Origin of the sequence: Alcanivorax sp. 97CO-5, from assembly GCF_000524665.1 — a bacterium.
Lineage (GTDB): Bacteria > Pseudomonadota > Gammaproteobacteria > Pseudomonadales > Alcanivoracaceae > Alcanivorax > Alcanivorax borkumensis.
The window spans coordinates 172,005-220,115 of record NZ_KI965905.1; the positions used below are offsets into that span (position 1 = coordinate 172,005).

50 protein-coding genes (1 of these 50 cut by a window edge) are annotated in these 48,111 nt (G+C 54.3%); 38 read left to right on the forward strand and 12 right to left on the reverse strand.

What is annotated here, in order from left to right; translation table 11 throughout:
• From Y017_RS12450 to Y017_RS12460, 3 genes are all read left to right on the forward strand, one after another.
• Positions 1–297, forward strand: the final stretch of a protein-coding gene (locus Y017_RS12450; RefSeq protein WP_011588928.1) for a TetR/AcrR family transcriptional regulator. 372 nt of this gene lie to the left of the window's left edge; the window shows 297 of its 669 coding nt (coding positions 373–669); the start codon falls outside the window, past its left edge; the stop codon is at positions 295–297.
• Positions 290–1,003 carry a uracil-DNA glycosylase gene (gene ung, locus Y017_RS12455; protein WP_011588927.1) on the forward strand — a complete coding sequence of 238 codons (714 nt, stop codon included), beginning with the start codon at positions 290–292 and terminating at the stop codon, positions 1,001–1,003. Before Y017_RS12450 ends, ung begins: the two co-directional genes overlap by 8 nt.
• 274 nt (positions 1,004–1,277) lie before the next feature.
• The gene (locus Y017_RS12460) at positions 1,278–2,393 is read left to right on the forward strand and encodes an enoyl-CoA hydratase/isomerase family protein (protein ID WP_011588926.1); all 1,116 of its coding nucleotides are present in this window, start codon (positions 1,278–1,280) and stop codon (positions 2,391–2,393) included.
• A gap of 103 nt (positions 2,394–2,496) precedes the next feature.
• Here the strand turns inward: Y017_RS12460 and Y017_RS12465 are convergent, their stop codons facing one another.
• A complete protein-coding gene (locus Y017_RS12465; RefSeq protein ID WP_035461145.1) occupies positions 2,497–3,444 on the reverse strand; it encodes a folate-binding protein YgfZ in 948 nt (315 codons plus the stop codon).
• A 150-nt stretch (positions 3,445–3,594) separates the two neighbouring features.
• On the opposite strand from Y017_RS12465, the gene Y017_RS12470 reads away from it, so the two are divergent.
• Positions 3,595–3,855, forward strand: coding sequence for a succinate dehydrogenase assembly factor 2 (locus Y017_RS12470; protein ID WP_035461147.1), 261 nt, complete (start codon positions 3,595–3,597; stop codon positions 3,853–3,855).
• Positions 3,821–4,216: a hypothetical protein gene (locus Y017_RS12475; protein ID WP_231483500.1), complete on the forward strand. Its 396-nt coding sequence runs from the start codon at positions 3,821–3,823 to the stop codon at positions 4,214–4,216. Before Y017_RS12470 ends, Y017_RS12475 begins: the two co-directional genes overlap by 35 nt.
• A 140-nt stretch (positions 4,217–4,356) precedes the next feature.
• On the opposite strand, the gene nadB is transcribed toward Y017_RS12475, so the two are convergent.
• On the reverse strand, positions 4,357–5,964 hold the full coding sequence (gene nadB, locus Y017_RS12480; RefSeq protein WP_035461151.1) for an L-aspartate oxidase: 1,608 nt from the start codon (positions 5,962–5,964) through the stop codon (positions 4,357–4,359).
• 266 nt (positions 5,965–6,230) lie between these two features.
• On the opposite strand from nadB, the gene Y017_RS12485 reads away from it, so the two are divergent.
• From Y017_RS12485 to pdxJ, 13 genes are all read left to right on the forward strand, one after another.
• Positions 6,231–7,505 (forward strand): hypothetical protein, encoded by a 1,275-nt coding sequence (locus tag Y017_RS12485; RefSeq protein ID WP_035461153.1) that lies wholly within the window; start codon positions 6,231–6,233, stop codon positions 7,503–7,505.
• A 328-nt stretch (positions 7,506–7,833) separates the two neighbouring features.
• Positions 7,834–8,418, forward strand: a complete 585-nt coding sequence (gene rpoE / locus Y017_RS12490; protein ID WP_011588920.1) for an RNA polymerase sigma factor RpoE — start codon at positions 7,834–7,836, stop codon at positions 8,416–8,418.
• Between the two features lie 4 nt (positions 8,419–8,422).
• Entirely contained in the window at positions 8,423–9,007 is a 585-nt protein-coding gene (locus Y017_RS12495; protein ID WP_011588919.1) for a sigma-E factor negative regulatory protein, read from the forward strand.
• Positions 9,008–9,010: 3 nt separating this feature from the next.
• Positions 9,011–9,991, forward strand: coding sequence for a MucB/RseB C-terminal domain-containing protein (locus tag Y017_RS12500; protein ID WP_011588918.1), 981 nt, complete (start codon positions 9,011–9,013; stop codon positions 9,989–9,991).
• Complete coding sequence (locus tag Y017_RS12505; protein WP_035461155.1) at positions 9,991–10,461, forward strand: SoxR reducing system RseC family protein; 471 nt, start codon at positions 9,991–9,993, stop codon at positions 10,459–10,461. Before Y017_RS12500 ends, Y017_RS12505 begins: the two co-directional genes overlap by 1 nt.
• A 40-nt stretch (positions 10,462–10,501) precedes the next feature.
• Positions 10,502–11,953: a DegQ family serine endoprotease gene (locus tag Y017_RS12510; RefSeq protein ID WP_035461158.1), complete on the forward strand. Its 1,452-nt coding sequence runs from the start codon at positions 10,502–10,504 to the stop codon at positions 11,951–11,953.
• A gap of 229 nt (positions 11,954–12,182) precedes the next feature.
• On the forward strand, positions 12,183–13,982 hold the full coding sequence (lepA, locus tag Y017_RS12515) for a translation elongation factor 4 (protein ID WP_011588915.1): 1,800 nt from the start codon (positions 12,183–12,185) through the stop codon (positions 13,980–13,982).
• 88 nt (positions 13,983–14,070) lie between these two features.
• Positions 14,071–14,877: a signal peptidase I gene (lepB, locus tag Y017_RS12520; protein WP_011588914.1), complete on the forward strand. Its 807-nt coding sequence runs from the start codon at positions 14,071–14,073 to the stop codon at positions 14,875–14,877.
• Complete coding sequence (locus Y017_RS12525) at positions 14,864–15,247, forward strand: DUF4845 domain-containing protein (RefSeq protein ID WP_011588913.1); 384 nt, start codon at positions 14,864–14,866, stop codon at positions 15,245–15,247. The genes lepB and Y017_RS12525 overlap by 14 nt, the downstream gene beginning before the upstream one ends.
• Positions 15,244–15,930: a ribonuclease III gene (gene rnc / locus Y017_RS12530; RefSeq protein WP_011588912.1), complete on the forward strand. Its 687-nt coding sequence runs from the start codon at positions 15,244–15,246 to the stop codon at positions 15,928–15,930. Before Y017_RS12525 ends, rnc begins: the two co-directional genes overlap by 4 nt.
• Positions 15,923–16,855 (forward strand): GTPase Era, encoded by a 933-nt coding sequence (gene era, locus Y017_RS12535; RefSeq protein WP_011588911.1) that lies wholly within the window; start codon positions 15,923–15,925, stop codon positions 16,853–16,855. Before rnc ends, era begins: the two co-directional genes overlap by 8 nt.
• 142 nt (positions 16,856–16,997) lie before the next feature.
• Complete coding sequence (recO, locus tag Y017_RS12540) at positions 16,998–17,675, forward strand: DNA repair protein RecO (RefSeq protein ID WP_035461161.1); 678 nt, start codon at positions 16,998–17,000, stop codon at positions 17,673–17,675.
• A gap of 96 nt (positions 17,676–17,771) precedes the next feature.
• Positions 17,772–18,497, forward strand: coding sequence for a pyridoxine 5'-phosphate synthase (gene pdxJ / locus Y017_RS12545; protein WP_035461163.1), 726 nt, complete (start codon positions 17,772–17,774; stop codon positions 18,495–18,497).
• Positions 18,498–18,530: 33 nt separating this feature from the next.
• On the opposite strand, the gene Y017_RS12550 is transcribed toward pdxJ, so the two are convergent.
• Positions 18,531–21,305, reverse strand: coding sequence for a response regulator (locus Y017_RS12550; protein WP_051428766.1), 2,775 nt, complete (start codon positions 21,303–21,305; stop codon positions 18,531–18,533).
• A gap of 169 nt (positions 21,306–21,474) precedes the next feature.
• Here Y017_RS12550 and cysM point away from each other — a divergent pair, with 169 nt between their 5' ends.
• The 6 genes from cysM (at position 21,475) to Y017_RS12580 (ending at position 28,865) form a co-directional block, all read left to right on the forward strand.
• Positions 21,475–22,389: a cysteine synthase CysM gene (gene cysM / locus Y017_RS12555; RefSeq protein ID WP_011588907.1), complete on the forward strand. Its 915-nt coding sequence runs from the start codon at positions 21,475–21,477 to the stop codon at positions 22,387–22,389.
• Positions 22,386–23,168, forward strand: a complete 783-nt coding sequence (locus Y017_RS12560; RefSeq protein WP_011588906.1) for a 3'-5' exonuclease — start codon at positions 22,386–22,388, stop codon at positions 23,166–23,168. The genes cysM and Y017_RS12560 overlap by 4 nt, the downstream gene beginning before the upstream one ends.
• A gap of 122 nt (positions 23,169–23,290) precedes the next feature.
• A complete protein-coding gene (gene rlmD / locus Y017_RS12565) occupies positions 23,291–24,628 on the forward strand; it encodes a 23S rRNA (uracil(1939)-C(5))-methyltransferase RlmD (RefSeq protein ID WP_011588905.1) in 1,338 nt (445 codons plus the stop codon).
• 11 nt (positions 24,629–24,639) lie between these two features.
• Positions 24,640–26,880 (forward strand): GTP diphosphokinase, encoded by a 2,241-nt coding sequence (gene relA, locus Y017_RS12570; protein ID WP_011588904.1) that lies wholly within the window; start codon positions 24,640–24,642, stop codon positions 26,878–26,880.
• Between the two features lie 12 nt (positions 26,881–26,892).
• A complete protein-coding gene (gene mazG / locus Y017_RS12575; protein WP_011588903.1) occupies positions 26,893–27,669 on the forward strand; it encodes a nucleoside triphosphate pyrophosphohydrolase in 777 nt (258 codons plus the stop codon).
• Between the two features lie 176 nt (positions 27,670–27,845).
• Entirely contained in the window at positions 27,846–28,865 is a 1,020-nt protein-coding gene (locus Y017_RS12580; RefSeq protein WP_011588902.1) for a porin, read from the forward strand.
• A gap of 165 nt (positions 28,866–29,030) precedes the next feature.
• Here the strand turns inward: Y017_RS12580 and Y017_RS12585 are convergent, their stop codons facing one another.
• A complete protein-coding gene (locus tag Y017_RS12585; RefSeq protein WP_035461166.1) occupies positions 29,031–29,324 on the reverse strand; it encodes a hypothetical protein in 294 nt (97 codons plus the stop codon).
• 26 nt (positions 29,325–29,350) lie between these two features.
• Between Y017_RS12585 and Y017_RS12590 the strand changes: the two genes are divergently transcribed.
• The gene (locus Y017_RS12590) at positions 29,351–29,977 is read left to right on the forward strand and encodes a YigZ family protein (protein ID WP_255346568.1); all 627 of its coding nucleotides are present in this window, start codon (positions 29,351–29,353) and stop codon (positions 29,975–29,977) included.
• Between the two features lie 134 nt (positions 29,978–30,111).
• The gene (locus Y017_RS12595) at positions 30,112–30,855 is read left to right on the forward strand and encodes a dienelactone hydrolase family protein (RefSeq protein ID WP_011588899.1); all 744 of its coding nucleotides are present in this window, start codon (positions 30,112–30,114) and stop codon (positions 30,853–30,855) included.
• A 127-nt stretch (positions 30,856–30,982) separates the two neighbouring features.
• On the opposite strand, the gene nth is transcribed toward Y017_RS12595, so the two are convergent.
• Positions 30,983–31,621: an endonuclease III gene (nth, locus tag Y017_RS12600; protein ID WP_035461168.1), complete on the reverse strand. Its 639-nt coding sequence runs from the start codon at positions 31,619–31,621 to the stop codon at positions 30,983–30,985.
• A gap of 115 nt (positions 31,622–31,736) precedes the next feature.
• On the opposite strand from nth, the gene gltS reads away from it, so the two are divergent.
• Positions 31,737–32,921 carry a sodium/glutamate symporter gene (gltS, locus tag Y017_RS12605; RefSeq protein ID WP_035461170.1) on the forward strand — a complete coding sequence of 395 codons (1,185 nt, stop codon included), beginning with the start codon at positions 31,737–31,739 and terminating at the stop codon, positions 32,919–32,921.
• Positions 32,922–33,005: 84 nt separating this feature from the next.
• On the opposite strand, the gene Y017_RS12610 is transcribed toward gltS, so the two are convergent.
• The 7 genes from Y017_RS12610 to rsxA all read right to left on the reverse strand — a co-directional run bounded on the left by Y017_RS12610 (position 33,006) and on the right by rsxA (position 40,547).
• Positions 33,006–33,536 (reverse strand): glycine zipper 2TM domain-containing protein, encoded by a 531-nt coding sequence (locus Y017_RS12610; protein ID WP_035461172.1) that lies wholly within the window; start codon positions 33,534–33,536, stop codon positions 33,006–33,008.
• Positions 33,537–33,826: 290 nt separating this feature from the next.
• Positions 33,827–34,540, reverse strand: coding sequence for an electron transport complex subunit E (locus Y017_RS12615; protein ID WP_035461174.1), 714 nt, complete (start codon positions 34,538–34,540; stop codon positions 33,827–33,829).
• Positions 34,533–35,180, reverse strand: a complete 648-nt coding sequence (rsxG, locus tag Y017_RS12620; protein WP_035461176.1) for an electron transport complex subunit RsxG — start codon at positions 35,178–35,180, stop codon at positions 34,533–34,535. The genes Y017_RS12615 and rsxG overlap by 8 nt, the downstream gene beginning before the upstream one ends.
• The gene (gene rsxD, locus Y017_RS12625; protein WP_011588893.1) at positions 35,180–36,208 is read right to left on the reverse strand and encodes an electron transport complex subunit RsxD; all 1,029 of its coding nucleotides are present in this window, start codon (positions 36,206–36,208) and stop codon (positions 35,180–35,182) included. Before rsxD ends, rsxG begins: the two co-directional genes overlap by 1 nt.
• A 115-nt stretch (positions 36,209–36,323) precedes the next feature.
• The gene (gene rsxC / locus Y017_RS12630; protein ID WP_035461178.1) at positions 36,324–39,299 is read right to left on the reverse strand and encodes an electron transport complex subunit RsxC; all 2,976 of its coding nucleotides are present in this window, start codon (positions 39,297–39,299) and stop codon (positions 36,324–36,326) included.
• An 82-nt stretch (positions 39,300–39,381) separates the two neighbouring features.
• Positions 39,382–39,966 carry an electron transport complex subunit RsxB gene (gene rsxB, locus Y017_RS12635; RefSeq protein WP_011588891.1) on the reverse strand — a complete coding sequence of 195 codons (585 nt, stop codon included), beginning with the start codon at positions 39,964–39,966 and terminating at the stop codon, positions 39,382–39,384.
• Positions 39,963–40,547, reverse strand: a complete 585-nt coding sequence (gene rsxA, locus Y017_RS12640) for an electron transport complex subunit RsxA (protein ID WP_011588890.1) — start codon at positions 40,545–40,547, stop codon at positions 39,963–39,965. The genes rsxB and rsxA overlap by 4 nt, the downstream gene beginning before the upstream one ends.
• A gap of 282 nt (positions 40,548–40,829) precedes the next feature.
• Here rsxA and Y017_RS12645 point away from each other — a divergent pair, with 282 nt between their 5' ends.
• The 11 genes from Y017_RS12645 (at position 40,830) to Y017_RS15585 (ending at position 48,105) form a co-directional block, all read left to right on the forward strand.
• A complete protein-coding gene (locus Y017_RS12645) occupies positions 40,830–41,957 on the forward strand; it encodes an aminotransferase class V-fold PLP-dependent enzyme (protein ID WP_035461180.1) in 1,128 nt (375 codons plus the stop codon).
• An 82-nt stretch (positions 41,958–42,039) separates the two neighbouring features.
• Positions 42,040–42,690, forward strand: coding sequence for a triacylglycerol lipase (locus Y017_RS12650; protein WP_035461182.1), 651 nt, complete (start codon positions 42,040–42,042; stop codon positions 42,688–42,690).
• 976 nt (positions 42,691–43,666) lie between these two features.
• Positions 43,667–43,915 (forward strand): hypothetical protein, encoded by a 249-nt coding sequence (locus Y017_RS12655; RefSeq protein ID WP_035461184.1) that lies wholly within the window; start codon positions 43,667–43,669, stop codon positions 43,913–43,915.
• 102 nt (positions 43,916–44,017) lie between these two features.
• The gene (locus Y017_RS12660; protein ID WP_035461185.1) at positions 44,018–44,485 is read left to right on the forward strand and encodes a hypothetical protein; all 468 of its coding nucleotides are present in this window, start codon (positions 44,018–44,020) and stop codon (positions 44,483–44,485) included.
• Positions 44,478–45,146, forward strand: a complete 669-nt coding sequence (locus Y017_RS12665; protein ID WP_035461186.1) for a hypothetical protein — start codon at positions 44,478–44,480, stop codon at positions 45,144–45,146. Before Y017_RS12660 ends, Y017_RS12665 begins: the two co-directional genes overlap by 8 nt.
• A 96-nt stretch (positions 45,147–45,242) precedes the next feature.
• On the forward strand, positions 45,243–45,734 hold the full coding sequence (locus Y017_RS15255) for a hypothetical protein (RefSeq protein WP_155849268.1): 492 nt from the start codon (positions 45,243–45,245) through the stop codon (positions 45,732–45,734).
• Positions 45,735–45,824: 90 nt separating this feature from the next.
• Positions 45,825–46,142, forward strand: coding sequence for an antibiotic biosynthesis monooxygenase (locus tag Y017_RS12670; protein WP_035461187.1), 318 nt, complete (start codon positions 45,825–45,827; stop codon positions 46,140–46,142).
• Between the two features lie 93 nt (positions 46,143–46,235).
• Entirely contained in the window at positions 46,236–46,631 is a 396-nt protein-coding gene (locus Y017_RS12675) for a hypothetical protein (protein WP_035461188.1), read from the forward strand.
• A gap of 141 nt (positions 46,632–46,772) precedes the next feature.
• Positions 46,773–47,072: a hypothetical protein gene (locus Y017_RS15490; protein ID WP_035461189.1), complete on the forward strand. Its 300-nt coding sequence runs from the start codon at positions 46,773–46,775 to the stop codon at positions 47,070–47,072.
• A gap of 48 nt (positions 47,073–47,120) precedes the next feature.
• The gene (locus Y017_RS12685; RefSeq protein WP_081737622.1) at positions 47,121–47,867 is read left to right on the forward strand and encodes an alpha/beta hydrolase; all 747 of its coding nucleotides are present in this window, start codon (positions 47,121–47,123) and stop codon (positions 47,865–47,867) included.
• 67 nt (positions 47,868–47,934) lie between these two features.
• Entirely contained in the window at positions 47,935–48,105 is a 171-nt protein-coding gene (locus tag Y017_RS15585; RefSeq protein WP_369751980.1) for a GNAT family N-acetyltransferase, read from the forward strand.
• Positions 48,106–48,111: the final 6 nt, after the last annotated feature.

Here is a 48,111-nt window from a genome sequence, read left to right on the forward strand (position 1 = left end):
GATGAGTTGCAAAATCGTCGTGATCATATTGTGGCTGAGCAGGCGTTTATTCAGGAAGCCGTTCTTGATCCGCGGCTGCGGGAAATGGCTGATATGTATTTGGCCCAGCATGTGGAAACCTTGGCCATGGCGTGTGAGCTGTTTGGTTGTAAACACCCCAAGCTGGATGGGGAGTTAATCTTCTCTACCTTCCTGACCATTGAGCAGCGTTTGTTGGTGCACCCGGAAAAAGTCTCCCAGGCGTTTGCGGAGAAACGGATGCACAACTTGATGGAGAAAGTGATCCCCCATGGTTAATGCCTATGCCGTGAACACCCCTGACAGCAAAGTTGTGCCGTTGGAGCCGGGCTGGAAACAGCACCTTGAGGGGGAGTTTCAACGGGACTATATGGCGCAGTTACGCCATTTTTTAGCGCAACAGAAGCGTGAAGGAAAAACGGTTTTCCCGCCGGGGCCAGATATTTTTAACGCCTTCAACTTGACGCCCTTTGACTGTGTGAAAGTGGTCATCCTGGGACAGGACCCTTACCACGGCCCCAACCAAGCCCATGGTCTGTGTTTTTCCGTTCAGCATGGCGTAAAGACTCCGCCATCACTGATGAATATCTACAAGGAAATTCACCGAGACCTGGGTTTTGATATTCCTACCCATGGCAACTTGACCTATTGGGCAGAGCAGGGTGTTTTGCTGCTTAACGCGGTGCTCACCGTGGAAGCGGGCCAGGCTGGCTCTCACCAGAAGCAAGGGTGGGAAACGTTTACCGATCAGGCCATTGAGCACTTAAACCGCGAACGTGAGGGGTTAGTGTTTTTATTGTGGGGCAGTCATGCTCAGAAAAAAGGCCGCCTGATCGACCGCGAAAAACACTGTGTGCTAAGCGCTCCACATCCGTCTCCACTGTCGGCTTACCGAGGTTTTCTCGGCTGTGGTCACTTTTCCCGTGCCAATCAATATTTGCTCCAGCACGGTGAAACCGCTATTGATTGGTCCGTGCCAGAATAAAGGCAAGCCGCCCACTACAAGGCGAATTGGGATCTGCGGCCACAGAACAACTAACGGCGTTGTACCCACGAGTAAGCTGCTTTGTTGGCCGCGGCTCACATCACCAATCTTCCCGTAGCGACCTTTCGGTGTGAACATCGCTTGCCTCACTACCTGCTAGCTTGCAGCGCGGAGTAAGGCATTCATAATCTGCATGGCCTTTTGCCCGTTTCCAGCTTGGAGCTTGCCGCCCACCGCGGTACCATCTTTGCCGAATTGAGACCAAGGAGTTGTTGTGTCTGACTGCGTGTTGTTTTCCGAAATCGAAACCCGTTGCGGCCGTGTTATTGCCCGCGCGACGTTGAATGCCCCCAAATCCCTGAATGCGCTGAGCTTGGAAATGATCACGCTGTTGAGCGAGAAGCTGGATGCTTGGGAGCAGCGTTCCGATATTGTGGCGATCTGGCTGGATGGGGCTGGCGACAAGGCGCTCTGTGCGGGTGGTGATATCGTGCAGATGCATAAATCCATGGTGAAACATGCCGGTGAAGGCCGAAACCCGGTTACCGAAGAGTATTTCGCAGCGGAATATGTGTTGGATTATCGTCTGCATACGAGTGCGATTCCGGTGATCGTCTTTGGTGATGGCATTGTTATGGGCGGTGGCATGGGGCTGCTGCAGAGTGCGGATTTCCGTTTGGTAACGCCACGCTCGCGCATGGCCATGCCGGAAATTACCATCGGCCTGTTCCCCGATGTGGGTGGCAGCTGGTTCCTGAATCGTTTGCCTGGAAGGGTGGGCTTGTTCCTTGGCCTTACTGGGGTTCACATCAACGGTCGTGAAGCTGTGGAAATTGGCATGGCTGATCGCATGGTAGAGGCGGATGCGGACAGCCTGCTGGACGCGCTGGCCGAGCAGAATTATGCGGATACCGAAGCGGAAAATCGCGCGGTGATCTATCGCTTGTTCAAACAGCAGGCGGTGGACATGAGTGATCTGCCGCACCCGTTGATTGACCATATGCCATTAATTAACCGTTTGTGCGATGGCGAGGACATTACCGTTGTCACTGAGCAGCTGCTGAGCGTGAAAGAACGTGACCGTTGGCTGGACAAGGCACTGGGTAACCTTGAGCGAGGTTGCCCGCAAACGGCTCATCTGGTGTGGGAGCAACTGGATCGTTCCACTTATTACGACCTGGCAGAGGTGTTTAGGATGGAGTGGTGCTTGGCGGTGCAATGTTCACTACACGGTGATTTTCGCGAAGGGGTGCGAGCTTTGTTAATCGACAAGGACGGCAAACCCAGCTTCCGGCATCGTGATGTGGCGTCGGTGCCAAAAGAGTACATCGAGGGTTTCTTCCGCTGCCCGGCGCCAAAGCACCCACTGGCGGATTTGGGTAAGGCTTGAGTAGGGGCTAGAAAGACACATAAAAAAGGCGCTTCGGCGCCTTTTTTATGTGGAAAGACTTGGGGCTAATTCGGCCTACGGGCGCGTGTGGGCTCCGTGGGGCTTAATCTTTCCAGGGCAAGGTATAGGGTAGAGTGCCGAGCTGGCTGTTGAGCGGCTCGGCGTCTTTGAACAATACACCATCGGTGTTGCGGCGCAGTACCACGAGGGCACTGTGCCCGGCAGGGGTGCGGGCACTGCTGACCACTTCACCGGCGGCTTTGCCGTTGCTGTCGCGTAGCGTTTCACCGGGTGTCAGGTCCATATCGGCGGTGTAATCGACCCGTTGCATGCGTTGCTTGAGCTTGCCCTTGAAGTGCATGCGTGCAACTACTTCCTGGCCTGTGTAGCAGCCTTTCTTAAAGTTCACCCCGGCGGTGACGTCGTAGTTAAGAACCTGAGGCAGGAATAGATCTTCTGCGCCCGGGTAGACCATGCCTTCGCCGGCGTCGATGTCGGCCAGCCGCCAGCCGTTGCCGTTGAGGGCTGTGCGTTCCTGAGCCTGTGCCGCCCATACGGCTTCCGCTTGCTCTGTGTGGGTAATCAGCAGTGCGTGATCGGTGTTGGGGTAGCGTAGCCACAGGCCTTGATCGTTGCGGGTGCTTTGCCCAGGTTCGGGAAGGGCGCCGGGCAATGCGCCTGAAAGCCCCAGAATTACGGCCTGGTTGTCCACTTGAAATTCCACTTTGGCGCGCAGGCGGTATTTCATTAATGATTTGATTACCGCTTCGCTTTGCCCGGCTGGGCAGAGCATCAGGTAGTCGTTACCGTCGCGAACAATGCGTACGCTGACCAGGCCACGGCCTTTCAGGCTCAGATGCATGCCGGTGAGGTGCCCTCCGTTATCCACTTCGCGCAGGTCGCAGGACAGCTGACCTTGCAGGTAATGGCCGGCTTCCTCGCCATGAGCGCGGATAATAGCCAAGTGATCGCAGTGGCTTAATGTGGGGGCGTTATCCGTGGGGGCGTGATCTGCCAGGGGTTGGGCGGCAATAAACTCGGACCAGCTCATGGGGCTCCTGTTATCCTAACGTGTAACGTGGCGTGGGACTCCGGGGGAGTCGAGAAATCATCAGGCATGATAGATAATGCGCGCACAGCCTGAAAGCTGTATGGGTTAATTGTCGAAAGACGCCGGAGTGTTTGATCAGGGTAGTGCTGAATGAGTAATGAAGACCTGAAGCGGAAATATCGTTGGCAGTGCCGTCGGGGTGCGTCAGAAGTGGAGGTGGTGCTGTATGGCTATCTGGATAATCACTTTGATGCGGAGCCGGTGGAGCGCCAAGTACAGTTTGCCACCTTGCTTGCCTGTGAAGATGCGGACATGTTCGAGTGGTTCACCTACCGCAGTGAGCCTGCAGATCCGCAGTTAAATGAGTATGTGAGCCATGTCCTCGGGTTGGTCTCCGCGAAGAAAGGTTAAGCTGGCCGCTTCGCGCTATCCTGCGCGTTTACGGTGGTTGGCGGCATTGCTGGCAGCGGCGGCCATAGTCTTGTCGCAATTACCGGCTTGGGCCATGCTGGTGTTGCTTGGTGTGCTGCCTATTTTAGTGAGGAGCTGGCGTTTGCCTCAGCCGGAGGCGCTAGAGCTGGATGCGCAAGGGGTGACGATCATCGGCCGGCATAAGCAAGTCATGGAGCGCCCCCTGCGTGTTATTCGCCATGGCCCTTGGTTGGCAATGCAAACGCCGAAGGGGTGGCTGCATGTGTTTGCTGACCAAGCGCCCGTTGCCGAGTTACAGCCTTTTTATCAGTGGTTTTGGGTTAAGCGTCAGCGGGGCTAGCGCACGCTACAACATTGGAAGGGAAAGCCGGGATGTTCCCCGGCTTTTTTTCAACGTTGAACGTTCAATTGAATCGCTCGTGCAGGACGGTCATCGTGTGGCTCCGTCCTTACCCGTAACCCGGCTTGATTCTATGCCAGTCAAAACGTCCCCGGTGTTAGGATCGTATTTCCGGTTTCTTCATTCGTTGCTGGGAAATCGCGCATGTAATGCAAGCCGCGGCTCTCTTTGCGTTGCATGGCAGAGCGAATAATCAGTTCGGCGATGACCACCAGATTACGTAGCTCCAGTAGGTCGTTGCTGATGTGGTAGTTGCTGTAATACTCGGCGATTTCGCTCTTTAGTAGCTCGGCGCGGTGCAGGGCTCTCTCCAACCGTTTTTCCGTTCTCACGATGCCCACGTAGTCCCACATGAAGCGACGCAGCTCGTCCCAGTTGTGGCTGATCACCACGTCTTCATCCGAGTCGGTAACCTGCGATTCATCCCATTCGTTGTCGTCTCTTGGCGTGGGAATTTTATCCAGGTGGGCGCGAATATGGTCGGCGGTGGCTTTGCCGTACACAAAGCACTCCAGCAATGAATTGCTAGCCATGCGGTTGGCTCCGTGTAAACCGGTAAAACTGGTTTCGCCAATGGCATAGAGGCCAGGCACATCGGTTTGTCCATGCTTGTTAATCATCACGCCGCCGCAGGTGTAATGAGCCGCAGGGACCACCGGAATGGGGTCGCGGGTGATATCCAGCCCCAGCTGCAGGCATTTGGCGTATACGGTGGGGAAGTGCTCGATAATGAAGTCTGCGGGTTTGTGGCTGATATCAAGGTAGAGACAATCCGCGCCCAGCCGTTTCATTTCATGGTCAATGGCGCGGGCAACCACATCCCGGGGGGCTAACTCGCCGCGCTCATCAAAGCGCTTCATGAAGCGTTCGCCATTGGGGAGTAGCAGGTGCCCGCCTTCGCCGCGGATGGCCTCGGTGACGAGGAAGCTTTTTGCCTTGGGGTGATAGAGGCAGGTGGGGTGGAACTGCATGAATTCCATATTCGCGACCCGACAGCCGGCTCGCCAGGCCATGGCAATGCCATCGCCGGTGGCCACATCCGGGTTGGATGTGTAGAGGTACACTTTGGAGGCCCCGCCGGTGGCCAGTACCACGGAGCGGGCGAGAATAACGTCGGTTTCGCCGGTTTGAATGTTGTGTACGTAGGCGCCACAGCAACGTTTTTCTTTGCCTTGCGGTCCGTCGTGTTCCTGTACGATCAGGTCCACCGCCACCCGGTGCTCAAAGCGGATCACGTTTTCTTTTTTGCAGACTTGTTCGATCAGTGTGCCGGAGATGGCTTTGCCGGTGGCATCGGCGGCGTGAATGATGCGCCGATGGCTATGCCCGCCTTCACGGGTTAAGTGGTAGGGCAATTTACTGCCATCACCGCTATCGAAACGGGTGAAGTCCACGCCTAGATCAATCAACCAGCGAATGGCGTCGGGGCCATTTTCCACGGTAAAGCGTACCGCATCATCCTGGCATAGCCCGGCGCCAGCCACATGGGTATCGGCCACATGACTTTCCAGTGAGTCTTCTTGGTCTAGCACCGCGGCCACTCCGCCCTGGGCGTAGTAGGTGCTAGCGCTGGTGAGCTCTCCTTTGGAGAGCAGGGCAACCTGACACTCATCAGGCAGGCGAAGTGCGGCCGTAAGGCCTGCGGCGCCGGAGCCGATAATGAGTACATCGTGTCGATAGGTAGCCATGGAGCATCCTTTATTCGTTAGCAGCTGGTCGATTTCGCAGGCTTAGGGGTCTCAGGCGGCCAGTATAGCGGCGATTGCTCCCCCTGCTAATGACGTTTTTATCAGCGGATCCCCCATTTGGGTGATGTGCAGCCTATGGCCTGTGGCTATATTGCGATGCGATTTCTATCGTAATTTGGGTGAGAGTGTTCGTCTGATGGACAACAGGTGAAGGGGAATGCCTGTGGCGGATTAAGACGGCCGACTAATACTGTCTGGGGAAGACAATGAAAAAAATATCGATGCATCTGGCCGGGGGGCTGGTGCTGGTCGCGGGTTTGAGTGGCTGCATGTCTGCGAATTATTATACTGAACAGGGTACGCCGATTACGCAGCAAACGATCGATCACTTTAACACTAACCCGAATGACCCGATTATCCCCTACAGTAAAGGCAAGACCTCTTACGATGCTTACCCATGGGCCAGCGACAAATTTCAGGAATCACTGAACGCAAAGCCAAAAAGTAGTGCGAATGATGAATTGGCTCAGGTTGCAGATTATTGGTTGCATGATGGCGGGATGCTGCCGCTGGATATTACGGTAACGCGCCAGCCTCCCGAAAATAGTGTTGGCACAATTGCTACGGTCGTCTTTAGCACGTTGGGTTGTACGTTCAGCCTTTGTTTGATTCCTATGGTGGCGCCTCAGCAGTTCGAGACGACCATTGAAATGCGCTCAGAAGGTGAGTTGGTTTACAGTGCTAACGCCCACTATCGCGGCACGGTTTTCATGAGCTGGTTTCCACTAGGTAAATTACGCGGCACACAAAAACTTACTGATGCAGCTTGGTATGCTTCAGCTTTTTCCCATGAAGAAAAGCTGGTGCGTAATATTGCTGTCGAAGAGTCTCTTTACCAGTCGCTCAAAAAAACAAAAGATGTAGATACGCTTGCCGCTGCCCTTGATAACCCGTCGCTTAAATTTTACCGGCCGCTGGTTTCTGCGCGCTTGGCAGCGGTGTTGGCTGGCCAGAGCCGTAGTCAGCGCCTCAAGCATTATGCTGCGATCGTTGAGAAACACCCTGACTTTACGGGTGACATTCACGGTAATGAGCGCCTGTTTTTTATGGGGCCGGCGGATTTACGCGTAATGGATGTGCTTAAGGAGACCTATCGCAAGCGCTCAGCTCCGGCTATGGCCGCCAGCATTAAAGCCGCGGGCAAGCCTTATGCTGTCTTCACTCCGGAGGAGTCGAGTTGGTTGGTTAAGGAAGGGCTGCCGGTGGACGTGGTCGCGGCGATGATCAGCGCGAGTGAACCGAAATCAGCACCTGAGACTGTGCCTGTGGGCTTGTTAGCAGGTGCCGCCCCGGGTGATCAGGCGGCGGGGCTTCCAGTGGCGAGTAACGCACTTGAAGCCACTGCTGCTGAATGCTCTAAGGCATATGCCGCTAAGAAAGTCTGTGAAAATATGCCCGGTGATCCTTTCGGCTTGTTGACGCGAGGGTGCATGGCCCAGGTCAAGAAGAAATTCGGCGGCTCTGGCTGTTCTATTTTCTAATACTAGAGCGTTCTGGTGGCGCTCACTGGGGCCTGGCTGGGCTGTGTGAGCGTGCCTGTTTTCCCGGCATTTTGCCCTGAGTGTGTCCAATATGCAGTTTCACAGGAACCATCTGTGGGTTCCTGTGTCCGATTCTGTCCTATAACCGGTTGTCTTGTCGCCCCTGCGTCACCCCTTTAATTGTTCAAGCAATGTGAAAAGGTGGCGAAATCGCGTTCCTATTGTAGCCGCCGCTCAGGCAGCTGCTACAATGGCGCGTTTTACAGGCTGCTTGATCGTCAGGTAGTCATGGTTACTTTACGCGTTTCGCGATAGATCCGGGGGATCGGTGTCAGACGAAGAGTTGGTCAAGAAAGCCAAAGCTGGCGATCAGCGTGCATTCGAGGTGTTGGTGCGAAAGTATCAGCAGCGCCTTTTTGCGTTGATTAGCCGTTATGTGCGTGACCAGGACGAGGTTCAGGATGTTGCCCAAGAAGCCTTTATCAAGGCTTGGCGCGCGCTGCCCCGATTCCGTGGAGACAGCGCCTTTTATACCTGGCTTTATCGTATTGCGGTCAATACCGCTAAGAATCATTTGGTGTCTGCCAGCCGGCGGCCACCGGGCTCTGACCTGGATGCTGCTGAAGCCGAGCAGTATGCCGGTGCAGAAATGCTGCACGAGATTGGAACCCCGGAGTCCCTCGTGTTGTCAGAGGAACTGGAGGCGGTAATCCATGCAGCAATTAATGAGCTGCCTCAGGAATTAAAGACGGCGGTGACCCTGCGTGAATTCGAGGGCCTAAGCTACGAGGATATAGCGGTCGTCATGGAATGCCCGGTGGGTACAGTTCGGTCTCGGATTTTTCGGGCCAGGGAAGCAATTGACACAGCTGTCCGCCCGCTTTTGGGCTCACAGCGCGGCGATAAAGGGTGAGAGTATGAACAGGGATTTGGAAGCGTTGTCTGCGTTTCTCGACGATGAAACCAGCGAGCTGGAAGCCCGTCGTGTAATGCGCGATATTGACGATGGCGATCTGGATACGCTGGCGCGCTGGCAGTTGGCCCGTGATGTTATGCACCACCAGCCGACCATGGCCGTGCCGGCGGACTTTAATGCCCGCTTGTCTGCCGCGTTGGCGGATGAGGCTTTGCCTGTGCAGCGCCCTGCATGGCTCGGTGGCATGGCGCGCTTGGCAGTAGCCGCCTCTGTGGCGGCGGCCACGGTGGTTGGTTGGCAGACCTGGGAAGGTAGTCAGGCGGCGAATGGTACGGCTGCGCCAGTGATGGCGGCTGCTGCGGATAACCGCGTAAGCCGGCCATTCGGCGAGACCTCGCTAGTGTCTCAGGCATTCATGGCGAGTAACAATGCAGTGGTCGTGCCTGCTTCGGCGGTGCCGGCAGCCCAGCCTCGCGTGAACAACATGCTGTTGCGTCACAGTGATTTCGCAGCGCGCCATAGTGGCCAAGGGATGATGCCTTTCGCTCGCTTGGTCAGCATGGATGCCCGCCACGGGGCTCGCTAACGGATGATGTTGCGAGTTCTTGCTTTCTCTCTGACCCTCTGCTCGCCGGTGATGGCGCTGTCTGAAGTGGCGCTGGCGAATACTTCCCCAGCGCAGGACCAGCTCCAGTCGATGGCCCAGGCTAATCGATCCCTCAATTACACCGGTCGTTTTCTTTATCAGTTTGGTGCGGAAGTGAGCACCATGGAAGTGAGCCACGCGGTGATCGGTGGCCGCGAGTTTCAACGACTGACCCACCTTGATGGCCGTCTAGTCGAGGTGCTGCGCCGCGGTGATGAGGTGGTATGCCTACACCCCAATGGCACGCTTACCCGCATCAACCGTAAGCACTCAGGGCCGTTGGCGTTGGGTGATCGTATCGCCCGCGATGTGCCCGCCCAGTACAACATTCTTGTGGATGGCGATGGTCGTGTTGCGGGCCGAGCGACCACACGCATGCGTGTCGCGCCGCTGGATACTTATCGCTATGGTTATCGGTTGTGGCTGGATAACGACAGTAGCCTGTTGCTGAAATCCGAAATAGTTGATGGCAGCGGGGTGGCGCTTGAGCGGGTGGAGTTTGTGTCTCTGACATTAGCGGCCCCGCTTACCGAACAAGATTTTTCGATCCCTGAAACCGTGAAAGAAAGCGACCTGAAGCCACTAGAGGACTCTCACCCCTCTCACCGGTTGTCTGTGGAAGCGCAATGGATGCCGCCGGGCTTTACCTCTGTGGATCAAGATTGGCGGCAGAGCGGTTCCGATCGCGAGCCGGTGGCGGCACAAGGTTACAGTGACGGCTTAGCCGCTTTCACCGTTTTTGTAGAAGCGGTGGACGGTGGCTCCGTGGAAGAAGGCGTGAGTCGTGTCGGCCCGACGGTGGCAGTCAGCCGCCGCCTCACCGCGCCCAGCGGGGCCTACTTGGTCACCCTGGTGGGTGAGGTGCCGCAAAGTACAGCAGAACGGGTAATCGAAGGTATCCGTGTGCGAGATAGTCAGCTCTGATGTTGGAAGAGCAGGGGATTGTTGTGGCGGTGGAGTCTGGGGCTATTTGGGTGGAAACTGTGCGCGCTTCCACTTGCGGTGCCTGCAAGGCAAAGGCCGGTTGCGGGCATCACCTCATTAATGAACAGCAGTCCGGTCAGCGCGCTCGTTTGCGCGTTCCTTCTCAAGATTCTCACCAGGTTGGCGATACCGTAAATGTGGCCTTACCAGAGGGCGCGCTGATGCGCGGTGCGCTGTGGGTGTACGGCTTGCCGTTAGTATTGCTGTTTGCCGGCGCGTTGCTGGGATCGGCGTTGCCCATTGAGATGGTTGATGCCTCGGCTGTACTGGGCATGGCGGGCCTGTTCCTCGGTTTCGCGATCAACCGTATTATGAGCCGCCGGGCCGGGCATACTCAAGCATATCAGCCACGGGTCGTTCCTACTGCGGATAGCTGCCAGGCCGTGGTGATTCAGCCCGCATCGCAATAGTGAGGCCATGAAAAAGGCCGCCTGATAAAAGGAGACTTCAATGGAACGAGGATATCGTCGTTTCGCAGCAGTGTGGCTTGTCATCTTGAGCGCTGTACTGACAGCTTGCTCCGACCCTTCTTCTGAATCGTCCTCTACCCGCGGAGAACCGCTTGTCACAGGCCTGCCTGATTTCACCCGGCTGGTCGAGAAGGAAGGCCCGGCGGTGGTTAATATCAGCACCGTTACTCACCGAGAGGCATCGTCTGCTACAGATCAACTCAAACAGTTACCTGAGCTGTTCAAACATTTTTTTGAACAGTTTGGCGGTGAGGGTGAAATGCCGTCGTTGCCAGAGCAGGGGGACACTCGTTCGCTGGGCTCCGGGTTCATCATTTCTGCTGATGGTTATGTACTGACCAATAACCATGTGGTGGCGGAAGCGGACGAAATTATGGTGCGCCTGCAAGATCGCCGCGAATTGCCTGCCACGTTGGTGGGGGCAGATGAGCGCAGCGATCTGGCATTGTTGAAAGTAGATGAAGGGGATTTGCCGGTGGTAAATATCGGCTCCTCCGCTGACCTGAAAGTGGGCGAATGGGTATTGGCCATTGGTGCTCCATTCGGTTTCGACAGCAGCGTTACCGCAGGGATTGTCAGTGCCAAGGGCCGCAGTTTGCCCAGTGATAGCTACGTGCCTTTTATTCAAACCGATGTAGCGATTAACCCGGGTAACAGTGGGGGGCCGTTGTTTAACCTGAGCGGTGAAGTGGTTGGTATCAATTCGCAGATATTCAGCCGTTCCGGTGGCTATATGGGCGTGAGTTTTGCCATTCCGGTGGATATGGCCATGGATGTGGTCAACCAGTTGAAAGATGGCGGCAAAGTTAGCCGCGGCTGGTTAGGTGTATTAATTCAGGAAGTGGACCGGGATCTGGCGCAATCGTTTGGCTTAGATTCACCCCGTGGCGCGCTAGTGTCTCAGGTGCTAGAGGGCTCTCCGGCTGAAGCTGCCGGGGTGGAGCCTGGTGATGTGATCATTCGGTTTAATGGTGAAACGATTTATCGCTCTTCTGAGTTGCCCCGTTGGGTGGGCCGGGAGAGGCCGGAATCGGACGTGGATATGGTGGTCATCCGTGATGGTGAAGAGAAGACCTTGTCGGTAACGATCGGGTTGTTGCCGGATAATCCGGAAATGGCCTTAAGCAGTGGTGCCCAGAAGGGTGAAAATGCTGCGGGTGCCAAGTTGGGGCTGACCGTGCGGAAGGCTTCGGCGTCGGAATTGAGCCACCTGGGTTTGAAGGCCGGTGTGGTGATTACTCAGGTTACAGAGGGGCCGGCCCGTAAGGCGGGGCTGCAGGTAGGCGATATTCTGGTCACGCTGCAGGGCTCTCAGATCAATAGCGCGGCTGATTTAGCTGAGGCTGCGGCGAATTTGCCGGAAGACGGTACCGTGGCGGCATTGGTTAATCGTGATGGCACCCCTCGCTTCTTGGCACTTAAGCTGCCATAGCCCCTTTATTTGAGCCCCGCTGTAGGGTTTTTCGGCGCACTGGACGGTGCGCCGTGCAACTCCCCCCCGATATCCGCTAGAATCGCGGCCCATTGTTTGTCGTTTTGAGTATCACGGTGTGTTGTCCGGCGCAGGGTCGGGCAGCAGGACGGCTCTTTCTGTCACTCGGGTTTAAGAATCTGGGGCAGGGAAGGCCGGTGCGGCAACGACTTTTTGTTCAACAGGCCTTATGACTGACATCAAGAATATTCGCAACTTTTCCATTATTGCCCATATCGACCATGGCAAATCGACCCTGGCGGACCGTTTTATTCAGGTTTGCGGCGGCCTCAGCGAGCGTGAGCTGAAAGAGCAGGTGCTTGATTCCATGGAGTTGGAGCGGGAAAGAGGCATTACCATCAAGGCCCAGAGTGTGACCCTGCACTATACGGCCCGTGATGGCGAAACCTACCAGCTGAACTTTATTGATACCCCTGGCCATGTGGATTTCTCCTATGAGGTGTCCCGCTCCCTGTCGGCCTGTGAAGGGGCGTTGTTGGTAGTGGATGCCGCCCAGGGCGTTGAAGCCCAGTCGGTGGCTAACTGTTACACCGCCATAGAGCAAGATCTGGAAGTGTTGGCGGTTCTGAACAAAATTGACTTGCCCCAAGCTGAACCTGAAATGGTGATCAACGAGATCGAGGAAATTATCGGTCTGGATGCCCATGACGCTTGTCGGGTGTCGGCGAAGACCGGCGTTGGCATTGATGACCTGCTTGAGCAGTTGGTAGAGCGTATCCCCGCCCCTGAAGGGAAACGCGAATCGGACTTGCAGGCCCTGATTATCGATTCTTGGTTCGATAATTACATGGGTGTGATCTCGCTGGTCCGGGTGAAAGAAGGGCGCCTGAAGAAGGGCGACAAAATTTTGGTGAAATCCACCGGGCAGACCCACGTGGTTGATAGTTTGGGTATCTTTACTCCGAAGCGTACCGAGACCAAATTGCTGGAAGCCGGTGAAGTGGGCTGGGTGAGCGGCAGCATCAAGGATATTCATGGCGCACCGGTGGGTGACACCCTGACTTTGGCGAAAACCCCGAACGTGGCCGCCCTGCCTGGCTTTAAAAATGTGAAACCGCAGGTTTATGCCGGCATGTTCCCGGTGAGTGCGGATGATTATGAAGATTTCCGTGACGCCCTGGCCAAGCTAACACTTAATGACGCCTCCCTGTTCTACGAACCGGAAACGTCCGATGCGTTGGGCTTCGGTTTTCGGGTGGGTTTCCTGGGCATGTTGCACATGGAAATCATCCAAGAGCGATTGGAGCGTGAATACGATCTGGATTTGATTACCACGGCGCCTACGGTGGTATATGAATTGGCGTTGGTATCCGGTGACATTCTGCATGTGGACAACCCGTCTAAACTGCCTGAAGGCAGCAAGATAGAAGAATTCCGTGAACCGATTGCGCGGGTGAACATCCTGGTGCCCCAGGAATTCGTGGGCAATGTGATCACGCTGTGCGTTGAGCGCCGCGGCGCGCAGATCAACATGCAGTACTTGGGCAAGCAGGTGGCGCTGACCTACGACATTCCCATGGCCGAAGTGGTGTTGGATTTCTTCGATCGAATTAAGTCGGTGAGCCGGGGCTTCGCCTCCATGGACTACGCGTTCGAGCGTTTTGAGGCGACCAAGCTGGTGCGGGTGGATGTGTTGATCAACGGCGACAAAGTGGATGCGCTAGCGATGATCTGCCACTTAGATCAATCTGCTTACCGGGGCCGGGCCCTGTGTGAAAAGATGAAAGAATTGGTGCCACGACAAATGTTCGATGTGGCCATTCAAGCTGCCATTGGTAGCAAGATTATCGCGCGCCAGACGGTAAAAGCCCTACGTAAGAACGTGACCGCGAAATGTTATGGCGGCGACGTATCTCGTAAGAAAAAACTGCTGCAGAAGCAGAAAGAAGGCAAGAAGCGAATGAAGCAGGTGGGCAACGTGGAAATTCCCCAGGAAGCGTTCCTGGCTGTGCTCAAAGTGGATGATTAATTGATAAATGCCTGACGTTAGACGCTGGACGTAAAACCACAAGGCGTCCAGCTGTTGCCTGCTGCGGCTCTGTTAATGGAGATTTCTGTTGGATATTGATATCGGTTTCTGGTTGACCCTGGCTCTGACCATTACGGTGATTGTCTGGCTGATCGACAAGGCGCTTAAGCTGAAGAGTAAGGGCGGCCCGGTGGGCAGTGTGGTGGAAACCTCCAATTCACTGATCTCGGTGTTTTTTGTGGTGCTGGTGATTCGTTCGTTTATTGTTGAGCCTTTTACCATCCCCTCGGGCTCCATGTTGCCAACGCTGAAGGTGAACGATTTTATTCTGGTGAACAAGTTTGCCTATGGGCTACGTTTGCCGGTAACTAACACCAAGATAATTGAGACTGGCGAGCCGGAACGGGGTGATGTCATGGTGTTTAAGTTTCCGGATAACCGGAAACAGAACTTCATCAAGCGCGTGGTTGGTTTGCCCGGTGATACGGTTCAGGTGAAAGACAACGTGTTAACGGTGAACGGTGAGACAGTCGATCGAGACTTGGTGAACGAGTGGGTTGGTTCTGGCGTATGGCGCAAGCAATATGTGGAACAGCTGGGTAACGCTAGCCACTTGATCTGGCAGGAAGGCAAAATTAACCCCTACACTGGACGGAAAACCCCGCAGGCGCGCACCCAGGGTGAGTGGACTGTGCCGGAAGATGCTTACTTTGTGATGGGCGATAACCGGGATAACAGTAACGACAGCAGATTCTGGGGTATAGTCCCTGAGGAGCTGGTCGTGGGGGAAGCATTTATGATATGGATGCACTGGAAACCGATTTTCTCTCTGCCCAGTTTTTCTCGTAATGGTGCCATTGATAAGGTGGAGGCAAATTACAATGATGACAACTAAGCCCTCACAGCAACGCGGGATGTCACTGATCAGCGGGGCAATTGTGCTGATCGTTGTGGCAATCTTGGGGACAGCTGCATTTCGTATGATCCCGGCTTATATGGAACATAATACGATTTCGACGGCCATCCGTTCATTACTGCAGGATAGCAAAACGGCGCTGATGTCTCCGCGCGAAATTCGCGACGGACTGAGCAAGCGGTTCACTATCAACCAAGTTAATGTTATTTCTGTTGATGATCTGGTTATCGTTAAGAAAGGCGGTGTTCTGACCGTCTCTACAGATTATGAAGTGCGAGAACCGTTGTTCTACAACGTAAGTATCGTGATGAGCTTCAATGATGAGTTCAAAAAAGACATTCGCCAGTGAACGGTGACCTTAATAGGCTGATGGCCCGCCTGGGCTATCAATTTCAGGACCTCTCCCTTCTTGAGTTGGCACTCACGCATCGTAGTGTTAGCCGCCATCGTAATTATGAGCGGTTGGAATTTCTTGGTGATGCTCAACTCGGGCAGATCATCTCTGTCGCTCTGTTTGAGCAATTTCCAGAGGCTGCCGAAGGGCAACTTACCCGCATGCGTGCCTCTCTTGTTCGCGGTCAGACGTTGGCTTTGGTGGCGCGGGAATTAGGCTTGGGTGAATATCTGGTATTGGGAGGGGGGGAATTGAAAAGCGGCGGTTTTCGTCGTGATTCCATTTTGGCTGATGCGCTGGAGTCGATTATTGGCGCTATGCTGTTGGATGGTGGAGAGCCCCGCTGTCGTGAGGTGGTGCTGGCCTGGTTTGCGCCGCGTCTTGACGCAATTTCTCCACAGAGCGCCCAGAAAGATGCTAAGACCCGTTTGCAGGAATGGCTGCAAGCGCGCAAGTTTGAATTACCGACCTATGAGGTGACCCAGGTAGAAGGCCTGGCGCCGAAACAGACCTTCGATGTGCAATGCTCACTGGATAATGTGCAGCAGATATTTATCGCCCAAGGTGCAAGTCGCCGAAAGGCTGAGCAAGAGGCGGCAAGCCTGGCGCTTGAATGGCTGGAGCAGCAGTATGACTGATACCCCGTCGTCTCAACCCGACAACCCTCAAACCACCCGGTGTGGCATGGTGTCGATTGTTGGACGCCCCAATGTGGGTAAATCCACGTTGATGAATCATCTGATTGGTCAGAAAGTAAGTATCACCTCGCGCAAACCGCAGACCACTCGCCATCGGATTCATGGCATTCTTAGCCGCGATAATTACCAGATTGTGTTTGCTGACACTCCGGGTATTCACACTGGCCAGGAAAAGGCGCTAAACCGCGCCATGAATGAGGCTGCGGTATCGACCCTGTTTGGGGTGGATGTGATCTGCATGATGGTGGATGCCATGAAGTGGACACCGGCGGACGAGCACGTGCTGTCCTTGCTGCCAGAAGGAGGCGACGTTCCGGTATTGTTGATCATTAACAAGGTCGACAATGTGGATGACAAGAGCGCTTTATTGCCGCATATACAGTCTCTGAGTGAGCGCTATCCCTTTGACGCGGTTATTCCGGTATCTGCACTGCGTGAACAGAATTTGGTGGAGTTGGAAAAAGCCTTGGTTGATCGCTTGCAAGAAGGAGACTTCTGGTACGAGGAAGATCAACTTACCGACCGTAGCTTACGGTTTATGGTGGCAGAGATTATTCGTGAGAAAGTGGTTCGCCAACTGGGCCAGGAAGTGCCGCACCAGGTGAGTGTTGAAGTGGAGCTGTGGGAAGACGGCCCCCGCGTCACAGAGATTTCGGCCGCCATTTTGGTGGAGCGCCGTGGTCAGAAAAAAATTCTTATTGGCGACAAGGGCGAGCGGATCAAGCAGATTGGTATTCAAGCCCGTGAGGATATCGAACGCCTGATTGAGCGCAAAGTGATGCTTAATCTGTGGGTGAAAATCAAGGCGGGCTGGTCTGACGATGCCCGTGCGTTGCGCTCCCTTGGCTATGATGAAAGGAATTGAACGCTCAAAGTTGAAAAGCGCGGATAAACAGGGTGTAAGTCATGAAAGCTACTTTGCACGTTTCTGTGTTGGCTGAGGCGCGGGCACGGCATAACCGTAACAGCGCGATCCATCTCGCACTGTTGAACGTTCAACTGCATCCATGATTCCTGATAGTAGCGCGCTGCAAGCCGCTTGGCTGATTCACCGGCGGCCTTTTCGTAATACCAGCCTGACGGTGGACCTGTTTCTGCCAAACCTGGGCCGTGTTGGTGCGGTGGTTCGCGGTGGGCGTAAAGATCCTCTGTTGGCTCCGTTTACTCCTTTGTGGGTGGAGTTGAAGCCCTCCGGTGATATGTACTCCCTGCGTGCCTGTGAGCCACGGGGCAGTCGGCTATTGCTGAGCGGCAAGACGCTATATTGTGGCTTCTACCTGAATGAGCTGCTCACTCGGCTGCTGCATCGGGATGACCCCAATCCCGCGATATGGCCGTTATACGAACAGGCGTTGTCTGATTTACTAACCGATATTCCGCTGGATATTACCCTGCGGCAATTCGAGTTGGCGGCGCTGGAGGAAATCGGTTACGGCATTGCTCTGGACCAGGATGTCCATGGTCAGGAATTGGAGGCGGATGCCCGCTATCAGTTAAATCCTGAGCAGGGTCTGGTGCGGACAGAGGCTGCCCCGAGCTATGTGGGAGCGGATTTGTTGGCCATTTGTGGCGGAAATTGGCATCCCACTGCTCGTAAGGCAGCACTAAATGTGTGTCGTCAAATGCTGGCCCCGCATCTAGGAAATCGCCCCCTGAAAAGCCGCGAACTGTTTCGGGGGAAATGAAAGTGACAATCAAAATATTAGCTACCCGCTAGAAGCTAGAATTCCGGGTCGGCCTCTACCGTCCGGCCAGATAAGAATGCGTTTAAGGTGAGTTTTATGTCCAGAGTACTTCTCGGCGTTAACATCGATCATATTGCTACCCTACGCCAGGCCCGAGGTACCCGTTATCCGGAGCCGGTACAGGCGGCTTTGGTGGCGGAACAGGCGGGTGCTGATGGCATTACCGTGCACTTGCGTGAAGACCGCCGTCATATCAATGATCGGGACGTAGAGTTGCTCGCCCAGACACTACAAACGCGGATGAACCTGGAAATGGCGGCCACTGAAGAAATGGTGGGTATCGCCTGTCGGACTCAACCACCGCATTGCTGCTTGGTACCGGAAAAGCGTGAAGAACTGACCACCGAAGGGGGGTTGGATGTAGTGGGTAATAAGGCGTGGATTGCTCAGTGTTGTCAGCGATTGGGGCAAGCGGGAATCGAGGTGTCGTTATTTATTGATGCAGAGGAATCCCAAATTCTTGCCGCTCGTGAATGCGGAGCACCGGCCATTGAAATTCATACTGGCGGCTATGCTGACGCGCAAACTATTGATCAACAGCAGCAGGAACTGGCGCGTATTCGTTCTGCAGTGGCCTTTGCTTTGGCGCAGGGGTTAATTGTGAATGCGGGCCACGGGTTGCATTACCATAACACCTTAGCGATTGCTGAGATTCCCGGCATCAACGAACTTAATATCGGGCATAGCATTATTGCTAGGGCCGCGATTACCGGTCTGGATGAAGCCGTGCGTAGCATGCGTAGCCTGCTCGACACAGTGTGATTCTTCCCGCAAGTTCCCTTAAACGCAGGGAATTCAAGGGGCGTTAGGCTTCTGACCCAAAGTCATAGCGTGGCCTTGATCTTGGTAGAGTTGCTCTAGGGCACAGATTTCATCACACAGGGCGGAGACCAGTGGCCGGAGCCGGTCTCGGCTACTACCGGTTTTCAATGCTTCTTCCAATCGCCGGGCGGCTTGTTCTAGCCTTGCAGCACCGCAGTAGCGAGTGGCGCCATGGAGTTTGTGTACTCGCTCCAATAAGTCACTGTTATCGTTTCGATCGAACGCTGCAGAGATGGCCGGTCGATCCGTCTCCAGGCTATCGAGTAGCATTTCCAGCATTTCGTCGGCTAGCTGATCACGGCCCCCTGCACGACGGCGGGCCAGCTCGGGATCAAAGACCTGATCGCTATCGTCGTTGTTATCAGGTGCATCTGGCAGGTCACCATTGGGGCAATCCAGCACCCACTTTTCAAGCGTATGGCGCAACTGCTCCTCTGTAATGGGTTTGCTCAGATAATCATCTAGCCCACTGTCCAGCAGTTCGCGGCGCTCGCTGTCCAGTGCGTGGGCGGTGAGCGCCACAATTGGAGTATGTGTTCCATCGGGCTCCGCGGCGCGCATGCGTTTGCTCGTCTCCTTACCGTCCATACCGGGCATCTGGATGTCCATGAAAACCAGGTCGAAGGGGTGTCTCTGGAAGGTGTCCAGAGCGCTCTGGCCGCTATCACAGGCGGTAACCGTGACACCGAGCTCTTCTAGGAAAACCCGGGCCAATTTCAGGTTCCCCGGATGGTCATCCACCAGCAGTACCGAAATGGGTTGTGGAAACTGGCTGCGAACCTGTTGTCGGGGGGGTGTCAGTGTGTCTTGGCCGCTTAGGGAAAGCAGCGCGCTGTGTAGCCGTTGGCGGGTGACGGGTTTGCTCTGAACCTGGCAGTGTGGGTAAGTCTCTAGCCAGCGGGAAACATGCTCGGGATTGTTGCACAGTATCAGCGTGGGAATCTCTCGCGCCGCTAGATTATTCAATAGCTTTGGTAGGTCAATGCTCGTTGCTTGGCAGGGCAAGCCGACAACCAGAAAATCGCTTTGCGCCAGCTCTCCGTTATCCAGCGTGGTCATGAGGCCGTCGAGACTGTGTTGTTCGTGGATATGCAGTTGCAGATGGCTGAGCATGTGGTACAGGCCCATGCGGCCGTATTCATCATTTTCGATCAAGGTGACTGTGCAGCCGATCAAGGCCTCAGATAGCGCTTGGACGGGTTGTTGGGGGGCACGTTCGGTGCGCAGGGTGAACCAGAAAGTGGAGCCGCGTTCCTCACAACTTTCAATACCAATTTCACCGCCCATGCTTTCCACCAGACGCTTGCTGATGGCTAGTCCAAGCCCGGTGCCGCCTTCTTGTCGGCGAGCGCTTTGATCAGCCTGGGTAAACGCACGGAACAAATTCTTCTGATTTTCTTGGCTTAAGCCGTGACCGGTATCGGTGACAGTAATCTTGATGATGGCTTCGGCCCCTCGATCCTCTTCTAGCATGGCGCGTACCACTACCGAGCCGTGATCGGTGAATTTAATCGCGTTGCTAAGCAGGTTGGTCAGTACCTGGCGAATGCGCAGGGGGTCGCCCAGCAGGGCCACGGGCACATCGGAATAGATAATGGACGCTTGCTCCAGGCCCCGTTCCTGGGCCATGGGGGCCAGCAGTGTCTGTACGTCCTCGATTAGATCGTGAAGGTTAAGAGGGGTGTGATCCAGAGAAAGTTTGCCGGCTTCGATTTTGGAGAAGTCGAGCACGTCGTTAATGATAGCGAGCAGCGATTCCGCGCTTTTATGAATCGTGGATAGGTACTCTTCTTGACGAGCGCTCAGCGGTGACCGATGCAGTAATTTGGTGAAGCCGATTATGCCGTTGAGTGGGGTGCGAATTTCGTGGCTCATGTTGGCCAGAAATTCAGACTTGATGTGACTGGCTTTCAGGGCTTCCTTGCGGGCCATATCCAGTTCGATGTTCTGAATCTCGATGGTTTCCAGGGTTTCACGCAAATCTAGAGTGGCTTGGTCTACATTCTTCTGCAATTCCGTTTGCGCGTCTGCTAGGGCGGCAATCATTTGCTGCAGGGCGGTTTCCAGTTCAGAGAGCTCGCTCTTGGCTTGAGTCTGAATTGTTATGCTCAAATCACCATCGCGAATACGATGCACGGCATTGACCATCTCGCTGATGGGTTGAGTAAGTTGCCGGGAAAAACGCATGGCGGGGATCATGGCGGCCATGATTAGAGCAAGCATCACCAGAAACAAAGTGAGCAGGTTTTCCAGCGTGGATAGGTATTGTCCTTGACGGGAAAATTCTACAGTGAGTTGAGCGGGTAAGCTGCCGCGCAGACTTCGCTGAAGTTGCCAGCTAGTATCGGTGATAATACGGCCTTGTTCATCGGTTGTTGCGGTGGGGGATGTGGGGCGCAACCGTGGCCCGGCGTGAAGAGAAGGCCTACCATCGTTGAATATCAGGGTGGCGGCGCGCACATCCTGTTCTTCCAGCAATTGGCGTAACAGCATTTGCTGTTTGTTCTGGCTGTTATGGGGCAGGGTTTCCAGCTGGGCGGCATAGCTATCGGTGACCAGCTGCTGACGTTGGGCATTGGTATCACGGACATCGATAATCCGGTTCACCATTGAATAGCCACCAATGATCAGTGCCGCCAATAAAGCGGGCATAGCGGCCATTAACATCAGGCGTGAGCGAAGGCTTTGATTGACCATGAATTCCCGATTGCTGTTATTTGCCCCATTATGCATGAAGAGCATCAACATGCAGCACGCCTCACGCAACGGCACATTTGTAGAGAGTGAGGACGCTAAGCATGAAGGTCGAGCGCCATTAGCCGGCACGAATTTTTTGGCCAAGGGGCGTGATGACGGACAACCGACTCGTTGTGTGAGGCGTGCAGCGCGCCGCCATTTTTTAGGTACAATACGCGCCATGAATTATAAAACCATTGAACAGACCGTGGGTAATACGCCTCTTGTGCGCTTGCAGCGCATGCCGGGAAAGACCAGCAATACCATTTTGGTCAAGCTCGAGGGCAATAACCCCGCCGGTTCGGTAAAAGACCGCCCGGCATTAAACATGATCCTCAAGGCCGAGCAGCGTGGCGATATCCAGCCCGGTGATACCTTGATCGAAGCGACCAGTGGCAACACCGGTATAGCGCTGGCCATGGCCGCCGCCATGCGCGGTTATCGCATGAAATTAATCATGCCGGCTAACCAGAGCCAGGAACGCCGTGATGCCATGGCCGCCTACGGCGCCGAGTTGATTTCCGTGAGTAAAGAGCAGGGCATGGAAGGCGCGCGGGATTTGGCTCAGGCCATGCAGGCGCGAGGTGAAGGCACGGTGCTGGACCAATTTGGTAACCGGGATAATCCGCTGGCCCACTATGAAAGCACCGGTCCGGAAATTTGGCGCGATACGAATGGCACCATTACCCATTTCGTGAGTTCTATGGGCACAACCGGCACCATCATGGGCTGTAGCATGTACCTTAAGGAGCAGAATCCGGCTATTCAGATTGTCGGCCTGCAACCGGTGGACGGCGCATCCATTCCCGGTATCCGCCGCTGGCCGAAGGAATACCTGCCGACTATTTATGACGATTCCCGGGTGGATCGAGTGGTGGATATGGGGCAGACGCTGGCAGAACGCACTATGCGTCGCCTGGCCCGCGAAGAGGGAATTAGCTGCGGAGTGTCGTCCGGTGGAGCGGTGGCCGGTGCATTGCAATTAAGTGAAGAACTGGAAAATGCCGTTATCGTGGCGATTATCTGTGATCGGGGTGACCGTTACTTGTCCACCGGCGTGTTTCAGGAAGCACAGCAAGGAGAAACTCAGGGATGAATGTTCTGGTTTTTGATATCGAAACCATTCCAGATCTGGACGGCGGACGCCGTATTTATGATTTGGGTGGCCTGAGCGACAAGGATACGGCCAGTGCCTTGCTGAACCTGCGTCGACAGGAAAATGGCACCGAATTTCTGCGCCTGCACTTGCATCGCATTGTTGCTATTTCCGTGGTGTTGCGCTCATCGCAAGGCCTTAAGGTGTGGACACTGGGCGATGAAAACAGCACGGAAAAAGAGCTGATCGAACGGTTTTACGACGGCATCGATCGCTTTACTCCCAACCTAGTGAGCTGGAATGGCGGTGGTTTTGACCTGCCTGTTCTGCATTACCGCGCGCTCAAGCATGGGGTCACCGCCCACCGTTATTGGGAAACCGGCAACGAAGACAACAGCTTCAAATGGAACAACTACCTGAGCCGCTACCATCAGCGCCACCTGGACCTGATGGACGTGCTGGCCATGTACAACGGGCGCGCCAATGCCCCGCTGGACCAGATCGCCACGCTGCTGGGCTTTCCGGGCAAAATGGGCATGAGCGGCGGCAAGGTTTTCGATGCCTTCCAAGAGGGCGACCTCAAGGGCATTCGTGATTACTGCGAAACCGATGTGCTCAACACCTGGTTGGTTTACCTGCGCTTCCAATTGATGCGTGGCGAGCTGGATGCCACCGGATACGATCAGGAACTGACCTTGCTGCAGGATTACCTGAAGCAGGAAGGGCACCCACATTTTCTGGCGTTTCTGGATACCTGGCAGAAGGCATCGGGGGTGTGATGCCCCCGGTCGCGTTGCAAATCTGACGCCCGCCGCCTGAAACGATACAATCCGCACCACATTGGCAGCCGCTGTAGCACGGTTGCCCACCTAGCTGTTCACTCCAGAGCATTGAGATTTCCATGGCACGACGTCGCAAGCAGTTACCGGAAACGCCGGAACCCGCCAGCATTGAAACCCTGAGTCACGATGGCCGGGGCATCGCCCGACGCGATGGCAAAACCACCTTTATTGATAATGCACTTCCCGGTGAAGAGGTGATGTTCAAGTTCACCTATATGCGCCGCAAGTTCGATGAAGGCAAAGCCGTGGAAATTGTGACTGCCTCGCCGGATCGGGTCACCCCGCCTTGCGAGCACAGTACTCTGTGTGGTGGCTGTAGCCTGCAGCACATGAGCCCTGAGGTGCAGGTATCGCGCAAACAAGCAGTATTGCGCGAACAACTAGCGCATTTTGGTGGGCTGGAACCGGAGGAATGGCTAGCGCCGCTGACCGGGCCGGTAACCGGTTATCGCAGTAAGGCGCGCATGGGCGTGAAATACGTGGAAGCCAAGGGCGAAACGCTGGTGGGCTTTCGGGAGAAACGTAACAGCTTCATCGCCCAGTTACACACCTGTGAGGTGCTGATTCCAGATGTGGGCCACCGTATTGATGAGTTACGTACTCTGATGCACGGCCTAGAAAGTCGTAGTCGCATTCCGCAGATCGAATTGGCCGCCGGCGATGACGACGTGGCGTTGATTATCCGTCACTTGGACCCACTGTCTGAGGCAGATCAACAAGCCCTGCTGGGCTTTTGCCAGAATCTAGGTTGGCACTGTTATCTGCAGCCGGGCAACGAAAGCACGGTGCATCGTATTTGGCCGCAAGAGGGTGAACAGCGCCTGTACTACAAACATCCGTCGGCAGGGGTTGAACTGGCCTTTCACCCAACGGATTTCACCCAGGTGAATGCAGAAATTAACCGCAAGATGGTGCCGTTGGCATTGGACTTGCTGGATATCTCACCGGATCACACGGTGCTGGACCTGTTCTGCGGCCTGGGGAATTTCACCATTCCTGCCGCTAAGCGGGCCGGCAAGGTGGTGGGCGTGGAGGTCAGCCAAGCCATGGTCGAGCGCGGTTACGAGAATGCCCGCCGTAACAGCTTGGAAAACCTGGAGTTTCACGCCTGGGACCTGAGCCAGGACGTTAGCGGCCAGGCCTGGGCCAGACAGACCTATGACCGTATCTTGATTGATCCGCCGCGTACCGGGGCACTGGAAATGGTGAAACTGATGCCCCGCCTTGGTGCATCCAAGATTGTTTATGTGTCATGCAACCCCGCCACATTGGCCCGTGATGCCGGGGAACTGATGGCGCTGGGCTACCGTCTTAAAGCGGCCGGTGTGATGGATATGTTCCCCCATACCACCCACGTTGAGTCTATCGCTGTATTCGAAAAAATGAAGAAAAAGTAGCAGGGTTTGCCATGGTAACGGTTCGTCGACAGCCTTCTGAAGGTTCTATCGTTCACTGGAGAGATTGGGTCGTCCAGTTGGAGGACCGTGCACCGGTCCGAGAGCGTGCTTTGTTGGAACAAGCCTGCGAACGCGCAGAGCAATGTCAGCTGGCCGGTGAAGCGGCTGGGCGGGTATGGCCCTACGGCAAAGGCTGCCTGGATATTGGCCTGGAGATGGCCGAAGTGCTGGTGGACCTAGGCGCTGACAGCGATGTTCTTCCTGCCGCTATCCTTTATCGGGCGGTGCGTGAAGGGCAGGTCACCCTGCTGGAAGTGGAGAAAGAATTTGGCCCGGAGGTAGCGAACCTGATTGAAGGCGTGCTGCGCATGGCGGCAATCAGCACCTCCCTTAACCCTACCCGGAAAGCTGTATTGGGCCAGCAGGATGGCCAGCTCGACAACATGCGCAAGATGCTGGTGGCCATGGTCGACGACGTGCGCGTTGCCTTGGTAAAGCTTGCCGAACGTACTGTGATCATTCGTGCCGTCAAGGAATCGACCCCGGAGCGCCAGAGCAAGGTGGCGCAGGAAATCTTCGATATCTACGCGCCGCTGGCCCACCGACTCGGTGTGGGTCAGTTGAAGTGGGAGCTGGAGGATCTATCTTTCCGCTACCTGCAATCAGGTGCCTACAAAAAAATTGCCAAGCTGTTGGATGAGAAACGCTTGGCACGCGAGCAGTATATTGAAAATGTACTGGACCAGCTGCGCGGTTATCTGAAAAAGAACGGCATCGGTGGTGCCGAAGTGAATGGTCGTGCCAAGCATATCTACAGTATCTGGCGCAAGATGCAGAAAAAGCATCTGGACTTTGGTGAAGTCTATGATGTGCGCGCGGTGCGTATTCTGGTGCCGGAAGTGCGCGATTGTTATGCCGCTCTGGGGGTGGTTCATTCACTTTGGCAGCATGTGCCTAAAGAGTTCGATGACTACATTGCCAGCCCCAAAGGCAATGGCTACCAGAGCCTGCATACCGCGGTAGTCGGCCCGGAACGCAAGATGCTTGAAGTGCAGATTCGTACCTTCGATATGCATGAAGAGGCGGAGCTGGGTGTCTGCGCTCACTGGCGTTACAAAGAAGGGGCCAAGAAAGGCAAAAGTGGGGTTACCGATTACGAACAGCGTATCGCCTGGCTTCGTCAGGTGCTCGAGTGGCACGAAGAGCTGGGCGATGATAGCCCGGATGCCATGGTGGATGAACTGCGCCACGGCCTAGTCAGTGACCGGGTGTATGTCTTCACCCCGGAAGGGCATGTGGTGGACTTAGAATCTGGCGCTACGCCGGTGGACTTTGCCTATCACATTCATACCGAAGTGGGGCATCGCTGCCGAGGCGCCAAGGTTAACGGCCATATCGTGCCATTGAACTACAGCCTGAACACCGGCGAACAGGTCACCATTCTCACCACCAAGGAAGGTGGCCCCAGCCGTGACTGGTTGACCCCGTCGCTGGGTTATGTGGCTACCTCGTCAGCTCGGGCAAGAATCCAACAATGGTTTAAACGTCAGGACCGCGATGTCCACATCGTCCAGGGGCGCACCATCCTGGAAAAGGAAATGTCGCGGTTAGCGTTGGATAAAGTAGACCTTGATACTCTTGCTCCTCACCTTAACTTGAAAACCGGTGATGACGTTTTGGCGTCGTTGGGGGCGGGGGATTTGCGGCCTGGGCATGTGGTTAATCAAGTTCAGGCCCTGCAACCAGACCACAACCAGCAAGAACTGGAATTTGTTCCCGCCAAACCGAAAGCATCCACCAGTGGTGATATTACCATTCATGGCGTAGGTAACTTACTGACGCACATGGCGGGTTGTTGCCAACCGGTACCTGGCGATCAGGTCATGGGTTTCATCACCCAAGGGCGGGGCGTGACAGTGCACCGCGCCGACTGTGAAAAGCTGCTAGCGATGCAGGGTGATGACCCTAACCGCGTGATCGAGGTTACCTGGGGCGAAGCGGATCGGATTACCTACCCAGTAGATGTGTTCCTGCGTGCCTGGGACCGACAAGGCTTGCTCAAGGACGTGATTGCGGTGCTGGCCAATGAAAAGGTCAACGTGACCGCGGTGCACACCCAATCTCATCAGGACGACAACACCGCCACCATGCTGCTCACGCTGGAAATTGCGACCTTGGGTAACCTGGGCAAAGTATTGGCCAAGCTGGATCAGCTCAAAGGCGTATTGGAAGTACGACGCTACAAGAAATGAGTAAAGGAACGCATGTCTAATATCGAAATGTTGTTGTCCATCATGGCCCAACTCCGCGACCCGGAAACCGGCTGTCCGTGGGACATCAAACAGGATTTTGATTCCATTGCGCCTTACACCATTGAGGAAGCCTTCGAGGTGGCCGAGGCCATTGCCTTGCGGGACTATCCTGAGTTGAAGGAAGAGCTGGGCGACCTGTTACTGCAGGTCGTGTTCCATTCGCAAATGGCGCAGGAGCAGGGGCTGTTCGATTTCAATGAGGTTGTGCAGGTGCTGTGTGACAAGATGGTTCGCCGTCATCCTCATGTATTTGCCGGTACCCAGGCCGATGACGAACAAGCAGTAAAAGCAAACTGGGAACAGATCAAGCAACAGGAGCGCACCCGTAAGGGCCGCGAACATAACAGCACCATCGATGGCGTCCCGGCAGGGCTTCCCGCATTGCAGCGTGCGGGCAAAGTACAGAAGAAAGCCGCCAAGGTGGGTTTTGATTGGCGCGCCCCGGAGCCGGTTCGTGAGCAGGTGAGCCGGGAGTTGGCGGAGCTGGATGAAGCGCTTTCCAGTGGTCACAAAGATGCCATCGAAGATGAGTTCGGCGACGTGCTGTTTACCCTTGTAAACCTGTCCAGGCACCTAAAAATAGACCCGGAGCAAGCACTGCGTCGGGCAACCAACAAGTTCGAACGGCGTTTTCGGGTCATGGAAGCACTACAGACCCGCCCTTTGAGTTTGTTAGATGAGAGTGCGCTGGAAGCCGCTTGGCAAGAAGCGAAAAAAGCGTCAGATTGACCTCGCGCACGCCGCCTTGTTCCCTTGACATAAAAACTTCACATAAAAGAAACTTTTCAGTCACCCACTCTCCCCATACTGCGCCACCAAGCAGTCAACGTTACCTCGTAGGGTTGGGGTTTCAGTCACGCTGTTACGTTGCATACAAAATATTGCCTGATTGAAGGAGTGTTGGAATGAAGAAGAATTTGCTTGCGATCGCTGTGGGGGCTGCCGTAGTCATGCCTGGTCTGGCTCTAGCCGATGGCCCGACGGTTTACGGTAAAGTTAATGTTTCTTTGGAAAACGCCGAGTTCGACAATGGCGTGGACTCCAGCGAAGATGCCTGGGAACTCAACAGCAACGCTTCTCGCCTAGGGGTTAAAGGTGATTTCGACCTAGACGTGGCTGGCCTGAAAGCTATCTATCAAGCTGAGTTTGAAATTAGCGTGGATGATGGCGACAAAGGTGGTGAAACCTTTAGCCAGCGTAACATCTTCGGTGGTTTGAAAGGCAGCTTCGGTACTCTGAAAGCGGGTAAGTTTGATACTCCGACCAAAAAAGCCCAAGGCAAAATCGACCAGTTCAATGATCTGAGCGGCGATATCAAGAACGTTTTGTCTGGCGAGAACCGAGTTTCTAACATCATTCAGTACAGCACCCCTACTCTGGGTGATCTCGTTACTCTGAACGCGGCGTTTATCCCGGCAGAAAACGATGATATCGACGGCGACGGTGATCCGGAAACTGGCCTGGCAGACACCATTTCTGTGTCTTTGGTCGCTGCAAAAGACATGTTTTACGGTGCGGTTTCTTACGATGCGGACATGGTCGATGAGCTGATCACTGACGAAACGGGTAATAGCCCGACTATCGATATTACCCGTGTTGTGGTCGGTCTTAAGCCGGGTAACGTTGAATTAGGTGCCCTATATCAGGTGGCTGAAGAAGCAGAATCTGCCCCTGGCATGGATAAAGGCGAAGAATCGTCCTATATCTTGAGTGCAGCGTTCAAGATTGATCGCGTGAAGTTGAAAGCTCAGTACGGCATGACTGAAGCCGATGTGTCCGACGAAGAAGTAACCCAGGTAAGCTTGGGTGCAGACTACAAACTGGCCAAAGCCAGCAAGGTTTACCTCTACGGTACACAGCTTGAATTCGACTTGGCTGATACTGAAGAAACCATCTTCGGCATTGGCATGGAACACAAGTTTTAAAGAAAACCCCAGGCGGCGTTTAGCCGCCTGGGTAATGATTCCTCGACGCAAGTTATTGCCCGCCTTTTGGCGGGCTTTTTTGTTTGCGAAACCGCCGACTGATATTCGGCATAGGGTTTGAGGTGCTGGCCACTACGGCCTCGGCCAAAGCATGCTCACCTCTGATTACTGCGGATGTTCTTTGTCTTTGTTTAATGCTGCAGTGCTGGCGGCCTTTGGAGTGCCGGGTTGCGTTGCGGGGGCCAGCAGGTGATAGATAAATCGACCCACCCCTAGCCAAAGCAGCAAACCCAGAATAAGAAAAAGTACGCTGCCATCGTTATAAAGCGCGAGAGTCAGGGGTGCGAACACAATGCCACTGACCAATAGCGCCATGAATATGGCGAGTTGCTGGCGCCGGCGTAGGCTGTCCGGGTTTTTGTGTTGGCGCATGCTCATGGTGATCAAAGGTTCGGTCATAGAAGAAACTACCTTATCATAGCCGCTTGTGTCCCATTTTTGCCCGGAGGCCCAACATCGACGGTTATCCCGTTCCCGCATCGCCGATTGATTGCGAAATCGTCATCAATAAAAGCCGTTTCATCGCTTGGTTGAGGCCGGTAACCCGGCGAGCAGAGGCCATGGCAATAGTGGATGAGGCTCGTCGTCGGTACCCGGATGCAACCCACCATTGTTACGCCTATTTGCTGGGCAGCCCGGCCTCTGCTCAAGCGGCCATGAATGATGATGGCGAGCCTTCGGGTACGGCAGGAAAGCCCATTTTTAATGTGATTCAGCACAAAGGTATAAGCGATGTGCTGGTGGTGGTGATTCGTTATTTTGGCGGGGTAAAACTTGGTGCCGGTGGCTTGGTGCGAGCCTACGGCGCTGCGGCACAAGCAGTGCTGTCAGAAGTGGAGCGGGTGGAGCACACGCCGCAGGTGACGCTAACGCTGGCGGTGCCGTTTGCTCTGGAGCAGCGGATACGGCTCTGGGCCGAACAGCATGCAGCACAGCTGGGGGAGGTGACATATGGCGAGCACGTGAGTATCACGCTGACCTGCCAAGTTACAGACCAAGACGATTTGCGTGCTTTGTGTGCAGCCGAGCAAATAGCAGTGACACGCCCGTAGCAGCCTGTTGTGTTTCGATAGCGTCTTTCACTTTTCACTTAGGGCCGGTTGGGCCAATTCAGCAAGAGCCGCTTTCCCTGGCCGTATTTCGCGCTACGCTACCGGGTAATGTACCCCAATAATGAGGATGCTCCATGACGAATCAACCGGTAGGGATTGCCCTTCCCGACGGGCATGTAATGCGCGCTCGTTGGCTGCGGCCAGCAGGCCCCCAGCCACATAAGGCGGCGGTGATCGCCATCCACGATATTTTTGGCTATACCGATGACATTGAGCGTATTGCCACGCGTTTGGCGGATAACGGTTATCCGGTGCTGGTACCCGATCTCTATGACTTGCCTGGCAGTAAGGCACTGTGTGTGGTGAAAACCCTTAAGGCCCATGAAACCGGCAAAGGAACCGCGTTTGTTCAGCTGGAGGCTTGCCGTAAATGGTTGCTAGCGCAGACGGATGAGCCGGTATCCCAGGTGGGTGTTATGGGCTTTTGTATGGGGGGGCGTTTCGCCGTGCTCTATGCCAGCCAGGCGCCGGTGCAGGTCGTCGCTCCTTTCTATGGTGGTATTCCGAAAAAGGCCGAGACGTTACGTGGTATTTGCCCTGCGGTGGGTGGTTGGGGCAAGCAAGATATGCTGTTCGGTGATCATGGTGAACGACTGGCCAGCCATATGGAATCGTTGGGAGTGCCGCATGATATTCGCAGCTATGACGATGTGGGGCATTCGTTCATGAATGACCACCAGACCTTCACCTTTAAGAAGCTAGGGCCATTACCGCCGCTTCGGTCGAAGTTTGATGCAGGGGCTTCGGAAGATAGTTGGCAGCGCGTGTTGGCTTTTTTTGAGAAGGTATTCAGCGGTGAGTTGGATGCCACCGCTTAAGCCTTAGCCAGACAAGCCCCGTGCCTTTGCTGCCGAAAGCGAAGCAACGCGGGCAGGATCCGATACGGCTGAGCCTTTAACTATAAGAGGGCAGCCGGCGGCTAATGGCGGGGCTCACCATGCTCGGTTAGCTAGGCCGCTGGCTAGGCGGAAACTCGCATAGATCAGCGATCAAGCATTCTCCGCACTTGGGTTTACGGGCGGTGCACACATAGCGGCCATGCAGAATTAGCCAGTGATGGGCGTCACGTAGAAACTCCTCCGGCACCAGCCGCACTAGGCGTTTTTCTACCTCCAGCACATTTTTACCCGGAGCAATGCGGGTGCGGTTGGAGACGCGGAAGATGTGGGTGTCCACGGCCATGGTGGGGTAGCCGAAGGCAGTATTAAGCACCACGTTGGCGGTTTTGCGGCCAACACCGGGAAGGGCTTCTAGCTCTTCACGGGTGCGGGGTACCTGGCTCTCATGCTGTTCGATCAATATTTTACACAGTTGAATGATGTTTTCGGCCTTGGAATTAAACAGGCCGATGGTCTTGATGTACTCTTTGAGCCCATCCACACCTAGAGCGAAAATCGCCTCTGGCGTATTCGCCACCGGATATAGCCGCGCGGTGGCTTTGTTGACGCCCACATCCGTGGCCTGGGCTGAGAGCACCACGGCAACCAGTAGCTCGAAATCCGACTGGTATTCCAGTTCGGTGGTCGGGTGTGGATTCTGGGCACGCAGACGAGAAAAAATTTCAGTACGTTTTTCGCGATTCATATCATCTTCCTGTGTTCGCCAGGCAGTATAGCGAATCAAGTGGCTACTGTGAGGGGTAACCCCTGTGAACGGTGGTGTGCCAGGTCCGGATAGACGGATCAAAAAGGAGAGTTAGATGCAGTTTTCCGCCATGGAAACCCTGATGATCGCCTTGTTGGTTCTTGGGTCAGGTCAGTGGCTGGTGCACCGGCTGTCCATCCTTTCCCGGTTGAATATGCCGGAACCGGTGGTGGGCGGTTTGTTAGCAACCATCATTGTGACCGGGCTTCAGCTTGGTGGGCTTTCCCTAACGTTCGATGAAAGCATGAAGATACCCTCCATGCTTTTTTTCTTTGGGGCGGTGGGCCTAGCTGCAGATTTTCGTCTGCTGAAGCAAGGTGGCTGGGCCATGTTGTTGTTTGCGGTGTTAGTGATCGTACTGGTGGCACTGCAAGATCTGGCCGGGGTTGGCATGGCCAAGATCTTGGGCCTAGAGCCTTACTACGGATTGATCGGTGGCTCGGTGACCATGACCGGGGGCCACGGTACCGGCGCAGCTTGGGCCGGGGTGTTCGAAAAAGACTTTGGGTTAACCGGAGTGTCGGAGCTGGCGGCAGCATCAGCCACCTTTGGTCTGATATTCGGGGCCTTGCTGGGCGGTCCGCTGGCCATGTTTTTGATTCGCCGTTATCGGCTCGCGGCTCCTGCCCATGGGGCCGCTGAAGATGCCTCAGCCTACGACAAGGCAGAGAAACCACACCCTATTTCCGCAGGCAGTGTGATTCGGATTTTAATGTTACTTTCCATCGGCGTTGTTGTCGGTAAAGTGGCGGCAGAAACGTTTGCCTCTGTGTTCCGCTTGCCGACGTTTGTCTGGGTGTTGTTCGTGTGCATCCTGCTGGGCAATACTGCGCGCCGTCTATGGAAGGTCAATGATGCCACCATTGATGTGGTGGGCAATACGGCGTTGGGAATTTTTCTGGCAATCACGCTGATGAGTTTGCAGCTGTTGCAGTTAGTGGATCTGGCTTTGCCGATGTTGGCAATGCTGATCGGACAGGTGCTGTTGGCGTTGGCCTTCATTACCTTTGTCACCTTCCGCCTGATGGGGCGTAACTACGATTCGGCAGTGCTCTGTGCAGGCCACTGTGGTTTTGCCATGGGGGCAACACCAACCGCGGTGGCGAATATTCAATCTGTGACACAGCATCATGGCCCCTCACCGTTGGCGTTTATTATCGTACCGGTGGTGGGGGGCTTTATCGTGGATATTGCTAATGCCACTATCATTCAAACGTTTGTATCGATGTTGTCGGGATGATGGCCTGCAGAGAGCGCACTGCTATGTGCAGAAAGCCCAAAAAAAGAAGCCCGCTAATGCGGGCTTCTTTTTGCGTAGTTGGCGTTATTGCGTGACCACGTCGCCATCTTCAATGCGGAGCCGTTCGCCGGGTTTCTTGTCCATGCGAATGGTCTGTTCGTTGTCATTGAAGGTATAGGTCACGTCATAGCCTTCGGTCCGGCTTTTGTTTTCCATTACCGTGTTGCAACGCTGCTCTGTTGCAGTGTAAGTGTTTTTTTCCTGCATTCCTTTTTGGATCTGGTTGCCAGCCACACCGCCGGCGATGGCACCACCTGCGGTGGCGGCATCTTTACCGCTGCCGCCGCCAAACTGGTGGCCCACCACGCCGCCGATAACGGCACCAACCACACTACCGGTGACCCGGTGTTGGTCTTTGACCGGTTTTTTGCGCTCTACACTCACTTGCTGGCAAACCTCACGGGGTTCTTGCCAGCTTTTCACAATGGGTTCCACATTGAGCACTTTGGCATAGCCTGATTTTTGTGGGGTAACGGCCTGATAAGCCCCATAGCCCACACCCGCGACGGCCACGGCACCCACAATACTTAAGGTGGCAATTGCTGCGCTTTTCATGGCTGGTTCCTTATTTGTTAGTTGTGCCCATTATGATTCCGCAACACTGGAAATGTTCGCTGTCTGGCTCACAACAAGTGCAAAAGAATGTGAATTGTACTGTTCAACAGAGTGAAAATATTTACATGTACAGCAAATAAATGAGCATGATGACCTCTTCCTCATTTTTTTATATGAAGAAGAGGTCATGGCAAATGGGCGCGGCACCATTGAGGTTTTGGTGGCCACTTTTGTTGGTTGAGCCGCTCCTACGAAGAGGGCGTAGGAGGGCAAGAAGGCGACAGGCTTGGCTAGCCGACTTTTCCGGTGGTGCGCACCCGACGGCTGGTTTTAGGTTCGTCGCTGGCTTTGCGTTTCTGGACTTCTTTGATGCGCTTGTCGATGACGTTTTTACCCGCGATGATCAGCCCCAACCCAAGGAAGGCGCCGGGCGGCAAGATGGCGAGCAGGAAACCGCCGTAGTTATCGATGACCGTGAGCTCCCAATGGGCAGCCATGGGGCCGAAGAGCAGCTGCATGTTGCTGAACAGTGTGCCTTGGCCTACCAGTTCGCGCATGCCACCGAGAATCAGCAAGATCACCAAAAAGCCCATGCCCATCATCACGCCGTCCACCATAGCGGGCAGAACCGCATTTTTACTAGCGAAGGCATCGGCGCGGCCCAGCACGGTGCAGTTGGTTACGATCAGCGGAATGAAAATGCCGAGGATTTCATACAGCTCAAAGGTGTAAGCCTGCATCAGCATTTCGATCACGGTTACCATGGCCGCGATGATCATTACGAAGGCAGGCAGGCGCACAGCATCGGTAACGTAATGACGAATCAGTGATACGCAGGCGTTGGAGCCCATCAGCACCACCAGCGTTGCCAGGCCCAGGCCCATGGCGTTGACCACGGACCCGGTAACTGCCAGCAAAGGGCACAGGCCGAGAATCTGCACGGTGGCCGGGTTGTTATTCCACAAGCCGTCCATGCTGATCTTTTTGTAGTTCACATCACTCATCACAGGTCTCCACCGGGGTGGTGTCTGCAGGGGCGCTGAAGACGTGGTTCTGGTTAGCCGAGAAGTACTGTAGCGCGCGGTGCACGGCGCCGACTACCGCACGGGGGGTAATGGTGGCGCCGGTAAAGCTGTCGAACTCGCCGCCGTCTTTCTTTACGGCCCAGCCTGCCGCCTCTGGGTTGCCCAGAGAATGGCCATTGAAGCCAAGAATCCAGTCAGACTTTTTGGTTTCGATACTGTCCCCCAAACCCGGGGTTTCATTGTGAGGCGGCACCACGCGCACGCCTTGCACTTGGCCTTGGGTATCCACGCCGACAATCAAGGCAATGGCGCCGCCGTAGCCATCCGGGGCGGTGGCTTCCAGAACGGCACCGCTGTTCTCGCCATTCAGCCGGGCACGGTATAGGTGCTGCTCGCTGCGGCCCAGCAGGGGATCGTTCACGGTGATGCGGTCGGCAAGCAAGTCGTTGTCGTGCTGATGATGAGGCATCACCTGATTCAATGAGGTCATCAGCGCTTGCTGCTTGTTGCAGCGCACCTGATCTAACGTGGCTTCATTGGTAATGGCCAGGGTGGCGGCGGTGCCAATGGCAAACAGCCCGAGGATCACCGCGTTCTTGGTGATGGCATAGCGCATCATCAGTTGGTCCCTCGGTTGGATGACTTATGCCCGTAGGTCCGTGGCTGAGTGTAGTAATCAATGAAGGGGGCGGACAGGTTGAGCAGCAATACCGAAAATGCCACCGCGTCCGGGTAGCCGCCAAAGGTGCGAATCACCCAGATCAGCACGCCGATCAGCAAGGCATAAACCAGCCGGCCCATGCGGCTGGTGGCGGCACTGACCGGGTCGGTGGCGATAAAGAATGCCCCCAGCATGGCGCCACCAGAAAACAGCTGAAAGAGCGGGTCGGCAAAGCGGACCGGATCAATCAACCAGGCAAGCAGAGCCGGTAAGCCTAGGCCTGCGAGAAAGCCCGCAGGAATGTGCCAGGTGATGATTTTGCGGCTAATGAGATACAGGCCGCCGAGCAGGAATGCCAGGTTGACCCATTCCCAACCCAGCCCGGCAAACTGGCCATGCAGAATACTGTGGCTGGCCAGCTCTATCTCGCTGCTTGCCCCGGCACTGTGGACGGTGCGAAAGGTGTCTAGTGGGGTGGCACCGCTGAGCCCGTCCACCGGCAGTTGCCCGGTAAACAGCTGCCAGCTTTGCAGCAACGATAACGGTTCGCCGGGCGCCAGCCATTGAGTCATGGCCACCGGGAAGGAAATGAGCAGCAGCACATAGCCGACCATGGCCGGGTTGAAGGGGTTCATGCCCAGGCCGCCGTATAGCTGCTTGGCTACGATGATGGCAAAGCTGACACCCACCAGGGTGAGCCACCAGGGGGCGGTGGGCGGCAACGCTAAACCAAGCAGTACCGCAGTCACCACCGCACTGTAGTCTTTCAGGTAGAAGGCGATATTGCGGCCACGGGCTTTTAGGAATAACGCTTCACTGACCAGCGCAACAATCACCGCCCAGAGCACGTTGATCACTGACCCCCAGCCAAACTGCCAAGTGAGTACGGCAAGGCCGGGCAGGGTGGCGTAGATCACCTGGCGCATAAACGCGCCGGTGTTGTTTTTCACCGTGGCATGGGGTGACGTTGAGGTAATCAGGCTCATTGATATATCCCATGTGTGGCCGAACGCGCCGATGAGGGCGCGAGAATCGCGCTGCCAGCGACGCTCCTGCAGAAGGTCAGCGCCTGGGAGCCTGCATCCGGCGTCAGGGTTATATTCATTCTGCCAATCCTTGTTCTTCTAGCGCTTGCTTGAGCGCCTTGCGGGCAATCTGGGTTTCGCTTTCCAGCGCCTGAAGTTCCGAGCTTAGCGCTTCAAGGGTGTCTTCCGACGCACTGCTGCGTTGCTGTTCCAGTTCCTGCTGTTTGTCTGCCAGAGCACTTTCTGCGCGGGCGGCTTCCAGTTTCAGGGTTTTCAGGTCTTTGCCGGTATGGGCACGAATGTCAGCCTTGGCTTCTTCGATCAGTGCATCCAGTGCATCACGGGCGTTGTCCGCCTTGGCTTTGAGCTTGTCGATTTTGCCCTGCATAGCGCTGAGTTCGTCGGCGCTGGCGGTTTCGTTGCGCTCGGCCCGTTCGAAGGCAGCGTGGGCTTCCTTGTATTGCTTGTGCGCCATGTTATAGGCGGTTTTTAAGCCCTTAAGGCGTTTCTGCCGTTTGGCCGCCTGTTCCGGGTCGACTTCAGTCAGCGACTGCGGCGCCTGTTCTTCCGGAACAGCAGGGCGGTCGGTGGCCGCCGGCGGGGCTGCTGCGGGCGTTGGCGTAGGTGCGGGTACAGTGGGCGCGGCGGCTTTGGCATCGCGTAGGTCGGCTTTTAGCTGATCCGCGATAGCTTTTAGGCGGTCTGCCTCGGCGCGAAGCTCGGCCACGTTATCGGCGCCCTCTTCATCGGCCTGCTTGGCTGTTTTTACCGCCGCCTTGTAGGCCATGGAGGCTTCGCCAACCTGTTGCTTCAGCGCTGTTACCGGGTCGGTTTTAGCTGTGGCGGGCGCTGTTACAGGCGCAGCGGTGGCTGGCGCGCTGGCCTTGGCGTCACGGAGCTCGGCTTTCAGTTGGTCGGCAATGGCTTTCAACCGGTCTGCTTCGGCGCGGAGTTCGGCAGCGTTATCATCGCCGTTCTCATCGGCCTGTTTGGTCGCTTTCACTGCGGCCTTGTAAGCGGAGGAGGCTTCACCGACCTGTTTCTTCAACTCGGCAACCGGGTCTACCTGTGTGGCCGGTGCGCTGGCCGCTGGTGCATTGGCTTTGGCATCGCGCAGCTCAGCCTTGAGTGCGTCAGCGGCGGCTTTCAGTGTGTCTGCCTGGGCTTTCAATTCTGCCACATTGTCTGCGCCTTCGGCTTCCGCTGCTTTGGCGGCTTTCACTGCCGCCTTGTACGCGCTGGAGGCCTCGCCGACCTGCTTCTTGAGTTTGGCCACCGTATCTTCTGCCGGGGCTGCCGCAACGGGGGCGCCGTCTTTGGCATCACGCACTGCCGCTTTGGCCTGGTCGGCCACGGCTTTTAGGTTTTCCGCCTGGGCTTTCAGTTCGGCCACGTTGTCTGCGCCATCGGCCTCTGCGGCCTTGGCCGCTTTCACTGCGGCTTTGTAGGCTTTTGAGGCATCCAGTGACGCCTGTTTCAGGGCGGCCACATCCACGGAACTGGCGGCGGCGGGGCCGGTTTCCTTCTTCTTGCGATTGGCTTCCAGGCGCGCCTGGCGACGGGCTTCTTTTTCTGCCTGTTCGTGCTCGATGCGGGCCTGCCGGGCTTCGAAGCGCTGGCGAGCCTTGTCGGCTTTTAGCTGGTCTGCGGCCTGTTGGCGAACTTCGGCCTTGGCGTAGCGGTAGTACTGCACCAAGGGAATATGGCTGGGGCATACATAGGCACAGGCACCGCATTCGATGCAGTCCATCAGGTTGTGATGCTGTGCTTTTTCCAGGTCGTCATTCTTGGCGTGCCAGTACAGTTGCTGGGGCAGCAGGTTGGCTGGGCACACTTCCGCGCAGGAACCACAGCGAATACAGGGTTGTTCCGGTGGCGGTTCCGGCAGCTCTTCCGGGCTGGCAGCAATAATGCAGTTGGTGGTTTTGACCACCGGCACAGCCGGGTTGTGCAGGGTGAAGCCCATCATTGGCCCACCCATGACCAAACGGCCAATCTCCAGGCCAGCCAAGTTGCCATAGGCCAGTAAATCGCGCACCGGGGTGCCCAGCAGCACCTCGTAGTTACCGGGCTGGCTGACGCCATCGCCAGTGAGGGTGGTGACCCGCGATATCAGTGGCTCGCCATCACACACGGCCCGTTTAATGGCATAGGCCGTGCCCACGTTTTGGCATACCACGCCCACCTGGGCGGGCAATTGGCCACTGGCCACTTCCTTGCCGGTGAGCAACTGGATTAGCTGCTTCTCACCGCCGGAGGGGTATTTGGTGGGCACCACGCGCACTTCAATATCGCAGCCTTTGCAGGCCCGCTTGATCGCGGAAATGGCCTCGGGCTTGTTGTCCTCGATACCGATTAAGGTACGGCGAGGATTGAGAAGGTATTGAAGAATATGAATGCCAGTAACGATTTGCTCGGCACGTTCGCGCATCAGGCGGTCGTCGGCGGTGATGTAGGGTTCGCACTCCACCGCATTGATGATCAGCTGCTCTACGCGCTGGTGGTCGCCCAAGTTAACTTTGATGCTGGTAGGGAAGCCGGCGCCGCCCATGCCGGCAATGCCCGCGTGGCGAATTATATCGACCAGTTCCGCCGGGCTTTTTTCGGTGAAATCGGTAACGCCTTGGTGTTCAATCCACTGGTCTTCGCCATCGGTATCGATGACGATACATACTGCATCCATTCCTGATGGGTGTTGTATGGGGCGTGGGCCGATAGCGCTGACCGTGCCAGAGGTGGGCGCATGAATGGCCGCGCTCACCGCACCGACGGGTTCGGCAATCATTTGCCCTTTAAGGACCTTGTCACCAGGTGCCACCAATGGCTTGGCAGGCGCGCCGATGTGCATGTTCAACGGCAACACCAGCTGCTGTGGCAGCGGGCCGGCCATAATGGGCGTGCCGTTGGACAGGTGTTTCATTTCCGGCAGATGAATGCCGCCATGGAAGTCATGAATCTTTCCAGCAGGAGTCGCCGAGCGCCGCATGCCAGATGCCAGGCGGGCAAAAATCGAGCGGGGCTTCTGGGCTTTATCGGTTTGGGCCTGACTCATAGCAAAAACCTCCCGCCATGGGCGAGCGGAGCAGGTTGGCAAAGCACCCGCATCATGCGCGTGGTGTTAGGTATCGGATGTGTCATAAATTCACCACCTCGATACGGCTGTCCGGGCGTTCACCAATCCCGGCTGGGCGCTGCCAGCCCCAGGTTTGCAGGGTGGGCTTCACTTCCAGCATATCAATGCAATCCACCGGGCAGGGCTCCACGCAGAGATCGCAGCCGGTGCACTCATCCACAATGACGGTGTGCATCAGCTTGGCGGCGCCGACAATGGCATCTACCGGGCAGGCCTGGATGCACTTGGTGCAGCCAATACACTCGTCTTCACGGATGTAGGCCACCTTGGCCACGTTAGCGTCTTCCGCGCCTTCATCATCCAGCGTCAGTTCTTCGCGGCCCAACAGTTCCGATAACGCAACAACCGTGTCTTGCCCCCCTGGCGGGCAGCGGTTGTGCTCTTCGCCTTCAGCAATGGCTTCTGCGTAGGGGCGACAGCCCGGATGGCCGCACTGGCCGCATTGGGTTTGGGGCAGCAATGAGTCGATTTGGTCGACGATCGGATCGCCTTCCACTTTGAATTTTTCCGAGGCAAAACCTAGCACCGCACCGAACACGGCGGCCAAAGCTAGCAGGGCGGCGACAGCAATCAGTACACCACTCATAGCTTGATCAACCCGGAAAAGCCCATGAACGCCAGCGACATCAAGCCAGCGGTAATCAGGCCGATGCTGGGGCCGCGAAAAGCTTCGGGCACATCGGCCACGGCAATGCGCTCACGCATGGCGGCAAACAGAATCAGTACTAGGGAAAAACCAATGGCGGCACCGAAACCATAGGTCAGCGACGACATAAAGGTGGCGTCTTCCTGGCGAACATTCAGCAGGGCCACGCCCAGCACGGCACAGTTAGAGGTAATGAGGGGCAGAAAGACGCCCAGCACCCGGTACAGCAAGGGGCTGGCTTTCTTAACAAACATTTCGGTGAACTGCACGGCCACGGCGATCACCAAAATAAAGCTGATGGTGCGCAGGTATTCCAGTTCAAAGGGCACCAGAATGTAGGCCCAGGTCAGGTAGGCAAGCACCGAAGACAGGGTCAGCACGAAAGTGGTGGCCAAAGACATACCCATGGCGGTCTCCACTTTATTGGAGACCCCCATGAATGGGCACAGCCCAAGGAACTGCACCAGCACGAAATTGTTCACCAGCACAGCGCTGATCAGAATCAGGACGTACTCAGTCATGTGATCGCAGGCTCGCTTGCCGAAAATAGGAGTAAACGCCATGTTTACAAGGCGTTAAGGGTGCATAGTATGCGGCAGCGCCTGTATTGGCTCAAGAATGATAGCGAATAAGCTTAATAGGCAGGGGGATACAGACCATTGGTGGTCTTTTAAGCAGTTGAACTGCTTTTGCCACTATTTTGCCGTCCAGAGGGGGCAAACGGTTGCGGTGGGCCGGGCAATCCAGTATCCAAGACAGACGAAAGACCCCGTACCCCTAACCTTGTTGATTGGGAGAAACCTGTGCCTGCTTTACCCCGCGATTTTGACCGTGATGGTCTGCTCGAATATTCCGTGGTTTTCACCGACCGTTCCCTGAACCATATGTCACAGCGCTTTCAGCAGGTGATGCGGGATATCTCATCGACCCTGAAGCAGGTCTATAACGCACATTCGGTGACCGTGGTGCCCGGTGGCGGCAGCTATGGCATGGAAGCGGTGGCCCGGCAGTTTGCCACCGATCAATCTTGCCTGGTGATCCGCAATGGCTTCTTCAGCTTCCGCTGGAGCCAGATCTTCGAGATGGGCAAGATTCCCGCCAAAGAAACCGTGCTCAAGGCGTCACCGGTTAGTGACCAGCCGCAAGCGGCGTTTGCACCGGCTCCTATTGAAGACGTGGTCGCGGCGATTAAGGCTGAAAAACCGGCCATGGTGTTTGCGCCTCATGTGGAAACGGCGTCCGGCATTATTCTGCCCGATGACTACATCAAACAGGTGGCAGATGCAGTGCACAGCGTGGGTGGCCTGTTCGTGCTCGACTGCATTGCCTCCGGCACCATCTGGGTGGATATGCAGGCGTGCGGCGTGGATGTGTTAATCAGCGCGCCACAAAAAGGCTGGAGCAGCTCGCCGTGCAGCGCACTGGTGATGCTCAGCGAAGCGGCCGACAAGCGCCTGCAGGAGACCACCAGCACCAGCTTTGCCTGCGACCTGCGTAAATGGCGCGACATCATGATTGCCTATGAAAACGGCGGCCATGCCTACCACGCCACCATGCCCACCGATGCGCTGACCGCTTTCCGCGACACCATGCTGGAAACCGTGGAACGTGGCCTGGACACCGTTAAAGCCCAACAGTGGCAGCTGGGCAAGGCAGTCCGTGCGTTGATGGCTGAGCATGGTTTTGCCAGCGTGGCAGCACCGGGCTTTGAAGCTCCCGGCGTGGTGGTGTCCTACACCGGCGACGATGGCATTAAAAGTGGCGCGGCGTTTGTGGCGCAAGGTCTGCAGACCGCAGGTGGTGTGCCTCTTATGTGTGACGAACCGGCGGACTTCAAAACCTTCCGTGTTGGCCTGTTTGGCTTGGACAAACTCGGCGACGTGGATGCGGCGGTGGCCCGCCTCAAAACCGCACTGGATCAAATTGGCTAGCCTTTTCACGGGCAGGGTAGGGGCGCTGGCAGTATTGCTGGCGTCCGTGTTCGTTAATCCTTCAGCACAGGCGGAGGAAAGCATGGACGAGCCGCAATGCGTTGTGTTGTTGCATGGGTTGGCCAGAACCGCCCATTCAATGAAGAAAATGGAAACGGCCCTGGAGAAAAGCGGTTATGCCGTGGTTAATCAGGGCTATCCTTCTACCAAAAAGAACATTCAAACCCTTGCCGCTGAAACCCTTCGCGCCGCACTGAATAAATGCCCACCCAACGGGGCGGTTCATTTTGTCACCCACTCCATGGGTGGCATTTTGCTGCGCCAGTATCTCAGCCAACATACGATTCCACGCCTGGGCAGAACCGTCATGCTCGGCCCACCCAATCAGGGCAGTGAAGTCGTCGACCGCCTCGGTAGCTGGGCGCCATTCCAGTGGTTCAATGGCCCCGCCGGCAGCCAAATGGGCACCGGCCCGGATAGCATCCCCAACCAGCTTGGCCCAGTGGATTTTCCGGTGGGAGTCATTGCCGGCAACCAAACCATCAATTTTCTGCTCTCCACCCAACTTCCCGGCCCCAATGACGGCAAAGTCACCGTGGAAAGAACCAAAGTCGAAGGCATGCAGGATCATTTGGTATTGCCGGTGACGCATCCGTTCATGATGCGAAACGGCGCGGTGATTGAGCAGGTAAAGGTGTTTTTGGAAACAGGGCAGTTTTCCCCTGAGGGGTAGAAAAGCTCGAGTATCACTGGCGTTGACCTGTTTTCAACGCAATCTTGCTTTGAGTTCTGTGTGGCAACTTGGCTATGGCACCACAAAGGGCTGTTATGCCAGGCCGTTTCGTCGGTCATCATCAACAACAGGGTGCTAATAGGGAAACGGTTGAGCTAAAGGGGAACCGCTTATAGGGTTCTGATTACGCTACATTAATGGATGCTTAACTTGAAAAAGCCACTTTTGTATTTCATTGGGCTTATTGGCTCAGGGATTACGTGCCTGTTATCAGGCATTTATTACGCTGTCACATGTCAGCAGGGATGCGATTATTTGGCTGCTCCGGCTATCTATCCATATTTTGCGTTCTGGGTTTTTCTTGTCTTTTCATCCTATCTTCTGGTCAAGCTTGTCATGCTGGTTTTATCCAGAAAATAAGACGCGAAAAAAGCGCAGAAGATTCGGAAAGAAAAAAGCACACGAGGGGGCATGTCTTGCCCCGTGACCCAAGGGGAAAAAGGCAATATCTAACGTGGAAATTGTTCCCTGCTTGTAATAGCAGGTGGCTATATTTATCTGAAGCCTCAGCCGCCCATGCTACTGGCTGGAAAGTAGAGTGATTCGATCCTTGTTTCCTTTTCCTTTTCCTTTTCCTTCACGAGCGATGCGCTGGCCCAGGCCGAAATCAATGGAAACCCGTGCTCAACAGAACGGGGCGCAAATGCGTGTAGGCGATATCTCAAGATTCGCTAAGTCATTGATATTTATTTCGGATTGCGACTTAAATGTGCATGGAGTCCCCGGAAATAGGCCGCTCGTTCGAGTTTTGTCAGATGGGAAAGATTCTCACTTCTTGGGTAAGTTGCTAAATGTTATGGGTTTATCGAAATTATATACGGTAGCCTGTTAAGAAATATGTCGAAAAAAGATATGTCGAATCGTTCGACTGAATACGCTGTTATGTGTTCAGCACGTTGACGAATAAGGAGTTGCAATGAAAATCAAGGATTTGATCAAGAAGCTGCAGCAGTTTAATCCAGAGCAGTCCGTGGCCTGCTACACGGAGGACGAGGGCCTTAAGCACGACGGCGCTCCTGTCCAAATATTCGAGATTTTGAATATTTCTGAATCTGAAGCCGAATCGAGCAGGCTAAACGATGGCGCAGGCAAGCCTTGGCTCAAGTTCGGAAAATCTGATAGCTCCTCAAAATTTGTTCTTATTGAAATAACATCCGATGCTTAGGTCGATAGATTCAACACATAACAAGTCACTGCACGGGACCACTTCTCCGCCGCTCCGCGGCTACAAACTGTCCCGTGAGTTCGGGCGTTAGGCAATAAATCCATGCACCCAATAATTCAGTATTTATCAAATAGACAAGAGCTAGTTATTCGCGCAGGTAAAATTTTTTACCATGGTGGGTTTTACGATGCCGGCCACAACTTTGAGGGGCACTCATGGTTTGCAAAAGAGCAATCATATGCTGCCGGGTATGTCACGTGGGGAGCAGATGAAGCAATTGCTAGAGGGCAAACTCCTTACTTGTCGCAATTTGAAGTTCAACGCGATCTTACAATCCTTCTAATTGAAGGGAATCATGTGCAAGATCTTTATGAAGTATATGGTCGAGTCTGGAATCATAAAGAGCTTGCACAAGATACGGCTGAAAACTTAAGAGAGGTAAATGAATCAGCAGTTGGGTTGTTAATGGCAGGGCTTGATGATCACCTACTAATTGATTTTGAAAACACACTAAATATCGTAAACTCAATAAATGACATTGACTTGATTAAAGAAATTAAAAATGCCTAACAAAGCCAGCCAGAGGGACCAAAAAACCGCCGCTTCGCTCTGGTTTTTCGGCCCCTGCTGGCAGGCGTTATATTTTTCGGAGAGTGAATTGCTAACCTTAGAGCTACTAGATAAGCATATTTCAGAATGTAGGGAGTATGTTGAAGCTGGCAAAGAAGACCCTAAGACACTTGAGTTTTTTCTTAGTCTTCGCCATGACCTAGCGCAAGCAACGCCAGAAGATTGGGCGGCTTATAATGAACTTGCAGACCATCTTCCGGATCAAAATGCGGATCCTGTTCTAATTATTCTGAAAGGGCAGTTATTGATAGAAAGGCTGGTTAGAAACTTTATTTTATCTCGTTTTCCAAACCCCGATGCATTTGAAAAAAAACAATTTACAGCTGCCCACTGCATTGCGATAGGCGAGAGTATGTGTTTGAAAAACCAGGAACCAGAGTGGCTTTGGAAGCAAGTTAAAGAACTGAATAGCATCCGAAATAAACTTGCACACAACCTTGACTACGAGAGTATAGAACCTCGCGTTAATAGTTTTGTTTCAACAATTGCCAATGCTCAGAATTTGGAAAATCGGACTATAACGAGCGCCATCGCAAGAATCTACGGAATGATCAAAGGTCTTTGTGACTTGTCTCAGAGTGATGGTTTCCTTGCATTATAAAATATAACAAGCGCATGTTGCTGGACTGGTTTTTCGTTGCGCGCCAAACCAGCCGCAAATGCGGGCGTTAGGGCTTGTTTGCGTTGAGTTAATAATATGTTTCCAATCGAATTGATGGGTGGGCTTTGGCACACAACTAGTCTAGAGAGGTTTAACCGAATACTTGAATTCGGTGCTATTTCACCAGCTCCAGACATTCCTGACAGTGAGCGCTGTTGTACGAGAGGTGGTTCAGCAACCTATCCTTATGTCAGGCATATTGGTGGAGTAAGCCTCTTTGATTTTGAAGATTTTAATCCCGAAATTTATAGCGAAAAGTATCCGGCATCTTCGTGGTCCTTCTTTGTTCCACAGTGTGAGAAATACGATCAAACAGTGTGGATAGAAATCAACAGAGAACAAGCCGAAAAAAATCTAATAAACGGCGTGGACTTGTTGAGCAGATGGAAAAGCGGTGGTGAACTCGGGCATAATATAATGCCTCTAATTGAATGCGCCTATATTGGTAACCTAGGAATTAACTTATTTGTTCAAACATATCTATATGAAAGCAGTGCAAATACGTTTGCAGAACTGCAAATACCCTAACAAAACATCAGGTTCGTTCGCTACCGTTCACTGGGACGCGCAAAAAGCCGCGCGCCGCTTATGTAAGCGTTAAATGCCCAAGAGGAAGTTATGTCAGGGATCGCTAATACTCCGAGTCCGCCATATTACGCGGTGATTTTTAGTTCTGTTCGCACGGATGGTGATCATGGTTACGGTGCTATGGCAGACAGAATGATCGAACTGGCCGCCGAGCAGGAAGGGTTTCTTGGTATCGAGTCAGCCCGCGAGGACGTTGGTATCACTGTTTCATACTGGTCCAGCGAGGAAGCGATCAGTAATTGGAAGCAAAATGCTGAGCACCTTGAAGCCCAGCGTTTGGGCCATAAAGCTTGGTATTCCGAATTCAAAATCCGAGTTGCAAAGGTTGAGCGGGCTTATGGCATTTAACCAGTCAATCAAGTTTGTTCCCGGCCTGGCGGCCGTCCACCGGACGGCTTTTAGCCGCCGCTTATTTCAGCGTTAACTATTTAAGGAGCCATCATGAAACGAACACTAATCGAAATTTACGCACTAGCAGTTTGTTTTTTTACCGTAGTCTGTTTGGTAATTGCGCTTGGTGTCGGGAGCTGGGATTTAGTCCAAATAGCAAACCCAGAGTTTACGATTAACAGTAAGACTTACGAAAATCATTTGGATAATGACTCCTACCTCAATCGATCATGCCATGCGTGCAAAGAAAAATTAGATGGTGAAAAAGACCTAACTGCTGAGCAAGTTACTAAAGAGAGACAAGAAAGCTGGCAAAGAAGCCTGAATATTGAGGTGAGATCAGCGACGCAGTCATTTTTTCGACTACTTATAATTATTATTTTGGACATTATTTTGTTTTCATCTCATTGGTTTTTAGCTAAAAAAAATAGTGAACAACATGGTTAAGGCCAAGCAACATCAGTCGCTACTCTTCTTGGATAGTCTTTTCGCTGCTCAGTTTGTGAGTGGCTTCGCCATTTTGCACAAACTAACCAACAACAATTCTGCCGTTATTGGCAGCGTTACAGGCATTCACAAGGAAGAGGCATGATCAAAATTACTTTGCTAATGCTTCTATCAATATCCATGATTGGTTGCACTACTAAGCCACAACAAACCTGGTCGCTTCTTGATAAGAACGCTTCAAATATCTATATAAATCAATATCACACACAGATTCGGATGACTCTTCCGTATAATAAAATGCCTAAGAAATTTTCGCCTGATCAAATACAGAAAATTATTGCTTCTTATACTTACCACTTAAAATGCACCACTAAGCCAGAGTTCAGCGCAGACATTAAATCTCCGTCTGCGGATTTATATGCAATTTGTCCAAGCTTGTAAAAACACAATCAGCGACCATCTTTTATCGTTAGGCCTCTAGGAGGAATTGTGCCGTATTTGAAAGCTATTTTAGTTTTCTCCATGTTTTTTGTGGGCGCTGTGAATGCTGAAGAAGTTCAGGATGAAAGTCGAAACAGATCAATCCCTATCGAAATATCCTATCCAAGTAATATCAGCAATTGTACCGTTGAAAATAAGTGTCCGGTTGCATTCCTTAGTGCGGGATATGGCGTAGCTCATACCAAGTATACGTTTTTAACTAATCAGCTTGCCAAACTAGGATATATGGTGGTTGCTATACTGCATGAGTTGCCTGAAGATCCTTCACTTTCAGTACAAGGTGATCTTTTTGAGACAAGAAGTGAAAACTGGATTAGAGGGGCGAGAACACTTGGCTTTCTCAAAGGTGAACTTGAATTTCGTTATCCCAACTATGCATTTAACGATCTACTTTTAGTTGGTCATTCTAACGGTGGGGATATTTCTGCGTGGCTTGGCAACGAAGAAAAGCCTTATGTGAAATCGATAATCACTCTTGACCACAGGCGCGTACCGGTACCACGAACGAAAGATATTAGTGTTTTGTCTATACGAGGCAGTGACTTTCCCGCAGACGACGGCGTGCTCCCGACAGTTAAGGAAAGTACTGATTACGATATTTGTATAATAGAAATACCAGAGTCAAAGCATAACGATATGTCGGACGATGGGCCTGAATGGTTGAAAGACAAAATATCAAAAATAGTTAAAAATCATATAAATAATGTGGCCTGTGCCGAACTAAGCAAAGCTTAACAAGTGGGTGAATCTGATCGGCACTAGGCTCTGGCGGTTTACGCAAGGCGTTATGGACTGGGAGGCGATGGTGCAAATCTGTGAAACGGAAAGGTTGATTGTACGGCGATTTGCCCTCGATGACGCTCCCGCATTGACCGAAATTCTCAGCGATCCGGAAGTGATGAAATATTCGGTTCGTGGCGTTTGTGATGAGGCCGCTACCCGCAGGTTCATTTGTAATCCCCCCGAAAATTAATCGAGG

What these genes read in the sequence shown, in the direction of transcription:
- Y017_RS12465 (WP_035461145.1), bottom strand. Translation starts at nt 3,444, where the DNA reads ATGAGCTGGTCCGAGTTTATTGCCGCCCAACCCCTGGCAGATCACGCC.
- Y017_RS12615 (WP_035461174.1), bottom strand. Translation starts at nt 34,540, where the DNA reads ATGAGTGATGTGAACTACAAAAAGATCAGCATGGACGGCTTGTGGAAT.
- Y017_RS12670 (WP_035461187.1), top strand. Translation starts at nt 45,825, where the DNA reads ATGTCAGGGATCGCTAATACTCCGAGTCCGCCATATTACGCGGTGATT.
- Y017_RS15585 (WP_369751980.1), top strand. Translation starts at nt 47,935, where the DNA reads ATGGTGCAAATCTGTGAAACGGAAAGGTTGATTGTACGGCGATTTGCC.
- recO (WP_035461161.1), top strand. Translation starts at nt 16,998, where the DNA reads ATGATTCCTGATAGTAGCGCGCTGCAAGCCGCTTGGCTGATTCACCGG.
- Y017_RS12660 (WP_035461185.1), top strand. Translation starts at nt 44,018, where the DNA reads ATGCACCCAATAATTCAGTATTTATCAAATAGACAAGAGCTAGTTATT.
- nadB (WP_035461151.1), bottom strand. Translation starts at nt 5,964, where the DNA reads ATGGCTACCTATCGACACGATGTACTCATTATCGGCTCCGGCGCCGCA.
- era (WP_011588911.1), top strand. Translation starts at nt 15,923, where the DNA reads ATGACTGATACCCCGTCGTCTCAACCCGACAACCCTCAAACCACCCGG.
- gltS (WP_035461170.1), top strand. Translation starts at nt 31,737, where the DNA reads ATGCAGTTTTCCGCCATGGAAACCCTGATGATCGCCTTGTTGGTTCTT.
- Y017_RS12650 (WP_035461182.1), top strand. Translation starts at nt 42,040, where the DNA reads ATGGACGAGCCGCAATGCGTTGTGTTGTTGCATGGGTTGGCCAGAACC.
- lepA (WP_011588915.1), top strand. Translation starts at nt 12,183, where the DNA reads ATGACTGACATCAAGAATATTCGCAACTTTTCCATTATTGCCCATATC.
- Y017_RS12475 (WP_231483500.1), top strand. Translation starts at nt 3,821, where the DNA reads ATGTCCTCGGGTTGGTCTCCGCGAAGAAAGGTTAAGCTGGCCGCTTCG.
- rsxG (WP_035461176.1), bottom strand. Translation starts at nt 35,180, where the DNA reads ATGATGCGCTATGCCATCACCAAGAACGCGGTGATCCTCGGGCTGTTT.
- Y017_RS12495 (WP_011588919.1), top strand. Translation starts at nt 8,423, where the DNA reads ATGAACAGGGATTTGGAAGCGTTGTCTGCGTTTCTCGACGATGAAACC.
- Y017_RS12675 (WP_035461188.1), top strand. Translation starts at nt 46,236, where the DNA reads ATGAAACGAACACTAATCGAAATTTACGCACTAGCAGTTTGTTTTTTT.
- Y017_RS12595 (WP_011588899.1), top strand. Translation starts at nt 30,112, where the DNA reads ATGACGAATCAACCGGTAGGGATTGCCCTTCCCGACGGGCATGTAATG.
- Y017_RS12655 (WP_035461184.1), top strand. Translation starts at nt 43,667, where the DNA reads ATGAAAATCAAGGATTTGATCAAGAAGCTGCAGCAGTTTAATCCAGAG.
- Y017_RS12500 (WP_011588918.1), top strand. Translation starts at nt 9,011, where the DNA reads ATGATGTTGCGAGTTCTTGCTTTCTCTCTGACCCTCTGCTCGCCGGTG.
- Y017_RS12485 (WP_035461153.1), top strand. Translation starts at nt 6,231, where the DNA reads ATGAAAAAAATATCGATGCATCTGGCCGGGGGGCTGGTGCTGGTCGCG.
- Y017_RS12560 (WP_011588906.1), top strand. Translation starts at nt 22,386, where the DNA reads ATGAATGTTCTGGTTTTTGATATCGAAACCATTCCAGATCTGGACGGC.
- rsxA (WP_011588890.1), bottom strand. Translation starts at nt 40,547, where the DNA reads ATGACTGAGTACGTCCTGATTCTGATCAGCGCTGTGCTGGTGAACAAT.
- rsxB (WP_011588891.1), bottom strand. Translation starts at nt 39,966, where the DNA reads ATGAGTGGTGTACTGATTGCTGTCGCCGCCCTGCTAGCTTTGGCCGCC.
- Y017_RS12525 (WP_011588913.1), top strand. Translation starts at nt 14,864, where the DNA reads ATGATGACAACTAAGCCCTCACAGCAACGCGGGATGTCACTGATCAGC.
- Y017_RS12665 (WP_035461186.1), top strand. Translation starts at nt 44,478, where the DNA reads ATGCCTAACAAAGCCAGCCAGAGGGACCAAAAAACCGCCGCTTCGCTC.
- mazG (WP_011588903.1), top strand. Translation starts at nt 26,893, where the DNA reads ATGTCTAATATCGAAATGTTGTTGTCCATCATGGCCCAACTCCGCGAC.
- Y017_RS12580 (WP_011588902.1), top strand. Translation starts at nt 27,846, where the DNA reads ATGAAGAAGAATTTGCTTGCGATCGCTGTGGGGGCTGCCGTAGTCATG.
- Y017_RS12550 (WP_051428766.1), bottom strand. Translation starts at nt 21,305, where the DNA reads ATGTTGATGCTCTTCATGCATAATGGGGCAAATAACAGCAATCGGGAA.
- Y017_RS15255 (WP_155849268.1), top strand. Translation starts at nt 45,243, where the DNA reads ATGTTTCCAATCGAATTGATGGGTGGGCTTTGGCACACAACTAGTCTA.
- Y017_RS12610 (WP_035461172.1), bottom strand. Translation starts at nt 33,536, where the DNA reads ATGAAAAGCGCAGCAATTGCCACCTTAAGTATTGTGGGTGCCGTGGCC.
- rlmD (WP_011588905.1), top strand. Translation starts at nt 23,291, where the DNA reads ATGGCACGACGTCGCAAGCAGTTACCGGAAACGCCGGAACCCGCCAGC.
- pdxJ (WP_035461163.1), top strand. Translation starts at nt 17,772, where the DNA reads ATGTCCAGAGTACTTCTCGGCGTTAACATCGATCATATTGCTACCCTA.
- cysM (WP_011588907.1), top strand. Translation starts at nt 21,475, where the DNA reads ATGAATTATAAAACCATTGAACAGACCGTGGGTAATACGCCTCTTGTG.
- relA (WP_011588904.1), top strand. Translation starts at nt 24,640, where the DNA reads ATGGTAACGGTTCGTCGACAGCCTTCTGAAGGTTCTATCGTTCACTGG.
- Y017_RS12510 (WP_035461158.1), top strand. Translation starts at nt 10,502, where the DNA reads ATGGAACGAGGATATCGTCGTTTCGCAGCAGTGTGGCTTGTCATCTTG.
- ung (WP_011588927.1), top strand. Translation starts at nt 290, where the DNA reads ATGGTTAATGCCTATGCCGTGAACACCCCTGACAGCAAAGTTGTGCCG.
- nth (WP_035461168.1), bottom strand. Translation starts at nt 31,621, where the DNA reads ATGAATCGCGAAAAACGTACTGAAATTTTTTCTCGTCTGCGTGCCCAG.
- rsxD (WP_011588893.1), bottom strand. Translation starts at nt 36,208, where the DNA reads ATGAGCCTGATTACCTCAACGTCACCCCATGCCACGGTGAAAAACAAC.
- Y017_RS12505 (WP_035461155.1), top strand. Translation starts at nt 9,991, where the DNA reads ATGTTGGAAGAGCAGGGGATTGTTGTGGCGGTGGAGTCTGGGGCTATT.
- Y017_RS15490 (WP_035461189.1), top strand. Translation starts at nt 46,773, where the DNA reads ATGATCAAAATTACTTTGCTAATGCTTCTATCAATATCCATGATTGGT.
- rsxC (WP_035461178.1), bottom strand. Translation starts at nt 39,299, where the DNA reads ATGAGTCAGGCCCAAACCGATAAAGCCCAGAAGCCCCGCTCGATTTTT.
- Y017_RS12585 (WP_035461166.1), bottom strand. Translation starts at nt 29,324, where the DNA reads ATGACCGAACCTTTGATCACCATGAGCATGCGCCAACACAAAAACCCG.
- Y017_RS12470 (WP_035461147.1), top strand. Translation starts at nt 3,595, where the DNA reads ATGAGTAATGAAGACCTGAAGCGGAAATATCGTTGGCAGTGCCGTCGG.